Origin of the sequence: Promicromonospora sukumoe (assembly GCF_014137995.1) — a bacterium.
Classification (GTDB): domain Bacteria; phylum Actinomycetota; class Actinomycetes; order Actinomycetales; family Cellulomonadaceae; genus Promicromonospora; species Promicromonospora sukumoe.
The window spans coordinates 679701-737371 of sequence record NZ_JACGWV010000001.1 but is presented as its reverse complement, the minus strand read 5'-3'; the positions used below and the strand labels follow the sequence as shown (position 1 = coordinate 737371).

Below are 57671 nucleotides of genomic sequence, written 5' to 3'. Positions count from 1 at the left end.
CGCAGCCGCCGATCCCCCGCGCCGGCCGAGTGCGCCCGCCGAGGACCAGGCGCCGAGGAGCGAGACCGGCACGGCCAAGGACTCCGCGCCGCAGCCGGCCGCCGCGCAGGAGACGCCCACGACCGTGGTGCCGGTCGCGGTCGTCGTTCGCGGGTCCGGACCCGGGGCCGAGGATCGCCCGACGCCGACCCGAACGACCCCGTCGTCGGGCAAGCCCGGCAAGGCCGAGCCTGAGGCGCCGTCGTCGGGCAAACCCAAGCCGAAGCCCGGCAAGCCGCCGGCACACCGGCCTCCCGACCGTGATCCCGTGGGTGGCCCGCCCGGCAACCCGGGCAACGAGCACGGCAAGGGCCCAGGGAAGGACAAGGGTCCGGGACACGGCAAGGGGCCAGGGCACGGCAGCGGACCCGGTCATGGCAGTGGGCCGGGGCACGGTCAGGGACCGGGGCACGGCCACGACCGCGGCAGCGGGCACGAGAAGGGCAAGGGCGGGGACAACGGTCGCGGCCACGGCGACGGGCACAACAAGGGCAAGGGCCCCGGCGGGGGCAACGGTCAAGGTCACGGCAACGGGCACGACAAGGGCAAGAGCCCCGGCAAGGGCCACGACGGCGGCAAGAGCCGCGATCAGGACCATGGCCCGGGCAAGGGCTCGGGCTCCGGCAGCGACCACGGTCGAGGCAACGGCCACGACAAGGGTCACGGCAAGGGCAAGGGCAAGGGGCCGGGCCACAGCAACGGCAGCGGCAAGGGTCCAGGGCGCGGCTGACCGCGACCGCCGCTCCCCTACGCCCGCACACCACCCCCTACGACCCGCCACTCCCCAGCGCGTAGTCCAGCGCGTTCGTCCGCACGTGCTCCAGCGCCAGCGTCGACGCCCCGACGATCACCGCGTCCGCCCCGAACGACGACGCCACGAGCTCCGGCGCCGGCGGGTGCACCATCCCCTCCAGCACCAAGGCGGTCCGCCGCAGCAGGTCGCCCACCACCGGAGCGACCCCGCCCGCGACCACGATCCGGTCCACGTCGAGCATCCCGTCGATGACGGCGCACACCCGGGCGAGGCGGTCGGCCAGGCGGTCGACGACGGCGATGGCGCCGACGTCGCCGTCCGCGGCGGCCGCGAAGACCGCGGGCGCGTCGATCGCCCCGACGGCGAGGGTTCGCAGGGCGCTGTCGGCGGGCAGGGCGCCGGAGTCGTGCGCCTCGCGGCCCCAGGCGCGCGCGAGGAAGCCGATGCCGTGCGGGCTGCCGACGCCGACGACGTAGTCGAGCAGCCGCATCTCGCCGGCACCGCCGTAGCTGCCGCGCACGAGGGCGCCGTCGACGACGATGCCGGCGCCGAACCGCTCGCCGGACAGCAGCGCCGCGAAGGAGCGGGCGTCGCGCCCGGCGCCGAGGGCACGCTCGGCGTGCGCGGCGAGGTTGGCGTCGTTCTCGACGGTCGTGTGCCAGCCGCGCTCCCGGAAGTGCGCGGCGAAGCCGGGGTTCATCCGGGCCCAGAACTCGTTCTGCCCCGGCGGCGAGTCGCCGTCCACGTCGGTCTGCGCCGGCACCCCGACGGCGATCGCCAACACCCGCCCCGCGTCGACCCCGGCAGCGGCGAGCGCCTCCTCGATCGCGGTGTCGGTGACGGCGAGCCGGTCGGCCGCGTTGTCGTGCTCCAGGTCGATCGGATGCTCCTGGCGGCCCACCTCGGTGCCCCGCAGGTCGGCGACGGTGGCGAGCACGCGGTGCTGTCCGGCGTCGACGCCCACGACGTACCCGGCGTCGGCGCGGAGCTGGTAGAGCCGGGCGGGCCGCCCCTTCCCCGCCGGCGCGGGCGCCCGCTCGACCTCACGCATCCAGCCGAGCTCGATCAGCTCGGCGCAGCGGCTGATCACGGTGGACCGGGTCAGGCCGGTCGCGTCCATCGCCTCGGTCGCGGTGAAGACGTCCTGGGCCCAGGCGAACTCGAGCACGCGCACGGTGTTGATGCGCCTCAGCAGTCCGGACGACGACGCGTTCTGGGGTGCGGTGCTCACGCTTGACCTTTCCGGCTCGACCCTGGATGCTTAATCCAGGCATTAAATCTAATGCTTGCATGAACTCGGTACGGGCTGGAGCAGCCGCGCCGAGCAGCAGGTGGAAGACACCATCCGGGAGACAACGACGTGTCCAGAGCCCCATTGTCCATGCCGCCGAACCTGTCGCGGCGCTCCTTCCTGACCGGCGCACTGACCGCCGCGGCGGCGGGCGCCGTCGGCCTCGGGCTGGCCGGCTGCGCAGGCGACAGCCGCACCGTGGTGCGGTTCCACAGCTCCAAGCCCGAGTCGATCCCGTACTTCCGGGAGCTGGTCGCGCGGTACAACCAGGAGCAGTCCGGGGTGCGGGTCGTGCTCGACACCGCGACCAACCTGCAGGCAGCGTTCCTGCGCGGCAGCCCGCCCGACATCGGCTGCCTGAACTACAACATGGAGATGGCGCGCTTCATGGAGCGCGGCGCGCTCAGCGACCTCTCCGACATGCCGGAGGCCGGGCGCATCCGCCCCGAGGTGCAGCAGCTCGCCGACCAGTACGCGACGTTCCCCGGCCGCACGAGCGTGCTCCCGTTCTCGGTGGCCGCCGAGTCGGTCATCTACAACAAGGCGCTCTTCGCCGAGCACGACGTGCCGGTGCCGACCACGTGGAGCGAGTTCCTCGCCGTGTGCGAGACCTTCCAGGCGGCCGGCGTCGCGCCGATGTACGGCACGTTCAAGGACTCCTGGACCCTCGCGCAGGGCATGTTCGACTACACGCTCGGCGGGCTGCTCGACGTCCCGGCCTTCTTCGCGGAGATGACGGAGCTCGGCACCGCCGTCGGGCCGGACTCCCCGCGCTCGTTCCAGCGCGACTTCCTCCCGGCGATGGAGCGAATGCGCGAGCTCGTGCCCTTCCACCAGGGCGACGCGAACAGCCGCGCCTACGGCGACGGCAACCTGGCGTTCGCGCGCGGCGAGGCGGCCATCTACCTCCAGGGGCCGTGGGTCTTCGGCGAGCTCGCCAAGACCGACCCGGACCTGAGCCTGGGCACGTTCCCCCTGCCGATGACGGAGAACCCGGACGACCGCAAGGTGCGGGTCAACCTCGACCTGGCGCTGTGGATCCCCGAGGGGTCGCGCAACCAGGAGGCGGCCCGCGACTCGTCGCCTACCTCATGCGCGCCGAGCAGATGGACGACTTCAACAGCCAGTTCCTCGGCTTCGGCACGACGACGGACGCCGCCCCCGCCACCGACGAGCGCATCCAGGACATGCAGGAGTTCTACGACGACGGCCGGTTCTACCTCGGCCCGTCGCAGCTCGTGCCGCTGGCGATCCCACTGGCCAACCACGTCCAGTCGATGGTGCTGGGCGCCGACCTCCGTTCGACGCTCGCGGGCGTGGACGCCGACTGGGCGCGACTCGCGTTCCGCGCTTGAGAGGCAGGACCATGACGACGACCACAGCGGTCACCCGCCGCCGGATGGATCCCGTGTACCTCTGGATCATCATCCCGACCCTCGCCCTGTTCACCCTGGCCATCACGCTGCCCACGGTCATGGGGCTCTTCATGAGCTTCACGAACTCGATCGGGTTCGGCACCTGGGAGTTCATCGGGCTGAACAACTACATCGCGATCTTCCAGGACCCCGCCATCCTGCAGAGCTACGCCTTCACGTTCGGCTTCGCGATCGTCACCGTGCTCGCCGTGAACGTCCTGGCGTTCCTGCTGGCGCTCGGCCTGACGGCGCGCATCCGGGCGCTCACGGCGCTGCGCGCGGTCTTCGTGCTGCCCATGGTGATCTCCGGCATCGTGATCGCCTACGTGTTCAACTTCATGTTCTCGAACTCGCTGCCCGCCGTCGGGACGGCGCTCGGCATCCCCTGGCTGTCGACGAGCGTGCTGGTCAACCCCGACCTCGCCTGGGTCGCCATCGTCATCGTGACGACGTGGAGCGCCATCCCCGGCACCCTGCTCATCTACATCGCGGGCCTGGTCACGGTGCCCCGCGAGGTCTACGAGGCCGCCGACATCGACGGCGCCACGGCCTTCAAGCGCCTCACGCACATCACGCTGCCGCTCGTGGCCGGCTACGTCGCGATCAACATGATCCTCGGCGTCAAGAACTTCCTGAACGCCTACGAGATCATCGTCGGCCTGACCGACGGCGGCCCCGGCACCAGCACCCGGAGCATCGCGATGACCATCTTCACCGGCTTCTCGGGCGGCGACTACGCCTTCCAGATGGCGAACGCGGCGATCTTCTTCCTGATCGTCGTGCTGATCACCCTGGTCCAGCTCCGGTTCACGCAGCGAGGAGAGAAGGCATGAGCGCCCGCGCCAAGGTCGGCCAGGAGCGCACCAACTGGACGGCGACGATCCTGCTCGGGCTCGCCGCACTGTCCGTCGTCGTGCCCCTGTACGTGACCGTGACCATGGCCCTGAAGACGAACCAGCAGGCCGTGGACGGCAACGCATTCTCGCTGCCGTGGCCGCTGAGCTGGGACAACTTCGCCGAGGCGTGGACCCTGACCAACTTCCCCCGGGCGCTGGCCGTCTCCGTGTTCATCACGGTGCTCGCCGTGGCGGGCAGCGTGCTGCTCTCCAGCCTCTTCGCCTTCGCGCTGGCCCGGAACTGGGACCGGCGCTGGGTCCGGCTGTCGTTCTACTACGTGCTGGCGGCGCTGTTCGTGCCGTTCCCCGTCGTGGCGCTGCCGCAGGTGCAGCTCACCGGCAACCTCGGCCTCGACAACCCGGTCGGCGTCGTCGCCCTGCACATCGCGTTCGGGCTGTCCTTCAACACGCTCCTGTTCACGGCCTTCCTGCGGTCCGTGCCCGCGGAGCTGGAGGAGAGCGCCCGGCTCGACGGCGCCACCACCATGCAGACGTTCTGGCGCCTCGTGTTCCCGCTGCTGGCCCCGATGAGCGCGACCGTCGCAATCTTCGCGTTCCTGGGATCGTGGAACGACTTCATGATGCCGTCGCTGATCATCGCCGACCCGTCCCTGCAGACCGTGCCCGTGGTGCAGAAGATCTTCCAGACCCAGTTCGCCAGCAACTACAACGTCTCGTTCGCGTCCTACCTCATGGCCATGGCGCCCGCGATCATCGCCTACGTGTTCACGCAGCGCTGGGTCATCGCCGGTGTCACCCAGGGCTCGATCAAGTGACCTCCGCCCCCTACCCCGAACCGAAAACCGATAGCAAAGGATCAAGCACCGTGACCAGCACCCTCAGCGAGCAGCAGCTCCTCGTCGACGACCCCACGTGGTGGCGGCAGGCGAGCGTCTACCAGATCTACCCGCGCAGCTTCGCCGACGCGAACGGTGACGGCATCGGCGACCTGCGCGGCATCATCTCGCGCGTGCCGTACCTGCAGCAGCTCGGGGTCGACGCCGTCTGGCTCAGCCCCTTCTACCCCTCCGCCCTGGCCGACGGCGGGTACGACGTGGCCGACTACCGCGACGTCGACCCGAAGATCGGCACGCTGGACGAGTTCGACCAGATGGTCGAGGCCCTGCACGGCGCGGGCATCCGCGTGATCGTCGACATCGTGCCGAACCACTCCTCCGACCTGCACGTCTGGTTCCAGCAGGCCCTGGCCGCGGCGCCCGGCAGCCCGGAGCGTGCGCGGTACATCTTCCGCGACGGCCTGGGCGAGGACGGCTCGCAGCCGCCCGCCGACTGGACCAGCATCTTCGGCGGCCCGTCGTGGACGCGCGTGCCCGACGGCCAGTGGTACCTGCACCTGTTCGCCAAGGAGCAGCCGGACTTCAACTGGGACAACCCGGAGGTCCGCGAGGACTTCCACCAGACCCTGCGGTTCTGGTCGGACCGCGGCGTCGACGGTTTCCGCATCGACGTGGCGCACGGCCTGACCAAGGACCTCGCCGAGGTGCTGCCCACGCAGGCCGAGCTCGACGCGATCACCGAGCCCGGCGCGCACCCCCTGTGGGACCGCGACGAGGTGCACGAGATCTACGCCGGCTGGCGCACGGTCTTCGACGAGTACTCCCCGCCGCGCATCGCCGTGGCCGAGGCCTGGGTCGACACGCCCCGGCGGCCCCGGTACGCGAGCGCCGACGGGCTGGGCCAGGCGTTCAACTTCGACCTGCTGGAGGCCGACTTCGACGCCGCCCAGTTCACGAAGATCATCGCCGACAACCTGGCGTTGTCCGCGGCGTCCGGCTCGTCGACGACGTGGGTGTTCTCCAACCACGACGTCGTGCGGCACGCGACCCGCTACGCGCTGCCGGCGCGCAACGGCAGGCCGGGCAAGCAGGGCCGGGACTGGCTGCTGTCGGGCGGCACCGAGCCCGTGGCCGACGTCGACCTGGGCCTGCGCCGGGCGCGCGCCGCGACGCTGCTCATGCTGGGCCTGCCGGGCAGCGCGTACCTGTACCAGGGTGAGGAACTGGGCCTGCCCGAGGTCGCCGACATCCCGGCCGACCAGCACCAGGACCCGGCGTTCTTCCGTAACCCGGGCGTCGACCCGGGGCGGGACGGCTGCCGCGTGCCGCTGCCGTGGACGCGCGGGGGCGCGTCGTTCGGCTTCGGTACCGGGAACGCGCACCTGCCGCAGCCCGCGGGCTACGCCGACCTGTCGGTCGAGGCGCAGGACGGCGTGGCCGGCTCGACGCTGGAGCTGTACCGGGCCGCGCTGGCGCTGCGGCACGAGCTGCAGACGGACGAGACTCTCCAGTGGGTGGAGGCGCCCGACGACGTCGTGCACTTCGTGCGGCCGGGCGGCTGGCACGTGGTGACCAACTTCGGCACCGAGCCGACGGCGCTGCCCGACGGCGAGGTGCTGGTCACGAGCGAGCCGCTGGACGGCGGGCTGCTGCCGGGCGCGACGACGGCGTGGGTCCGGTCGGCGTGATCCTGCGCACCAGGTGACCATGCGGCTGCTGCCAGGACGGGCCTCGTCCTGGCAGCAGCCGCATGGTCACGTGTATGACGGCGGAGCTCAGGACCCGAGCGTCGCGCCCCAGGGCTGCTTCGGGTCGGCCACCGCCACGGCCAGCGTGGTGTCGGACTGGCCGTAGTACGCGAGCCACTTGTCCTGGAAGTGCACCAGGCCCTCGACGAACGTCACGTTCGAGACGAGCCCGTTGCGGTCCTCGAACGTCTGCGGCCGCAGCCACGGCTCCTGCAGGCGGGCCAGCACCCGCGTCGGGTTGTCGGGGTCGATCGCGATCTGTCCGCACCGGTAGTCGACGTCGACGCTGCCGTCGGGGTTGATGGTGCGCGTGGCGCCGTTGGTGAGCATGACGAGCAGCCCGTTCTCGGTCAGCACGGGTGACGTGCCGATCTCGACGAGGTCGGCGTCGAACGAACCCGGCGTCGGCGAGTACATGGGCTCGGTGTCCGGGGTGCCGGGCGTCCAGTGGATCAGGTCGTCGCTGGTGGCCCAGTAGATGGCGCCCTCGCCGAAGTACATCCACCACTTGCCCTGCATCCGCACCGGGACGATGACGCCGGCCTTGGACCAGTTGAAGCCACGCGGGTCGACGGTTGCGAAGGTGTCGAACGACTCGAACATGGGGCCGTGCTTGGTCCAGTCGTGCAGGTCGGTCGAGGTGGCGAGGCAGAGCTGGGCGCTGTGCCGGTCCCAGCCGGTGTAGGTCAGGTAGAACGTGCCGTCGATGTACGCGATGCGGGGGTCCTCGCACCCGTACCGCTCGTAGTCCTCGGACGGCGACAGGATGGGCTCGTCCTCGCGCTCGAAGTGGAAGCCGTCGCTGCTCCGGGCCAGCCCGATGTGGGACACGATGTCCTCGGCGTGGGCCCGGTACAGGAGCACCACCTCGTCGTCGACCACCAGGGCGGCCGGGTTGTAGAGGTTGGCCGACTCCCAGCTCCCCCCGCGGGGGCGCAGGATCGGGTTGTTCTCGTAAGGGACGAACGGCCCGAGCGGGAACGTTGCGTGGGTGAACATGCTGGTGACGTCCATGTGTGGGTCAGCCCTTCACGGCGGAGCCGATGTTGGATGCGGTGAAGTACCGCTGGAACAGGCAGAAGAGGATGACGACGGGGAACGCGAGCGTGGTGGCGCCCGCGAGGATCGCGCCGTTCGGGTTGGCGGTGGACTGGGCCACGTTGGAGATGTAGTTCGCCAGGGAGACCGCGAGCGGCTGCAGCGTGGCGTCCTTGGTGATGAGGAACGGCCAGAGGAACTCGTTCCACGGTCCGATGAACGTGACCAGCACGACCGTCGTCAGGGCCGGCTTGACCAGCGGCACGGCGATCGAGGTCAGGATGCGCAGCTCGCTCGCGCCGTCGATCCGCGCCGCCTCGAACATCTCCTGCGGCAGCGCCCGGAAGAACTGCGTGAAGATGAAGACGGCGGTGGTGTTGATCGCGAACGGCAGGATCATCCCGAGGTACGTGTCGCCGAGGCCGAAACCCCGGGTGATCTGCACGTACAGCGGGATCATCAGGAGCTGGAACGGCACCATCTGGACCAGCAGCATGAGCACCCAGGTGGCGCCCCGGCCGCGGAAGTCCAGCCGGGCCATCGCGTAGCCGGCCAGCAGGCCGAACGTCACCGTGCCGAGCAGCACGCCCGCGGTGAAGATCAGCGAGTTGCCGAGCGAGCCCAGCAGGTCGATGCGCGAGTCGATCGCCGCGAAGTTGTCGAGCGTCCAGCCGGACGTCGGCAGGAGGTGGTCGGGGGTGTTGGTGGGGCTCTCCTGGAACGCCCCGACCACCATGAAGTAGAAGGGGAAGGCGAACACGGCCGCCGCGAGGGTGAGCAGGAGGTAGCGCACCCAGGTCCCGCGTTGTCGTCGCATGTCAGCGCTCCCGGTTGATGCGGTTGGCGGCGAGCGAGAGGACGCCGACGACGATGACCAGCAGCATGCCGATCGCCGCCGCGGTGTCCGGGTTCTGCTGCTGGATGCCGCGCTGGTAGATCAGCAGGACCGGGGTCACGGACGCGCCGTCGGGCCCGCCGCCGTTGGTCAGCAGGTAGGGCTCGGTGAACAGGTTGGCCCCGGTGATGATCGCGAGCACGAGCACGAGCACCGTGGTGGCGCGGACGCCGGGCACGGTCACGTTGCGGAACCGCTGCCAGGCGTTCGCGCCGTCGGTCGCCGCGGACTCGTGCAGCTCGCGCGGCACGCTCTGCAGCGCCGCCAGGTACAGCAGGATGTAGAAGCCGAGCTGCTTCCAGGTGACGTAGAGCGCGATCGTCGGCATCGCCAGCGACGAGTTGACCAGCCACGACGGGTCCGGGGCCAGCGGCCCCAGGACCGAGTTGACCAGCCCGCCCGACGAGAACAGCAGCAGCCACACCCCGACCAGCGACACGCTCGCCGTCAGGTAGGGCACGTAGAAGGCGATGCGGTACGCCGCCGCCCACCTGATGCCGGCGTTCAGGGCCGTGGCCAGCACCATCGAGAGCACCACGGTGAGCGGCACGTTGATGACCAGGAAGACCCCGATGTTCCGGAAGGCCTCCAGGACCTGCGGGTCGGTGAGCACGGCGGCGAAGTTGTCGAGACCCACGAACGGCTTGGGCACGTCGACACCGGGCGCGGTGAAGAAGTAGTCGTGGAACGCGATCCAGACGGCGAACCCGAGCGGGTAGGCGAAGATCGCGAGGACGAAGACGAGGTAGGGCAGCGCGAACAGCGAGCCGACCGGCTGCCGCCCCCACCATCTGCTCCGCGTGGTGCGCACCTCGGTGGTGCGCGGCTCACGTGTTGCCGTGCTCACCACGATCAGCCCTGGACGAGCCCGTTGATGGTCTCCGCGGCGCCGCTCAGGAACTCCTCGACGGTGCTGCTGCCGAAGATCACGGCCGACGAGTAGTCGTCGCGGAAGGCCTGCCACACCTCGACCGAGTTCGGGATGCTCGGCACGTCGCCCGTGCGCTCGGCCTGGGCGGCGAACACCTCGTAGGCGGGGTTGGCCTCGAAGTAGTCGGCGTAGGTCGTGGCCAGGTCGGTGCGCAGCGGCATCTGGCCGGTGGCCTCCAGGAGCTGGCCGTCGCTCTCCTCGCTGGTCGAGAACTTGAGGAACTCCCAGGCCGTGGCCTGGTTCTCGCACGAGGTGAACATCGAGACGTTCTTCGAGTCGGCGAACGTCACGGGCTCCGCCTCGCCGGACGACGTCGGCACCGGCATGAAGCCGACGTCGACGCTCTCCGCGTACGACGCGATGGCCCACGGGCCCGCGAGCTGCATGGCGGTGGTGCCGGCCGACATGGCGTCGTCGGTCGACGCCTCCTGCGGCGCGAGGCCCTCGGAGTAGATCGACGCCCAGAAGTCGGCGACGGCCTTGCCGTTCTCGTCGTCGAACGTCGCGGCCTGGTCCTCGACCAGGGACGTGCCGCCCGACTCGGCCAGGTACAGCGGGTAGAAGTCGAACCACGGCTGGAAGAACTCGTTGGTCGGCGACGGCCAGATGGCGCTGTCCGCGGCGCCCGACTCCACGATCTTGCGGCTGCCCGCGAGGAAGTCGTCGTAGGTGGCCATGTCAGGGTTCTCGGGGTCGATGCCGGCCTCCTCGAAGACCGCCTTGTTGTACATGACCATGACGGGGTTCGACTTCCAGGGGAGCTGGTAGTAGCCGTCGTCGGTCAGGTAGGTCTGTGCGCCCTCTCCGACGCGGTCCTCGACATAGCTCGTGCCGTCCTCGAACTGGGACAGGTTCACGAGGCCGCCCTGGCGCACCCAGCCGGGTACGGCGGCGCTGGAGATGTTGTAGACCAGGCAGGGGGCGGTGCCCGCGGTGATCGCGGCGGTGATCGCCTCCTCGGACGACGAGCCGGCCGGGATCTCCTGGGCGGTGACCTCCTCGTCGGGATGCTCGGCGTTCCAGGCGTCGACGACGTCCTGCCCCCAGCCGACCTCCTGCTCGTTGTTCGACAGCCAGACGGTGATGGGGCCGGTGCCGGAGGGGCTCTCGCCACCGGCGTCCCCTCCACCGCCGGACGAGCAGGCGGCGGTCAGGGCCACCGCGGTGAGCAGGGCGGCCGTTCCGGCCAGACGGGGGTGCTTCATGAGAACTCCTCCTCGAGTTCGGTGTGGGGTGCCTCGGGTGCGGGGCCGTCGGTGCTGGCGCGCAGGCGAAGCTCGTTGCAGTCGACCGTGACGGACTCGGGCGGCTCGCCCGCGAGGTCGGCCAGCAGCCGCTCGGCCGCCACCCGGCCTCTCCGGAACGGGTCGGTCGAGACACTGGTCAGGGCGGGGCTCAGGTGAGCCGAGAGGTGGTCGTCGTCGAAGCCGGCGACGGCGAGGTCGTCGGGGACCAGCAGCCCCCGGCTCCGCGCGTAGGAGTAGCCGGCGATGGCCATGGTGTCGTTGGCGTAGAGGATCGCCGTCGGCCGGTCGGGCAGGTCGAGCAGCTCGGCGGTCAGCGCCCGGCCGCTCCCGGCGGTGAAGTCGCCCTCGCGCAGCAGCTCCTTGCCGCCGACGCTGCGGACGTACGCCCCCGCGCGGGCGTGCGAGTGCACGTAGTCGAGCGGGCCCGACACGTGGGCGATCCGGGTGTGGCCGAGCCCGCGCAGGTGGGCGACCAGGTCGCGGACCGGTGCGGCGTCATCCGTGCGGACGGTGGAGAAGGGGCTCTCGGCGTCGTACGCCCCGAGCAGGACGGCGGGCAGCCGGATCTGCTGGAGGTACGCGACCCGCCAGTCGGCGCGGTGCAGGTCCAGGACGATGACGCCGTCCGCCCGTCCGCTCGCCATCGCCCGGTAGGCGCGTTCCTCCGCGGTGCGGGTGCTCGCGACCTGCAGCACCAGGGCGATCTCGTGCTCCGCGAGCACGGCCTCCACGCCGGAGATGAACGCGGGGAAGAAGGCGTCGGACGCCAGGATCGAAGGGTCGCGCGAGAGCACGACCCCCACCGCGTCGGTACGCCGCGCGGCCAGCGCGCGGGCCCGTGAGCTGGGGACCCAGTCCAGCCGCTGCGCGGCGGCGAACACCCGGGCCTTCGTGGTCGCGGAGATCGGCCGCTTGCCGCTGTAGGCGTGGGACACGGTCGCCTTGGTGACACCCGCGGCGCGGGCCACGTCGTCGATCGTCGGCCTGTCCATCGCTCACTCCTCCGTGGTCGGGGCCGTCAACGTAAAACCGGTTTGACGATCCGGTCAACCGGTTTGACGATCAGGCCGCTGAGCCGCGCGTGGGCGGGCGGCAGGCCCGCAGCGGGGCCGCCCGTAGGCCGACCGCTGAGCCGCCGCACGTAGGCTGGCCGCGTGACAGGAACCGAGACGCCCGGCCGACGCCGGAACGCGGAGCAGACGCGGGAGGACGTGCTCGTCGCCGCGGTCGCCGAGTTCACCGCGCACGGCTACGCGACGGCGGGCGTGCGCCAGATCGCGGAGCGCGCGGGCGTGACGGCGATGATGATCAACCGGTACTTCGGCTCCAAGGAGGGCCTGTTCGAGGCCGCGGTCGAGCGCTCCTTCGCGCCGCCGACCGTCGTCGGGCAGGACGAGGCCGACCTCGCGGGGTCCATCGCGTCCCGCCTGGCGGCGCGGACCGCCGCGGGGTCCGAGGTGCTGGATCCGTTCCTGCTCATGCTGCGCTCGGCGTCCGACCCGGTCGCGGGGCCGATCGTGCGGCGCGGGATCGAGCAGCACGTCGGCGCGCGACTGACGGACCAGCTCCGGGGCCCGGACCCCGACGCCCGTGCGGAGCTCGTGCTGGCGATGCTCGCGGGCACCTGGCTGATGCGCACCGTGCTCGGGACAGAGGGGTTGCGAGACGTGAGCGAGGAGCGCCTGGCCGCGCTGCTGCGGCCGACACTCGCCGCGCTGGTCGATGACGGGCCTGCCGGCGGTTCGTGAGGGGCGAGCCCTCCGCGGGTCGAGCTTGTCGAGACCCTGGTGAGGTCTCGACAAGCTCGACCAGCGGAGGGCGGGTGTCACTCCTGGGCCGGCGTCAGAAGGCGCCCTTGATGAGGCCGCCGTCCACGCGGATCGTGGCCCCGCTGACGTACTCCGCGAGGTCGCTGCACAGGTAGGCGACGGCCGCCGCGATCTCGTCGGGCTTGCCGAAGCGCCCGCGGTCGTTGGGGATGAGCGCCTCGACGGCGTTCGGGAGGATCTCCTCCCAGGTGCTCCCCCACCCGCGCGCCGGCCCGATGCCGGTCACGAGCTCCTGCGTAGCGTCGACGAGGATCGCGCCCGGGGACACGACGTTCGACGTGACGCCGCTGCCGGCCAGGTCACGCGCGAGCGAGACGGCCAGGTTGTGCCGCGCCGCGAGGGTCGCGTTGTACTGCGGGTGCGTGCTCATCGGCTGCAGCGCGAGGCCGCCGCCGATCGTGATGACGCGGCCCCAGCCACGCTCGCGCATCGCCGGGACCAGGCGCTGGATCATCCGCACGCCGGAGACGACGTTCACGTTGTACGTGTCCGCCCACTCCTGGGGCGACGCGTCCGTCCAGGACAGGTGCCGGTAGAAGCCGGCGTTGTTGACCAGTACGTCGACCGGGCCGTCGGCCGTCGCCGCGCGGGCGACCTCCGCAGCTCCCTCGTCCGTGGACAGGTCGCCGAGCACCGCCGTCGCGTCGCCGCCCGCCGCGCGGACCGCCTCCACGACGGACTCGACGCGGCCCCGGTCGCGGCCGTGGATCACCACGGCGGCGCCCTCGGCGGCCAGGAACCGGGCGGTCGCCTCGCCGAGCCCGGCGCTCGACCCCGTGACCAGCGCCCGCTTGCCGCTCAGGTTCAGATCCATCGTTCTCCTCCGATCGGGCGGGCTCCTCGACGTGGTGCCGATGTCGTCGCCCTCCCACATCTGTAAGTCTACGACTGTAGACTTACGGCAAAAGGGGTGCGCCGCGTGATCTGAACCACAGCGGCAGAACCGGCCTCCGGCGGAACCGGCCACAGCCGAGCCGGCCGAAGCGGAGCCAGCCGCGCGGTCCATGCACTTGCTGCCAGAACAGGACCCCCTATCCCGCTGGTCGAGCTTGTCGAGACCCGGTGCAGGTCTCGACAAGCTCGACCAGCGGCGCCCTGGCAGCAACTGCACGGCCCCGGGGCCCCGAGGCGCGCTTCGACTCAGCCGGGTGTGCGCGAGACGGACCATGCACTTGCTGCCAGGACAAGGCTCGTTCTGGCAGCAGGTGCATGGTCTGCGCGCAGGGCCGGGCGTCGGCCCGTCCGCGGTCGGTTCGACGTCAACCCGGCCCGGCCCACCCGGCCGCGGCAGAGACTGCCGCGCGGACCATGCATCTGCTGCCAGAGCGGGGCCCGTCCTGGCAGAAACTGCATGGGTCGGCGGGCGGAAGCACGGCGGCTCCGCCTCAGCCCGGTGCGCCCGAGACGAACCATGCAGTTGCTGCCAGGACACGGCGCGTTCTGGCAGCAGGTGCATTGTCTGCGCGCGCGGCCTCGCGGCGGGTCAAGGCCGGCCAGACGGATCCACCCACCGCCTGACTCACCGTTCGGACGTCGCCGACTCAGCGAGATAGTCGGCGGGTGCCCGCGCTCAGCCCGCTGCGGCCGCGCGGTCCTCGCCTGCGTCGGCGAGCAGGTGGACGGCCAGGTCGGCGCGGGAGCTGCAGCCGAGCTTGCGCAGCGCATTGCGGACGTGGCTCTCGACGGTGCGGGGCGAGAGGAACAGGTCGGCGGCGATCTGCCGGTTGGTCCGGCCCTGGGCGGCCAGCAGCGCGACCTCACGCTCGCGGCCGGACAGGCCCAGCCCGTTGGAGCGACGTCCGCCGCGCCACGGGTACGGGACGGGCAGACCATGCCGGCGCAGGGTGCGGGTGACGCGGGCGACGTCGTTGGTCGCGGCCCGCCCGCCGTAGCCGCGCAGCGCCTCGACCAGGAGTGTCGCGCCCTCTGCATCGCCGTCCTCGGCCAACCACCCGCCCAGCCGCTCGACGACGCGCGACTCCTCGTGGCGCAGCCCGGCGTCGGCGACGACGGCGCGCGCCTCCCGGAGCAGGCCGACGGCGGCCACCCCGTCGCCGTCGGCGTGCGCCACGACCGCGCGGCACGAGAGCAGCGCGGCGTGCGCCAGGGGCGCGTCGACGACGCCGAGCCCCGCGGCCAGCTCCTCGACGTGCGCCCGGGCCTCCGCCGTCCGGCCCTGGGCGACGAGGGCGTCGACCAGGCAGAGCATCGGCTCGGCCGCCCACACCCAGTTGCCCTTCTGGCGCGCGGCCGCGACGGCGAGGTCGGCCTGGCGTGCGCTGCCCTCGACGTCGTCAAGCGTCAGCAGCAGGCGGGCCAGCGCGCTGCGGCCGGCGAGCAGCGGCCAGACCGCGCCGACGCGGGCGGCGTCCTCGACGAGCGCCGTGAAGTGCGCGACCGCCTCCTGGGTGCCGCCCGAGGCCGCGAGCATGATGCCGTGCAGCAGGTGGTCGTCCAGGGAGGCGGCGTCGTAGCCGGGGCGGCGGACGACGAGCTCGTGGGCCCGTCCGGCCAGGTCGGACCACCGTCCGGCGGAGCAGTCGACGGCGGCCGCGACCAGCTCGATCACGTCGGTGACCCGGAGGTACTCGGCGGCGGCCACGACGCGGCGGCCCTCGGCCAGCAGCCGCTCGGCACGCCGCACGTGCCCGACGTGCAGCGCCGCCTGGGCCCAGTTCACGCAGGCGCGGGCGTGCTCGCGGGGGTACGCGGACAGGGCGTCGTCGGCGAGCAGCCGCTCCACGAGGGCCCAGCCGTCGGGCGAGCCCTGCTCGATCAGGAGGCTGGCGTCGGCGATGCGCACCGCGAGGCCGACGTCGGTGGCGCCGCTGCGCCGGGCGGCGTCGCGCGCCTGCTCGCCGCGGGCGGCGTGCACGGCCATGGGGCGGTCGGCCACGGTCTCCGGCGCGGCGAGGATCGCCAGCGCACGCGCGAGCAGGGCGGGGTTCTCGGCGAGGTCGGGCAGGGCCTGCTCGATCTCGCGGTAGCCGGCGTCGGCCAGGCCCTGCTGCCGGATGAGCCGGCCCAGCGCGAAGCGGAGCTCGCCGCGCACGTCGCCGGGCAGCGCCTCGGTCGCGAGGAGCTGTTGGAGCAAGGGCACGGCCTCGATGTGAGCCAGGCCGTCGACGGCGGCCCGGCCCAGCTTGACCGCGAGCCGCAGGCGCTGCTCGGTGGGCAGGTCGGTGGCCATGGCCTGCACCAGGAGCCGGGCGGCGTGCGCGTCGTCGCCGTGCGTGACGGCGAGGTCGGCGGCGTCCTCGGCGTACCCGACGAACCGGGTCACGTCGCCCGCGCGCTGGTAGTGGTGCGCCAGGCGCGCCACGGGGCGTGGCCCCTCCCGCTCCTCGATGGCGCGGGCGACGGTGCGGTGCAGCAGCCGGCGGGTCGGCGTGGGCAGCGCGTCGTAGACGATCTGCTCGGCCAGGACGTGCCGGAACCGCACCTGCCCGTCCTGCTCGTGCAGCAGGCCTGCGGTGATCGCGTCGACCAGGGCGGCGACGACGTCGGCGGGCGGCAGGCCGGTGACCTCGGCGATCAGGTCGACGTCGACGGGGTGGTCCAGCACGGAGGCGACGCCCAGCACCTCGCGGGTGCCCTCGGCGACGCCGTCCAGCCGCCCGAGCACGACGTCGCGCAGCGCCGTCGGGACGGCCAGGTCGGTGAGCACGTCGTCGTGGTGGGCGCCGTCGTCGGGCAGCGGGGTCTCGTGGAGGGTGCCGAGCACCTCCTCGGCCACGAACGGGATGCCGCCGGTGCGCTCGTGGAGCGAGGCGGCGAACGCGGCGGAGACCGGCGTCCCGAGGATGCGTCCGGCCAGCTCGCCGACGCCGGCCGGGTCGAGCGGGCGCAGGCTGAGCGCGAGCGGCGGTCCGGACGCCGCCCGGGCGAACGACTCGCGGACCGGGAGCGGCGCGCCGCCGCTGCGCAGGGTCAGCACGATGCACAGGCCCGGCGGCTGGTGCGCGGCGAGGAAGGTGAGGAAGTCGAAGGTGCTGCTCTCGGCCCAGTGCACGTCCTCCAGGACCAGGACGGCGGGGCCCATCCGGTCGAGCAGCTCGGTCGCCGCGCGGAACACGCGGTGCCGGGCGGCGCCCTGGTCGGCCAGCTCCGGGGGCGGCGGCGGGAGCCGGTCGCCGAGCTCCGGGACCAGCGGGGCGAGCGCGCCGACGATCGGGTTGTAGTCGCCGGGCGGGACCAGGTCGGCGTGGTGGGAGAGGACGTCGAGCACGGGCGCGAGCGGCAGCGGCTCCTGGAGGTGCTCGCAGTGGCCGATCAGCACGGGTGTGCCCGCGAGCGCCGGGTCGGCGGCGAGCTCCCGGACCAGCCGGCTCTTGCCGACGCCGGCCTCGCCGTCGATGACGACCAGCGAGGGGGTCTTGAGGACGGTGCGGACCAGGGCCTCGAGCTCGGCGGTGCGGCCCACCAGGACGGGTGAAACTCGGGGCCGGGCCGGCGCGGAAGCGGTCTGGTCGAGGCTCAACGGCCGCTCCCTCCGTGTGGTACCCGGGGGCCGGGATGCCCGTCGTGAGGCAAAAGTCAGTGTATGGCACTGATGTTTCTGGCAATCGACGCGTTTAGGTTCACTGATCAGCCGCGGACGCACCGTGGCTGATCCAGAGGAGGGCACATGGACCGACGGTCCGACGAACGCCGGCTGTCTCGCGGGCATGTGCGCCGTGCGGCTGCGGTGACGCTCGCGCTCGCGCTCACGGCGACGGTGACGACGACGACTTCCGCGGCCGGGGCTCAGCCCGGGGCCACGGCGAAGAAGAACTACATCGTGCAGATGGCGCTGGAGCCGGTCGCGACCTACACGGGTGGGGTGGCCGGCCTGGCCGCCACCAAGCCGGAGGACGGCGCCAAGGTGGACCCGACGGCGCCCGAGGTGGTCGAGTACGCGAAGCACCTGCGGGGCCGGCACCGCGCCGCCCTGTCGAGCGTCGGCGCGAAGGACCCGATCTACCAGTACGTGTACTCGTTCGACGGGTTCGCGACGTCGCTGACGGCGGCCCAGGCGGCCGAGCTGCGTACCGATCCGGGTGTCGTGGCGGTCACCGAGGACGTCCTGGTGCACACGACGACGGCGGACACGGCCGAGGCCACCGCCGACGAGAAGAGCCCGGCGTCCGCCGAGGGCAAGGAAGGCGACGGCGAGGAGGGCATTACCGTCTGGGGCGAGCCGAAGGCCGCCGCCGACGAGGCGGGGGCGCGGGCGCAGCTCAAGAGCCCGGCGGGCCTGACCAAGCACGCCGCCACGGGCGAGGACGTCGTGATCGGCGTCATCGACTCGGGCATCTGGCCGGACAGCGCCAGCTTCTCCGACCGCGACAAGCGCGGCCGCCCCGCCTACCAGCGCCTGCGCGGCTGGGGCGGCGACTGCGACGACGCGTCGACGGTCGGCGACGACTCGTGGGACGACGAGTGCAACAACAAGCTGGTCTCCGCCGCGCACTTCAACGACGGGTGGGGCGGCGACGCCGGCATCGCCGAGGAGATGCCGTGGGAGTTCCAGTCGGCGCGTGACTACAACGGGCACGGCACCCACACGGCGTCGACCGCGGGCGGCAACAAGGACGTCGCCGTCACGGGGCCGCTGAACAAGTTCAGCTCGTCGGTGAGCGGCATCGCGCCGCGCGCCCGGATCGCCGCCTACAAGGCGCTGTGGTCCGCGGAAGACGGTTCGACGGCGAGCGGATACCCCTCCGACATCGTCGCGGCCGTGGACCAGGCGGTCGCGGACGGCGTGGACGTCATCAACTTCTCGGTCTCGGGCACCCTGACCGACTTCCTGGACCCGACGGAGCTCGCGTTCCTCGCGGCGGCGCAGGCGGGCGTGTTCGTGTCGGCGTCGGCGGGCAACAGCGGCCCGGCGTCGGGCACGGTGGCGCATCCCAGCCCCTGGATCACCACGGTGGCCGCGGCCACGCACTCCACCTCGGCGCGGTCCACGGCGACGCTCGGCGACGGCACCAAGGTCTCCGGCACGTCGCTCGCCTCGAAGGTCGTGGGCCCGGCGTCGTTCGTCTACGGGCGCGACGTCGTCGCGGCCGGGGCCACGGTCACGAACGCCGGCATGTGCTTCACGACGGCGGACAACAACGGCAAGCCCGCGCTCGACCCGGCGAAGGTGGCCGGCAAGATCGTGCTCTGCGACCGCGGCGAGAACGCCCGCGTGAACAAGGGCGCGGCGGTCGCCGAGGCCGGTGGCGTCGGCATGGTGCTGGTGAACACGGTCGAGGGCGACACGCTCAACACCGACGTCCAGGCCGTCCCCTCGGTGCACGTGGCCGCGACGGACCGTGACGCGCTGATCGCGTACTCGCGGACCTCGGGCGCCACGGCCACCATCGCGGCGGCCTCGGTCGACACCTCGACGCCCGCCCCGTACACGGCGGCGTTCTCCTCGCGGGGCCCGTCGCTCGCGGGCAACGGCGACATCCTCAAGCCCGACGTCACCGCACCCGGCCAGGACATCCTCGCCGCCGTGGCGCCCCCGGGTCAGCAGGGCCTGGACTTCAACCTGATGAGCGGCACCAGCATGTCCGCGCCGTACGTGGCGGGCCTGGCGGCGGCACTCGTCGAGAAGAACCCGCGGTGGTCGCCGATGGCGGTCAAGTCGGCCCTCATGACCACGGGCTCGGACGTGCTCGACGCCGACCCCGAGGCCCCGGCCACCCTGTTCCAGCAGGGCGGCGGGCACGTGGCCGCGGACGACTCCACCGACCCCGGCCTCGTCTACGACAGCAACGTGGAGGACTGGTTCGCCTTCCTGTGCGGCGCCACGGACGGCGTGCAGCAGGACACCTGCGACGCCCTGGAGAAGGACGGCCACAGCCTGGCGCCGTCCGACCTGAACACCCCGTCCATCGCGATCGGACGGGCCGCCGACGGCCAGAGCGTCACCCGCACGGTGACCAACGTGGGCAAGAAGCGGGCCACGTACACGGCCGACGTGTCGGGCCTGGACGGGCTCGGCGTGCGGGTCAGCCCGCGCAAGCTCACGCTGTCGCCCGGGAAGTCGGCGAAGTTCACCGTCACGTTCACGCGGGGCGAGGCCGCGCTGAACGTCCGGCTCGCCGGGCACCTGACCTGGTCCGACGGCCGGGGCGGGCACAGCGTCCGCTCGCCCATCGTGCTGCGCATGGGCGCCGAGGCCTGGACCGCCCGCTACAACGGCGGCGAGAACGGCCTGGGCGCCAACGACGACAACGGCAACGAGACGCTCGTCTCGCCCGACGGCAAGGTCGTCTACACCGCGGGTCAGACCTCCCCCGCGAGCTGGGGCGGGTTCCAGAACTCCCCCGTGACCGCCGCCTACGACGCCGCCACGGGCCGGCGCCTGTGGTCGGACGTGTACGGCGGGCCCACCGGCGTGGGCGGTGACCAGGCCGGGTTCGGCCTCAGCCCGGACGGCAGCACGCTGTTCGTGCTGGCCGCGGGCGGCGGCTACGGCAACGAGTCCGACTACGTCACCATCGCCTACGACGCCGCCACCGGCGAGCGCCTGTGGGTCTCGGTGTACGACGCCGCCGGCCTGTCCGACTACGGCGAGGCCCTGGCCGTGAGCCCCGACGGCTCCGCCGTCTACGTCACGGGCATGTCGCTCCTGGACGGCGAGGGCAGCGCCGACTACGGCACGATCGCGTACGACGCCGCCACGGGCGAGGAGCTGTGGCGCACCCTGTACGACGGCCCGGTCTCCGGGACGGACGCCGCGCGGGCGATCGCCGCGTCGCCGGACGGTTCGGCCGTCGTCGTCACCGGGCAGAGCCGCGGCGAGGGCAAGAGCCTCGTCGACTGGGGCACCGTGGCGTTCGACGCCACGACCGGCGAGCAGCTCTGGGACGCCACGTACGACGGCCCGGACGACAAGGGCGGCTCGGGCGGCGCCGTGGCGATCACCCCAGACGGCACCGTCGTGGTGACGGGCGACAACAACAGCGCCCAGAACGCCACCGACTGGGTCACCATCGGCTACTCGCTGGAGACCGGCGAGGCGCTGTGGACCGAGCGGCTCGACGGCGGTACCGGCGACACGGACGTGCCCCGCGCGGTCGTGGTCAGCCCGGACGGCGAGTCCGTCGTCGTCACGGGCAACTCGTGGGGCGAGGGCACCGGCAGCGACTACCTGACGGCCGTCTACGACGTCGCGACCGGCGAGAAGCAGTGGTCGGCGCGCTACGACGGCTCGGGGCACGGGCTCGACGTCGCGTACACCGCGGCGTTCTCCCCCAGCGGTGACCACGTGGTCGTGACGGGGCAGAGCAAGGAGGCGGAGACCGAGGAGGACTTCGCGACCGTCGCCTACGCCGTCGCCACGGGCGAGCAGGTCTGGTCGGCGCTGTACGACGCCGGCGGGTCCGGCGACGTCGCCAACGGCGTGGCCGTCACGACGGGACCGGGCTCGGGGAGCCGCGTGGTGGTCACGGGCCAGAGCAACGTCCGGCTCGACGAGATGACCAGCGACGCCGACATGGCGACGGTGTCCTACCTGGTGCCGTGGCGCTGAGGTAGCGGCATCCCGCTGGTCGGGCTCACCGTCCGCTGGTCGAGCTCACCCGCTGGTCGAGCTTGTCGAGACCTCACCAGGTCTCGACAAGCTCGACCAGCGGTTTGTGCTGTGCCGGTCAGCCCAGCGTGTAGGCCCGGATCACCGTCTTCTTGACCGAGCCGCCGGCCGCGTCCCGGGCCTCGACCCGGAGCGAGACGTGGTCGGCGCCGCGCGGCGCACGCACCGCCGCGTCGTACACGCCGTCACCGGCCCGGGTCGCCTTCGCCCGGTGCCAGGTGCCGCCGTCGTCCGCGGACCACCACAGGCGCACGTCCTCGACGGCCGACGTGTCGTACGCGTCGTCCTGGTGGACCGCGGTGACCCGCACCCGGGTGTTCCGCGGCGCCGAGCCCGACGGGTCGAGCCCGCGCACGTCCCACGACGTGTCGAGCAGCGGCGGGTGCGCGTTGGCGGCGGCGTCGGACCGGGCGTGGAACCGCCACTCGCCGGTGACGCTCGTGGCGAGCCGGTAGGCCGGGTCGTCGGGCGTGCTCTCCAGCAGCATCCGGTAGTCCGCCCCACCCTCGGGGACGGTGGGGAACGAGTACGGTTCCGGCTCGTCGTCGACCAGCTCGCCGTCCTGCCACACGCGCAGGCGCAGTGCGACGTCGGAACCCCACAGCACGCCGCCGTCGTCGTCGGCCCGGTCGGTCGGGGCCAGCGAGAGGCGGTCGTCCCAGTGCTCCACGGGCGTGATGCTGGAGACCGCGGGCGCCAGCACACCTGCCGCGAGTCCCTGCCGGGCGCGGCCGGGCTCGCTCCAGACGTGCCTCTCGGCCTCGGCGAGCACCACGCCCACGCCGTCCTCCTGGATCTCGGACCCGAGGTACCACTCGCCCGGCAGCGCCGTCAGGTACTCGGTGCGCCGGGTACCCACGGGGACCGCCTCCACGGCACCACCGGCGACGATGGTGCCCGGCTCCCAGTACATGCGCTCGGCCAGGTGGGTGTCGCCGACCGAGGCGCCATAGGTGGTGTCGACGGCGACGGTGGTGCGACGGTCGCCGCGCAGCGCCGGTACCTCCACGCCCTCGCTGTGGTGCGCGAGGTCGTAGCGGTAGGCGGCGGCCTCGTCCCCCGCGGTCGGCGCCAGGAGCGTCGCCTGGACGATGGTGTCGTAGTCGCCGTGGGTCGCCGCCGGCACCGGGGTCAGCGCCAGGTCGGTCTCCGGCCCGTACTTCACGTTGACGCTCGCGTAGACGAGCTCCGCGGAGTCCTCGGTCTCCACCGACAGGCCGAGGCTGGCCAGGTCGGCCGGGCGCTGCGTGGAGGTGGTGGCCTCCCGCGCCGTGGTCCCGTCCAGGAGCACCTCGGCGTCGGCTGTGGCGTCGACCTCGCCGCCACCCAGGAACAGGGCGTCGGTCACGGCGCCGTCGTCGTCGAACGTCTCGATGAACGCCACCGTGCTGTAGACGCCCGGGACGACGCGCGCCGTGGCGACGCCGTCCTCGAAGAAGAGGTCGGTGCCGAACAGCTCGCCGTCCTCGGCGTCCAGCTTGATCGCGGCGCCCCACGTGTCCGCGGTGACGGGCTCGCCCTCGCGGTCGACGGCGCGCACGGTCAGGTCCACGTACTCGCGCTCCTTGGCCCAGCCGACGGGCGTGCGCACGTCCGTGCCGTCCGCGGACGTCGCCACGACGTTCCCGCCGACGGCGCCGATCGCGCCCGGCCCGTCGTGGGCGGTCACGTCGACCTCCGCGGTCCCACCTGCGGGCACGACGACGGAGCTTGCCGACAGCGTCAGCGCGCCGGGCACCGCGGTGCCCTCCGCGTCGGCGACCTCCGCCGCCAGGGTGAGCGTGACGTCGTCCGCCCCGGCGTTGGCGTAGGTCAGGGTGCCGGACGCCGTCTCCCCGTCGTGCGGCCAGGTGAACGTGCCCAGCGAGAGGGACGCGGGGCTCGCGGTCACGTCCTGCGCGACGGCGCCGGGGATCGTGATGCGCCCCGCGCCCTCGGACCAGACGTCCGCGCCCGTGGGCTCGGCCGAGCCCATCAGGGCGGCCTTGAGCGCCTGTCCGTCCAGGTCGGGCCAAGCCTGCTTGAGCACCGCCGCGGCGCCCGCGACGTGCGGGGTGGCCATGGAGGTGCCGCTCAGCGCGGTGTACAGGTCGTCGACCGGTTCGCCCGCGCCCGTACCCGCCGCCAGCGCGGCGATGATCCCGTCGCCCGGCGCCACGACGTCCGGCTTGAGCAGCCCGGGCTCGAAGCCGCCGCGGCTGGAGTACGAGGTGACCGTGTCGGCGTCGTCCACGGCGCCCACCGTCAGCGCCGACGCCGCGATGCCCGGCGAGCCCACGGTGCCGTACCCGAAGTCGCCGTCGTTCCCCGCGGCCACGACGAAGAGCGTCCCGTACTGCGCGGACAGCTCGTCCACCGCCATGGCGTCCGGCGAGGGGACGTCGAAGAACAGGCTGCCCAGGGACAGGTTGACGACGTCGGCGCCCTCGGCAGCCGCCCACTCCATGCCCTCGATGACGCCGGACATCTCGCCGAAGCCGTCGTCGTCCAGCACCTTGCCGACCAGCAGGTCGGCGTCGGGTGCCACGCCCTGGTTGACGCCGTCGGACGCCTCGCCCGAGCCGGCCACGATCGAGGCGACGTGCGTGCCGTGCCCGGCGCCGTCGGTCACCCCGCCCGTGCCGGTGAAGTCCCGCTCGCCGGCGACGACGTCGTCGAGGTCGGGGTGCGTCGCGTCGATGCCGGAGTCGAGCACGGCGACCGTGACGCCGTCGCCCGTGTAGCCGGCGTCCCATGCCACGGGCGCGCCGATCTGCGGCATCGAGTCGGCGTCCGACGCCCGGACCGGCTGGTCCAGCCAGACGTACCCGACGGCGTCGGTCCCTGCGGGGCGCTTGGCACGCTTTTCTTGGGCCTTGCCTGGCGTCTTGCCCGGGGCCTCGACCGGGGCGAGGGCGTCGAGCAGCTTCGCTGCCCGGCCCTTCGGCAGCACGTCCGCTACCGCTCCCAGGGACTCCAGGTCGCGGTCGGGCGTGATGCCCGACGCCGCCCAGTCCTGCTCGGCCGGTGCCGCCGAACGGGCGCCGGTGTCCTTGGCTGCGGTGTCCGGGGAGCCGGCGCCGTCCTCGGCCGCGCCGTCGGCCACCGCGCCGTTCGACACCGCGGGGGCCGCCGCGGCGGACTGCACGATCACCGGCAGCGAGTCGCGCGAGGCGTCGTCGTACCCGGCCTCGACCAGACCCGTCACGTCGAACAGCGCGCGGTCCAGGCGGCCGGGCACGAGCCGCGCCACGTCGCGCGGGATCACGTAGAGGTGGTCCCCCTCGCGCCGCTGGAAGAACGCCATGTGCTCCCGGCCCTCGCCGGGCCGCACGGTCGCCGTCGTCGGGTCCGGCGTGCCGTCGGCCGTGGTCCCCACGGTGACGACGTCGCCCGTCAGCAAGGTGACGGTCGCGGTACTTCCCTGGCCGGCGGCCGCGGGCCGGGCCTTGAGGTCCTGCTGCGCCGGTGAGTCCTGCTGTGCCGGTGTGTCCTGAGGTACGGCCGCGGTCGCCCACGTCCCCCCGCCCAGCGCGATCGCCAGAGCGACCGCCGCTGCACTTGCTCTCTTGCGCATCGGGTTCTCCCGTCCGAGTGGAGCACGCCGCCTCTGCGGCGCCACGCATCTCAGACGCACCGAACCCGCTGCCAGGTTGTATGACCTGCGAAAATACTCAGAACGGACTTACCCGACGGACGAACCCGGGGCCGCCTCCAGCGCTCTCCTTTGAGACCTAAGTTTCTTCGCTTTGGGGCGCCCCAAAGCGAAGAAACTTAGGTCTCAAAGGAGAGGTGCCAGCTCGGCTCACGCCCCACCGACGGCGTCCGCACCCACCCGCCGACGGCGTCCCCACCCACTGACCGACGGGGCCCGCCCGATTCGCGGCCGTGCCCTGCGCGGCCGACGGCGTCCGGCACCGTTACGCCCTGCCCCCAACGCCCTCGGCCCCGGTACCCGCTACCCCGCAGACGCAGCCGGCACCGGCCGCGTCTCCGGGGCGTCCAGCCGCAGCCGCCTCGGCGACACGTATCGCCGCCGGTCGGTCACCAGGATCGTCGCCAGCAGCCCGACGACGAGCCACGCCACCAGCGCCGCGATCCCCGCACCGAGGCTCGCGCCGCCGGCCGACACGGCGCGCAGCGCGATGATCGCGCCGTGCGTCGGCAGCAGGTCGCCGATCGCGTACAGCGGCCCCGGCAGCGTCGAGACCACCCCGGTCGCCACCGTCAGCACCGCGATCGCGAGCGACGCCAGCCGCCCACCCGGCCCGAAGATCGCCGCCAGCGCCTGGTTCAGCGCCACGAACGCGGCCGCCGCCAGCAGGGCCACCCCCAGGAACCCCGCCGCCGCCGACAGGTGCAGCCCCAGCACCGGGATCGCGACCGCCGAGATGACCACCGCCGCGGTCGCCGCCGCGACCGCGCCCGGCACCGCCGCGCGCAGCGTCAGCTTCCACGTCGGCTCGCGCGACGTCAGGATGCCGGCGGGCAGCGGACGCGTCGCCAGGTACGTGACCAGCGCGAGCGCCCACAGGGCCAGCGCGGAGAACAGCGCGACCGAGAGCACGCCGAATGGCTCGGAGGTGGTGGTCGACGTCGTCGGGTCGGCGGCCACCTCCGAGAGGTGGTCCTGCTCGTCGTCGGTGTAGGTCGGCACCTGCTCGACGGCGTCGGACAGCCCGGAGGCGAGCTGCTGCGTGCCGTCGTCGACCTGGTGGGCGCCGTCGGCGACCTGGTCGGCGCCGGGCACGAGCTCGTCTGCGCCGGCCGCCAGCCCGCCTGCCCCCGTGGCGACCTGCTGCGCCGCCGCGCTCGTCTGCGCCACCCCGGCGTTCAGGTCGGCCGCGCCCGAGGCGAGCTGCCCGGCCGCGGCGTCGACCTGCCGGGCGCCCGACGCGACGCCCTGCGCGCCCGTGTTCAGGTCGTCGGCCGAGCTCGCCGCCGAGGAGATGCCGGCGGCCAGCTCGCCCGTCCGGTCGGCCAGGTTCGCGGCGCCCCGGGCGACCTGCCGCGAGCCCGTGCGCAGCGACCGCACCGCGTCGCGCGCGGAGGTGACGTCGGCCCGCACCCGGGCCTTGCCCGCGTCCAGCCGCTCGACGGCGGAGTCCGCCCGGTCGGCGGCTCGCTCCAGCGCCCGGCAGAAGGCCCGGTCGGCCACCACACTGGTGCCGCACCGCTCGGCCAGCCCGCGCACCTGGGCGGCCACGTTCTGCACGTCCGGCAGCCGGTCCAGCCGACCGATCGCGCGGTTCGTCGCGGGAACCACCCGGTCGGCCAGCCGCTCGTTGCCGTCGGCGACCCGGCCGGCGCCGGCGGCCAGCTCCTGGGCCGCGGCGGGGAGCCGGGCCGTGCGCGCCGCGGCGGTGTCCAGGGCCGACGACAGCGCGGCCGTGCCCTGCGCCACCTGCCCGGCCCCCGTCGCGAGCGAGCCGGTCGCACCGCTCAGCGCGGACGCCCCCGAGGCGAGCCCCGCGGACCCGGACGCGAGCTGGCCGGTCCCGGCGGCGAGCGCCCCCGCTCCCCCGGACAGCGCGTTCGCGCCCTGCGCCACCTGGTCGACGCCGCCGGAGAGCTCGTCGGCGCCGTCGCTGAGCTGGGCGGCGCCGTCGGCGAGCTGCGCCGCGCTGTCCGAGGCGTCGCCGAGCTGCTGGTGCAGGGACGTGAAGCTGGCGTAGATGTTGCCGAGGTAGGACTCGACGACGGTCTGGTTCAGGGCGTCCTGGGTGTCGGCGGCGACGCCGTCGGACAGGTACGGGTCGGCCACACCGGCGGCGTTGCTCGTCGTCACGTCGAGGTTGGCGCGGACGGCGTCCATCGGGTCCGCGGCGGTCGCGGCCGACATGCCCTGGGCGGAGAAGTCCTGCGGGATGGTGACGACGGCGGCGTACGTGCCGGAGTCGAGCCCGGAGCGGGCGTCGGAGGCGTCGGTGAGCACCCAGGTGTACGCGGAGCCCTCGTCGTGGGTCAGGTTCCCGGCGAGCGTGCGGCCCAGCGGCACCTGCTGGCCGTTGACGTCGACGGGCTCGTCGTTGTTCACGACGGCGGCCTGGGCGGTGCCGTGGTCGCTGCCCGGGGACCAGAACGCCCAGGTGAGCAGGCCCATGACGAGCAGCGGCACGGCGACGAGCGCGGTCCAGGTGCGCCAGGTCAGGGGCTTGGTCGTCAGGGCGCGGGCGGAGGCGGCGAACGACATGGTGATCACAGGACCTCTGCGGGTCGGCGGGTCATGGCGTGGAGCTGGGTGGCGGTCGGCGGGAGCAGGTCGGCCACCCGGCCGGGGTCCTGGCAGGTCAGGACGAACGTCGCGGGCGCGCCGCCGGCGGTGACGCGGAAGCCGATCTGGTCGCGCAGCCGGGCGCGGGCCTCGGAGCGGAGCACCAGGTCGGCGTCGTCGACGAGGATCAGCTCGATGTCGCGGGTCAGGGCCTCGGTGACCCGGCCGGCGGGGTCCCGGTCGTCGCGCCCGCTGACGACGGCGACCCGGGGCCGCAGCGCGTGCACGTGCTGCGGCAGGACGTGCCCCAGCACCTTCAGGTCGCCGCGGTGCCGGGTCACGCGCCCGGCGATCGAGAGCAGCAGGGCCGACTTGCCGACGGCGCCCGACCCGTGCAGCACCAGCACCTCGCCCCGGGGTACGTGCAGCTCGACGTCGCGGTAGACGGGTCGGCCGCGGTCGTCGTCCAGGCTGAGCGCGTGGGCGCTGATCGCCTCGTCGCCGCCCGGGGCGGGCCAGTCGGACAGGCGCAGCTCGTGCAGCAGCGCGTCGCCCTCGGCGTCGAACACGGGCAGGCGGCGGTCCAGCGCCGGCGGCAGTCCCCAGGCGCGGTCGCCCAGCAGCGCGAGCACGGCGGGCACGAACGTCATCCGGACGATGAACGCGTCGATGAACACGCCCACGGCCAGGGCGAACGCGATCGGCTTGATGGTGGAGCTGCCGTCCGGCACGAACGCGGCGAAGACGCCGAACATGATCAGGGCGGCCGCGACGACCACGCGGGACGCGGACACGAAGCCCTCCTCGATCGCCTCGTGCGCGCCGCCGTGGTGGGCGTAGTGCTCCCGGATGCGCGAGACGAGGAAGACCTCGTAGTCCATCGCGAGGCCGAACAGCACGCCCATCAGGATGATCGGCAGGAAGCTGACGACGCTGCCCACGTGGGCGACGTCGAGCAGGGCCGCGCCGTGCCCCTCCTGAAAGACGAGCGAGGTGAGGCCGAAGGCCGCCCCGATGGAGAGCAGGTAGCCGACGGTCGCCTTGATCGGCACCCACACCGACCGGAAGACCATGGCGAGCAGCACCAGGGACAGCCCGGCGACGAGGATGCCGAACGGCAGCAGGGCGGCGCCCAGGCGTGCCGAGACGTCGATGCCGACGGCGGTCAGGCCCGTGACCGCCGTCTGGGTGTCGTACGTGTCGAGCCAGTGCGGCTCCTGGGCCCGGATGCGTTCGACCAGCGCGTCGGTGCGGGCGTCGTCGGGCGCGGTGGTGGGAACCACCTGGATGATGCCGGTGTCGCCCTTCTCGTTGGGCGTGGCCAGCGGCACCGCGGCGACGCCGGGGATGTCGCGGATCTCGTCCGCGAGGTCGTCGACCAGCCCGGAGGGGTCGGTGGACTGGATGACGTCGGCCGTCACGAGCAGCGGGCCGTTGTAGCCGACGCCGAAGTGGTCGGCCACCACGTCGTACGTCTCGCGCACGTCGGTCCCGGCGGGCTGGCTCCCGTTGTCGGGCAGCGCGAGGCGCAGGTTCGCGGCGGGCACGGCGAGCGCCCCCAGCCCCAGGACGACGACGGCGATGGTGATCAGGGGCCTGCGCGTGACGAACCGGACCCACGGCCGGGCGACCCGGGGCGTGTGGAGGCGGCGCTCCTTCCGCCGTTTGTGCGGTTTGCGGACGCTCCGCGGCACCATCCGGTTCCCCGCGAACGCCAGCAGCGCGGGCACGAGCGTCACGGCGACGCACACCGCGATGCCGACGCCGAGCGCCGCCGAGACGCCCATCGTCGTCAGGAACGGGATGCGCGCGACGGCGAGGCCGAGCAGCGCGATGAGCACCGTGAGCCCGGCGAACAGCACCGCGGACCCGGCGGTCGCGGTGGCGCGCGCGATGGACTCCGCGACGGGCAGTCCCTCGGCGAGCTGGTCGCGGTGCCGGGACAGCAGGAACAGCGCGTAGTCGATGCCGACGGCCAGGCCGATCATCACGGCGAGCATGGGGGCGGTCGAGGACACCGGGACGAAGAGGGTGCCGAGATAGACCAGCGCCACGGACACGCCGACGCCCAGCACGGCAGTAAACAGCGGCATCACGGCGGCGACGAGCGACCGGAACATGAGCAGCAGCACGACGAGCGCGATGACCAGGCCGATCATCTCGGTGGCACTGAGCCCCGGGATGCGGTTCGCGAACGCGTCGCCGCCCGTGTAGACGCGGGCGCCGTCCCCGACGGCGGCGGCGAGGTCGTCGGCGATGCCGCTCAGGTCGGTCAGCGTGCTGTCCTGGACCTGGGTGGAGTCCACGGTGAGCTGCACCCCGATGTTCGCGGCCCGGCCGTCGGACGAGACGGCGTCGTTGACGTCCGGGTCGAACGGGTCGGACGCGCGCTCGACCTGCGGCACGTCCCCGATGCGGTCGACGGCGTCGGACACGGCCCCGTGGATGGGCCCCGTGTCCACCTGCTGCCCCTCCGGGACGAGCAGGACGAGCTGGGCGGAGGTGCCGCTGACCTGGGGGAAGACATGGTCCAGGTGGTCCATGGCGTCCTGCGACTCCGAACCGGGCACCGTGAAGGTGTCGTCGGTGCCCTTGTTCAGGGCGCCGCTCGCGCCGCCGCACGCGAGCAGGATCAGGAGCCACGCGACGACGACCAGCCCCCGGTGGCGGGCCACCGCGTGCCCGAGCCGATACAGGAAAGACGACATCACGCACCTCCTGCGTACCGAGACAGCGCAGTTCCATGCTGACAGCGGGCAGCGCTGCCGACATGTCGAACGCGGGCGAACCCGGCCGCGACGGTCGCGGCCGGGTTCGCCCCTCGGGTCTTGCTGGAGGGGCACCTACTCCTTGACGGACCCCGCCGTCAGCCCCTCGACGATCCAGCGGCTCGCCAGGGCGAACAGCACCATGGTCGGCAGCACCGTGAGCACGGCGGCGGCCGACATCGGGCCCCAGGCGATGTTGAACGTCGAGATGAAGCCGTTCAGCGCGGCCGGGATCGTCTTGTTGGCGTCGGAGTTCATCAGCACGACGGACAGGAACAGCTCGTTCCAGCAGTTCACGAAGTTGAAGATGAACGCGGCGGCGATCCCGGGCGCCATGACCGGCACGAGCACCCGGAACAGGGCGCCGAGCCGGGAGCACCCGTCGATCATCGCGGCCTCCTCCAGCGCGTCCGGCATGTTCTCGAAGAACCCGCGCAGCATCACGGTGGAGAACGGGATGCACATGGCGACGTAGACCAGGCCGAGGCCGTGCTTGGTGTCCACCAGGCCCAGGTCGGCGAGCATCGCGTACAGCGGCCCGAGCGCGATGAACGCCGGGATCATCTGCGTGAGCAGGAACGCCCCGAGCACCGCGCCCTTGCCGCGGAACTCGAACCGGGCCAGCACGTAGGCGCTGAGCAGCGCGATGAGCGTGGCCGTGGCCCCCGCGACCAGCGCGACCACCAGCGAGTTGCCGATGAACGTGCCGAACGCGGACGTGGCGAACAGCTCGGTGTAGTTGCCGAACGAGAACTCCGACGGCCAGTACTCCAGCGGCCACCGGTTGATCGAGCCGGGCGACTTGAACGAGGTGACGACCACCCAGTACAGCGGGAACAGGGTGATGACCAGCCACAGGGAGAGCCCGGTGACGCGGGCGACACGAGCCGTCATCGCTGGTTCACCCGCCTCATCGCCATCAGGTAGAAGGCGCAGAACACGAACAGGACGACCATGACGGCCAGCCCGATCGCGCTCGCCAGGCCGTAGCTGCCCTGCTGCGTGTACTCGATCATCCAGGTGGTGATGATGTGCGTGCGGCCCGCGGGCCCGCCGTTGGTCATCGCGTAGATGATCTCGGGCGAGTTGAACGTCCAGATCGACCGCAGGAGCACGGTCAGTGCCAGCGTCGTCCAGATGTACGGGATCACGATCGAGAAGAGCCGGCGCACCGTGCCCGCCCCGTCGATGGCCGCGGCCTCCAGCACCTCGTCGGGCACGGACTGGAGGGCCGCGAGGATCATGATCGCGAAGAACGTCACGCCGTACCAGACGTTGGCGACGATCACGGCGACCATGGCGAGCTTCGGGTCGGCGAGCCACGGCAGGGGCGCGTCGATGGCGCCCGCCTTCATCAGCAGGTCGTTCACCACGCCGAACTCGGCGTTGAACATCCAGCGGAACAGCATGCCGACCAGGAAGCCGGACACCGCCCACGGGTAGAAGATCAGCGCCTGGTAGACCCCGCGGAAGCGGAACCGGCGCCACAGGGCCAGCGCCACCAGGAACCCGATGACGAGCTGGGGCACGATCGAGCCGACCACCCACACGAGCGTGTTGCCCGCGACGATCGGGAAGACCGGGTCGGCGAGGATCATGGCGAAGTTGCCCAGGCCCACCCAGGGCGTCGAGGTGAGGTCCCAGAGGTTCCAGTCGCGGAACGCCATCTGGGCGCCCTGGAGCATCGGCCAGTAGGTGAACCAGCTGACGAAGACGATGGCGGGCGCGAAGAACCCGAGGATCGTCAGCGCCTGCCGGCGCCCGAAGGTCCTGCGGCGCACGGGCCCACGCGGTGGGTGGGCCCGTGGCGGCCGGACGGCGGTGGCTGTCACGTCACTGCTCCGAGGCGTACTTCTCGGTCCAGAACGTGTCCCACTCCTCGAGCAGCTCGCTCGTCGTCATGCTGCCGAGCAGCACCGCCTGGAGGTCCCGGTCGGCCTTCTGCTCCCACTCGGTCCACCAGCTCACGCCGCGCGGCTGCACCACGTTGACGTAGGTCTCCGGGTCCTCGGTCATCTCGACGTAGCTCGACCAGGGGCCCTCGGAGTAGAACGGGTCCTCGCCCGCGCCGTCGATGATCGGCACCAGGCTGTTCTCCTGCGCGAACCGGGTCGCCGGCTCCGCGCCCGAGAGGAACTCGACGAGGTCGGCCGCCTCCTCCTGGTGCTCGCTCGCCTCGGCCACGCCCCAGCCCGCGGTCGCGAGCGGCTGCGCCGCCTTGCCCGTGGGGCCCGTCAGCAGCGGGGCCGTGGACCACTGCTCCGCCGTGATGGTCGTCGACTCCGACACCGTGGCGATGACCTCGGGGTCCTGCAGCAGGAACGCCGTCGAGCCGTTGGTGAAGCCCTCCACCATCTCGGGGTAGCCCCACGAGACGGCCGACGGCGGCGCCGCCTCCTCGAACAGCGAGAAGTACGTGTCGACGGCGTCCTGCGCCTCGGGCGCCGAGAAGATCGTCGAGCCGTCCGTGAGCAGGTAGGCGTTCTCCACGTCGAGGTCGTCGATCGTGTACGCCTCGACGGCGGCCACCACGTTGCTGAACCCGTTCTGGCCGCCGCGGAACGCGTAGCCGTAGGTGTTCTGACCCGGGTCCTGGATCGCGGAGGCCTGCTCCAGCAGGTCCTCCCACGACGCCGGCGGCCCGTCGAAGCCCGCGGTCTCGACGAGGTCGGTGCGGTAGAACAGCGACAGCCCGTAGAAGCCGTACGGCACGTAGTAGCGGGCGCCGTCCTCCGCGGTGACGGCCTGCGCGTTGTCGGTCAGGTCGTCCCAGCCGGCCCACGTCGTGGCGTCGTCGGACAGGTCGAGGAGCCAGCCGTTGTTGCTGAAGGCGCCGACGGTGCTGTCGCGCACCTCCAGGACGTCGACGCCGCGGCCCGACTGCAGCATCTGCTGGAGCTTCTGGTCGGCCTGGTCGGTGGGCGGGGACACCAGGTCGACGGTGACGCCGGTGTTCTCCGCCTCGAACTCGTCCAGCAGCTCGCGGATCAGGGCCGTGCGGGCCGGGTTGGTCAGGCTCTCGACCATCTGCAGGCGGACGGTCCCGTCCGCGGCGGACCCGCCGCCGGAACAGGCGGTGAGGGCGAGCAGGCTCATCGTGGCCAGGCTCGCGGTGACAGCTCGGGTGCGGTTCATGTGCGCACCTCTCCTTACTTGTCGGTCAGGCTCGTGGGTCAGGCTTGTCTGTCGGGTTCTGTCAGGTGCGGTCGGACGCGCGCCGGTGGGCGCGCGTCAGCCGCGGCGGCGCTCCTCGGCGAACGCCAGGATCTGGGGCACGGCGCGCTCGACGAACGCGTCGAAGTCACGCTGCTCCGTGTACAGGTGCACGGACAGGCGCAGGTAGCCGACGCCGCCGATGCTCGTGAAGGCCGACTCCACGCCGGCCAGGTCCAGCAGGCGCAGGCGCAGCTCGTCGGCGTCGCGGCGGTCCCGGCCCAGCCCGTCGGGCAGCCGGAGCAGGCGCATCGACACCACGGGCATGCCGACGTCGGTCGCCACGGGCTCGTCCACGTGCGGCTGCAGGGCCGCGCCGATGAACGCGGCGCCGTGGTCGGCGAGCGCCGTCATCGTCTCGCGCGCCCGCGCCCAGCCGTGCTCGCGCTCGACGAACTCGATGGCGCGGCCGGCGGCGAGGTAGCTGGTCGCGTCGAGGGTGCCCTGGGAGTCGAACCGCCCGGGGTAGGGCTCCTCGGCGCCCCAGGAGTCAATGAGGGGCCACAGCTCGTCGCGGTCGGCGGCCTGCGTGACGAGCAGCGCCGACCCGCGCGGCGCGCAGGGCCACTTGTGCAGGTTGCCGAACCACCAGTCGCCGCCCGCGGCGGCCGCGGCGTCGGGCACGAGGCCGGGGGCGTGCGCGCCGTCGACCAGCACGCGCGCGCCGCGCTCGTGCGCCAGCTCGGTGATCCGGGCGGTGGGCAGCAGGCGGGCGGTGGGCGAGGTGATCTGGTCGACGACGACGAGGCGCACCGTGTCGGTCAGCGCCGCCCGGAAGCGGTCGACGACGTCGTCGGCGCTCGCCGCGAGCGGGATCGCGACCGGGCGGACCGTGGCGCCGAAGCGGCGCGCGAGCCGCTGCGCGCCCATGGTGATGGCGCCGTAGCCGTGGTCGGTCACGAGGATCTCGTCGCCGGGTGCGAGCCGGAGGGCGTTGAACACGACCGTGGCGGCGGCCGAGGCGTTGGGCACGAACGCCGTGTCCTCGGGCCGGGCGCCGACGAACGGGGCGACGTCCTGGCGGGCCGCGGCGACGAGCTCCGCGACGCGCGGGAACCAGCCGACAGGGCTCAGGTCGGCCTGCCGGCGCAACGCCTCCTGGTGGCGCAGCACCTCGTTCGGCACCGCGCCGAACGAGCCGTGGTTGAGGTGCACCACCTCGTCGTCCAGCGGCCACGCGTCGCGCGCCGGTCCCCCGGACGCGAGCCGTACCGGCACCGGCGCCGGCACTGTGCGTACCTGGTCCATCGCCACCTCCCTCGGTAGTTGTCGGACAACCATGGCAGGCTGGACCGCACAACACCAGAGATTCCCGGCAGATGACACAGATTTGTAGGACAGGTTTTACGGGCGCGAAATGTCCCCCTGCGGCCCGGAACCTGACATCCTGGAGGGATGCACGAGGTGAGCGCAGTCGAGACCGCCCTGCACGGCCTGCGGACCCTGATCGCCGACGGCTCGCTGCACCCGGGCGACCGGCTGCCCAGCGAGGGCGAGCTGAGCGAGCGGCTCGGCGTCTCGCGGGGGTCGGTCCGGGAGGCGATCCGCACCCTCTCGGCCCTGGGTGTCGTCGAGACGCGGCGGGGCGCGGGCACCTACGTGGGCGAGCTGCGCGCCGCCGACATGATCCAGACGCTCACGCTCACGGTCGGCCTGCTGCCGCTGGAGTCGATCCTGGAGCTGTTCGAGCTGCGCCGGGTGCTGGAGGCGCACGCCGTCGCGCTGTCGGCCGCGCGCTGCGACGACGCCACGCTGGCGGGGCTGGGCGACCTGCTGGACCGGCTGGAGGCGAGCGAGGACGTCGACGAGCAGTCGGCGCTCGACCACGAGTTCCACATGGGGATCGTGCGGCTGTGCGGCAACGAGTCGCTCGGGTCGATGGTCTCCGTGCTGCGGTCCCGCTCGCGCGCCTACCCGGTGCTGAACCCGGACACCAAGCGGGTCTCCGACGCCGGCCACCGGGCGATCCTGCGCGCGCTGACGGCGCGCGACCCGGTGGCGGCGTCGGTGGCGGCGGCCGCGCACGTGACGCAGAGCGAGGTGTGGCTCCGCGAGGTGCGGCCGGCGCCGGAGACGATCGGCTGATCTCTCAGGGGCGGAGCGGTCTCAGTGGTGCTGAGGCCTCAGGGGCGGAGCGCGACCTTGAGGGCCTCGCGCGCGTCCATGAGGCGGTACGCCTCGGCGGCGTCGTCCAGGGGCAGCGCGACGTCGAAGACCCGACCCGGGTCGATCTCGCCGTTCAGCACCTGGGTGATGGCCGCCTCCTGGTAGGCGCGGACGGGCGCGGGGCCGCCGGCCAGGCGCGCGTTCTTGCCGAACAGGGAGCCGAACCCGACGGGCGCGTCCTCGTACTGCGGCACGCCGACGCGCGAGATGACGCCACCGGGCCGGACCACGCCGTAGGACTGCTCGTAGGCGGGCATGTGGCCGACGGCCTCCAGGACCACGTGGGAGCCCTCGCCGCCGGTCAGGTCCATGACCCGGCCGATGCCCTCGGCGCCGCGCTCGGCGACGACGTCGGTGGCGCCGAACTCGCGGCCCAGGTCGGTGCGGACCGTGTGGCGGCCCATCAGGATGATGCGCTCGGCGCCGAGCTGCCGGGCGGCGAGCACGGCGGACAGCCCGACGGCGCCGTCGCCGATGACCGTGACGGTCTGGCCGGCGGAGACCTGCGCCATGTGCGCGGCGTGGTACCCGGTGAGGTACACGTCGGACAGGGTGAGCAGGGAGTTCAGCAGGCCCTCGTCGGCGGTCGCGGGGTCGACGTCGGGCACGACGACGAGGCTGCCGTCGGCCAGCGGGATGCGCGCGAGCTCGGCCTGGAGGCCGCCGTTCTCGGGCGACCCGTACCAGCCGCCGTGCACGCACGAGGTCTGGAAGCCGTCGCGGCAGAACGCGCAGGTGTTGTCGGAGAACGCGAAGGGCGCGATGACGAAGTCGCCCGCCTTCACGTTCGTGACGGCGCTGCCGGTCTCCTCGACCACGCCGATGAGCTCGTGGCCCATGGGGTTGCCCTGCCCCGACCCGGGCATGGAGTGGTAGGGGTGCAGGTCGGAGCCGCACACGCAGGCGCGCAGGGTGCGCACGATCGCGTCCGTGGGCTGCCGGAGGACGGGGTCGGGGACGGTCTCGACGCGCACGTCGCCGGCGCCGTACATGAAGGTTGCTCGCATGGGGGGGGTGGTGCCTTTCGGTCTTTCGGGAGGGTGGTGCTGGTCTGGTGCTCGCGAGAGGGGGCGCGGGCCGTGGAGGCGGGGCTCAGGCCTCGGGGATGTCCCGGCCGAACGTCTCCAGGGTCACGTCGGCGGGCTCGGGGCCGCCGCGCCGCCCGGTGTCCAGGGCGTCGATCGCTGCCAGCTCGGCGGCGGACAGCTCGAAGCCGGTGACGTCGAAGTTCTCCGCGATGCGGCTCGGCGTGACGGACTTGGGGATCGCGGAGCGGCCCTGCTGCAGGTGCCAGCGCAGCATGACCTGCGCGGGGGTGCGGCCGTGGGCCTCCGCGATCCCGACGATCGACGGGTCCTGGAGCGTGCTGGTGTGGCCGGAGTCGCGGTAGAAGGTGATGCCACCGATGGGCGACCACGCCTGGGTCACGATCCCGGCGGCGGCGTCGGCGGCCAGCACGTCCGGCTGGCGGAAGTACGGGTGCACCTCGACCTGGTTGACCGCCGGGACGACGCTCGCCGCCTCGGCCAGCCGGTCCAGGTGCTCGGGCATGAAGTTGCTGACGCCGATGGCGCGGACCTTGCCGTCGGCCAGCAGGGTCTCCAGCGCCCGGTACGCCTCGGTCGTGAGGTCGAACCGGCTCGGCAGCGCCTGGTGCAGGATCAGCAGGTCGATCGTCTCGACGCCGAGCTTGGCCGCGCTCTTGTCGAAGGCGTGCAGCGTGGCGTCGTACCCGTAGTCGCTGATCCAGACCTTGGTCTCCAGGAAGACGTCGGACCGGTCCAGGCCCGACCGACGCAGGGCCTCGCCGACCTCGCGCTCGTTGCTGTACGCGGCGGCCGTGTCGATGTGGCGGTAGCCCGCGCGCAGGGCCTCGGTGGTGGCCTCGACGGTCTCGTCGGGCGGTGTCTGGAAGACGCCGTAGCCGAGGGCCGGCATCTCGACGCCGTTGTTCAGCGTGAGGGTGGGGATGTTGTTGGTGCTCGCCGTCATGCCCTCCACGCTAAGGACGCGCGGCGGGACGTGGCAGGTTCTGCTGGTACCCCGCTGGCGGGGGTCCCGCTGCCGACGACGATCGTCAGGCCGGCGCCGGCTCCGTCACGTGCACGACGGCGACGGTGATGTGCGCGTCCCCCACGCCCTGCGCCGTGAGCAGGTCACGGACGGCCAGGTGCACGGCGCGCGTCGTCGCCGCGGCGCCGTACGCCAGGCCGACCTCGACGGCGATGTCCACGCGGGTCTCCCCCGCGCTCCGCCGGACCACGACCAACGGCGCGTCGTCGCGGCGGACGCCGAGCCCGCGAGCGCCCGCGCCGATCGCCCGGGCGACGGCGGTCCCCGCGGCGTAGAGGCCGGTCACCCCGGGCGTCGCCCGGACCGCTGCCTCGACCTGCTCCGCCATCACGTCCACGTTCTCGTCGATCAACGTTGCCTCTTCCTGGTTCATGACAGCGGCCTGACGTCGCTGACCGTGATGTCGATACCTGTCACGTCGAGCGCCGTGTGGGTCGCGAGCCGGTCGGCGATCTCCTCGCGCAGCCGTGCCGTCGCGACGTGGATCGGCTGACCGTAGAGCAGGCTCACGTCGACCAGGACCCGCACGGGCGAGGTGAGCACCGTGACGTCACCGTCGAACCGGCACCGCCCCACGAGCACGCCGGGCACCGCGTTCTCGGCGGCGCGCACCAGGCCGCGCACGGCACCCTCGGTGATCACCAGGTCGGCGTCGGGCGTGGGCCCGGCCAGCGGGATGCGGCGGCCGGAGCGGGCCTCCAGGGCGATGCCGCCCAGGATGCGGCGCACCCAGCCGTCGTCGGCCTGGGGTTCGGCGGCCGTGTCGGCCGCGATCAGGTCGGGCGTGAGGTCGTGCAGCCGGGCGAGGGCGTCGAGCGCGATCCGGCAGGCCGCGGAGCCCTCGATCGACGGGTCGGGCGGGGTGCGCCCGGCCTCCAGGTAGTCGGTGAGCTCCTCGATGGTGTGGCCGTCGAGGTCGTCGTCCAGACCTGGCGCCTCGTCCGGGCCCAGCTCCTCCGGGCGCAGCTCGTCGTCGGGGTTGTGCCAGCGCGCTGCGGGTGGGTCGATCTCGGGTGTCATCTCCACCCCTCCATCCGCACGATGATGTGCTTGCGCGCGCGAGCCAGCAGGCCCCTGACCGTCGTCACCGGAGTGTTCATCGCCTCGCCGATCTCGTCGTAGGAGAGTCCGCCCACCTCGCGCAGCACCCAGCACTCACGCTCTGCGTCTGCGAGCGTACCGAGGGCCGCGGCCAGGGCCTCGACCCCGGCCCGGCCCTCCACCACCCGCTGCGGCGACTCACGGGCGGGCGCCGGTGCCGCGATGTCGTCGACGCTCACCTGGGGGCGGTTCGCCCGGAGGCGGTCCAGCGCCTTGCGGCTGACGATCCGCATCAGCCAGCTCCGCACCTTGCCGGGGTCGTCCAGCTCGGGCAGCCGCTGCCAGGCGGTCACGAAGGCCTCCTGCACGACGTCGTCCACCTCCGCGCTCCCGTTGAGCATGCGGCGGGTCGTGGCCCGCATCATGGGCGTGTACCGGCGCACGACGACCGCGAAGGCCGCGACGTCGCCGTCGGCGGCACGGCCGGCGACGATGCGGTCGTCCGCATGGTCGAGCGGGGAGGTGGCACCGGTTCCCGCGGGGTCGCCGTTCAGTTCTCGCTCCCTCCGCGACCAGCCGGGTCGGTCACCGGCCGGGATCCCATCCTCACCTCGGCGGGTCGTTCCCGCCTGCGGGCGGCGTCCGGCCGTCACCGGACCCTGGTCCTGGTGCGCGGGCTGTCCCGCCAGCGCCGGTCGGCCAGGTGCACCAGCACGGGCACCCGCACCCCGGCGAGCGAGTCCCACTCCTCCACCGCTCGCTCCGCCGCCGCGAGCACCTGCGCCAGGTCGGCGCCGCTCCGGACGATCACGGCGAGACAGATCGCCGGGGCGCCCCGCACCTGGTAGACGCTGGTCCGCGCCGAGAGCACGTCGCCCCGCTCGGTGAGCGGCCCGGCGAGCAGCGCGCGGGCGACGCCCTGGTCGACGGTCGTCCGCCCGTCGTCCGCCCGGAGGCTCACGACGGTCGGCGTCCTGCCGCGGGCACGCGTCGCGAGGAACACGATCAGCAGGACGATCAGCACGACCGCGGCGGCCAGTGCGGCGGCCTGCACCCCGGGCACGCCGCCGACGTCGGGCAACCCCGCTGCCCACGTCCGCGACCGCTCGAGCGCCGGCTGGGCGCGCTCGGCCGGGACCCACCACCCCCGGGGGCGCACCTCGTCGAGGATCACCGCTGCTCCGCCGGCGAGCAGCAGGAGCCCGCAGAGCAGGAGCAGGGCACGGTTCAGCCACCTGCTGGACGAGCTCACGAGATGACCCCCTGGTCCGCGACGAGCAGGCGCTGCGGGGCGGGGAAGCCGACCCGGTCGAGCACGGCGGCCGCGGTGTCCGCTGCCGCCTGGCGGTCGACGGGGACCCCGCTGGTCGGCGTGAGCCGCACGGTGGTCCGGCGCCGGCCGACGCTGGCCGAGATCTGGCGTCGGTCCAGCCCGCAGCGGACGGCGACGGCGGCGACCACGGCGTCGGCGAGCACGCCGTCGTCCACGACCAGCGCCACCCGGTCCGTCCGGCGTGCCCGGCGGCGCAGGCGCCCCGGCAGCACGGCGGCGAGCACCAGCGCGAGACCCACCAGGAGCGCCAGGACGCCGACCGCGACGAGGGTGCCGCCGTCGTCCGCCCGGGACGTGACCTGGGAGAGCCGGTCCGCCAGCTCGCCTCGCGCCCCGGGGGCGACGAGCCACCACACGCCCAGCGCGAGCGCGGCGACCAGCAGCACCACCAGGACCGTCGCCAGGACCGCCGCGGCGGTGGTGCGCGCCGAGTGCGTCTCCCGGCGGACGACCCGCCGGTACACCGACTGCTCCCTCTTCGATGCGCTGTTCACCGCACCCTCCGTCCGCTGATCCGGCGCACACCCGCGTACCGCACGTCGACGCTGCCGACCGTCCGGCCGCCCAGGTCGCGCATCCCCGTGATCACGTGCCGGCGCAGCGCCGAGCTGCGCTCCTCGATCGACCCGGTCACCCCGCCGCCGACGGTGACGGGCAGCGTCACCGCGACCGTGAGCGCGCCCCCGGCGTCCGCCAGACGTACCGACACCTGGCCCAGCGGCACGTACGCCGCCTCGTGGGCCAGGCAGGCGGCGAGCTTCTCGACGGCGCGCGCGGAGATCCGCAGGGTGCCGGGCACGGCACCGCCGACGGGTTCGACGGCCGTCATGACGACGAACGCCCGCCCCGGAAGGCGTCCGCGAGCGCCCGGAGGTCCAGACGGCCGTCGGCCACCCGGCCGGCCACGGCACCGACGAGCATCGCCACCCCCACGAACACGAACGCCCAGAACCCCGTGGTGATCCAGGTCAGAGCGAGCACGGTGGCGGCAGCCGCTCCGACGACCGTCGCACTCACTGGACCCGCCTCGCCTGCGGTTCGGCCTCTTGGGTGTCGTCCGAGGGCAGGTGCACGTCGTTGACGGTGACGTTGACCTCGGCGACGTCCATGCCGACCAGGTCGCGCATCGCCTGGTAGATGGCCGTGCGCACGTTGCCCGCGACCGTCTGCAGGGCCGCCGGGTACTCCGCGACGATCGTCACGTCGACGGCGACCTGCTTCTCGCCGACCTCGACGCTGACCCCCTGGGTCAGGTCCGTGGAGTTCAGCGCGTCCCGGATGGTGCCGACGACGCGCGCGGCACCTCCGCCGAGCGCGTAGACACCGTCCACCTCGCGAGCGGCGATACCCGCGATCTTGGCGACGACCGGGTCCTCGATCGTCGTCCTGCCGTCGAGCCGGTTCACGTCCACCACATCCGTCTGGGCCTTCGGCTGAGCCCCGCCCGTCACGTTCGCCACGATGAACTCCTTCTCTCTGCGTACGCCGCACCTTGGATGCGGGCCGCCACTATCAGCGACATCCCTAGGACGAGGCCGCCCGGGGAAACGTCACAAACTCGTGGCGGGACGTCTCTCGCGCGACCTCGTGGCAGAATATTCCTAGCCTGGCTATCTTCAAGTGCAGGAAGCAATATCTGAAAGGGGATCGCCCGTGGTTCCGGAACCCGAGCCGACAGGATCGACCGGTCCGTCCATGCTGGATCCCCGCCTGCTGGACCCGCGGCAGGAGATCGTGCAACGCGCCGGCATGGACGACCAGGACGTCGACCAGGTGGTCCGCGTGCTGCAGGGACTGCGCGACTGGCGCGAGGCGGAGCGCCGGATGAGCGAGGCGTCGCGACGCTACATGAAGCTCGGCGAGACCGACATGCGCACCCTGCGGTTCGTCATCGCGAAGCAGCACCGGGGCGAGACCGCGACACCGGGGGCCATCGCAGCGCACCTGGGCATCACGTCGGCGTCGACCACGAAGATGCTCGACCGACTGGCGGACGCCGGCCACATCCGCCGGCTCCCCCATCCCTCCGACCGGCGCAGCCTGGCGGTCGAGGTCACCGAGGAGACGCGCGAGATCGCGATGAAGAGCGTCGGTCGCGACCACGCCCACCGGTTCGAGGCCGCCGCCCGCCTGAGCCCCGCGGAGCGCGAGGTGGTCATGCGCTTCCTCGGTGACCTCACGAGCACCGAGCAGCCGTCGATCGGTCCGGCGGGGGTGTAGGCCCGGCCGGCATGGGGCCGGTCCCGTGCCTGGGTGCGCCGCACCCAGGCACGGCACGGCCTTCCTCGGGGAGCGCCGGACGGCGAGGGTGGTCTCCATGACCACCCCCTCCGGCGCCGCGCTGATCGCGGTGGGCGTCGCGCTCGCCGCCCTTCTGGCGGCGTGCGGCGGCACCCCGGGGCCGACGCCGGACCCGACCGACCGAGAGGACGGCCCCATGACCGCGCACCCCAAAGAGCAGCTCGTGATCACCGGAGCGACCGTGCTGGAGACCCCGGGCACACCCGTCCGGCGTGACCTGCACGTCGCGGACGGCGTCCTCGCGGCCGGGTCACCGGACGACGAGGCCACCGCCGTCCCCGCCGAGGGCATGTACGCGGTGCCCCTCCTGGTGGACAGCGCCGTGGCCCAGCGCCCCGCGTCCGAGCGCGACACCTACGACCTGGTGCCCGGCAACGCCGCGACGTTCGCGCTGGTGCGCCGGCCCGTCAGCGAGTCCCAGGTGCGCGGCATGCTCGTCGTCGACCCCGCGGACCTGGCCGCCGCCTACGTGTCCGGCCACGCGGAGGCGCTGGACGGCGAGCCGACGCGCCCCGCGGGCGCGGACCTGGCCGATGCCGCCGCCCGCGAGACCTGGGTCGGCACCTGGGAGGACCCGAGCCGCGGGCTGGAGCAGCACCTCGGCGCCGACGGGCGGTACGCGGAGACGCGGAACGGCCGCGCGAACGCGTACACCGGCCGGTTCTGGGTGCGCGAGGGGCGGATCACCTACCTGGACGACTCCGGGTTCTGGGCGTTCGGCGAGCTGCTGGACGGCACGCTGCACCACGCGGGGTTCGTGATGCACCGGCAGTGAGCGGGGTTGCTCTTGGTGCTCGGCCGCACCGGTCAGGCGAGCGGGACCACCCGGAGCGTCGCGTCGCGCGCCGGGGACCGGGTCATGCTGCGGACGCCGGAGTCGTCGCCGTAGCGGTCGCGCAGCGCCTGGTCGACGTCCGCCTCGCGTCCGGCGTCGGGCAGGAAGGCGACGACGAAGCGCTGCCCGGCGACGTCGATCTCGCCGCGACCGGTCCGGACGGCGCCGCGGTACCAGGCGCCGTCGGGCCCGTTCATCGAGCGGACCAGCTCGTCCTGGCCGATCCGGACGTGCCCGACGAGCGCGAAGGCCCGCAGTGTCCCGTCGTCGCGCGCCCCCGCGACGCGGATCAGCTCCGTCCGGTCGAGCAGGGCGAGCTCGGCGTCGGTCCACGGCCTCGTGGGCCGCTGGTCGCCGCTCATCGGGCCACCTCCTTGGCGGGCATCTTCTCCGGGTCGGACGCCGCTGGGTTCGATGCGGGCGGGGCCGGCGCGAGCAGCGCCGTCAGGATGCGGGCCAGCTCGGCACGGTCCCCGGGACCGATGAGCGCGAGCCGGCGCTCGAACGCCGTCGCGAGCGCCGCGAAGGAGCGGTCCCGCGCGGCGATGCCGTCGTCGGTGAGCACGAGCCGGTGGCGCCGCAGGTCGGCGTCGTCGATCTCGCGCCGCATGAACCCCTTGGCGACCAGGTTGCGCACGTAGACCGTGACGCTCGCCTTCGGGATGACGAGGGCCGCGGCGAGCTGCGCCGGGTACGGCGACGCGGTCACCTCGGCGAGCACGAAGAACTCCTTCGGCTCCAGCCCGAGCGCCTCGAGCTCGGCGCCGGCTTCGTCGAGCACGACGGTGAGCAGGCGGTGGTTGAGCGTCCAGAGCTGTGCGGCGTCGACCGTCATGCGACCTCCTTGATCGGGGTGGTACGGTGAATGTAGTTCCATACTGTACTACCACTCACTCCGAACTACACTAGCCCTGGAACGAATCCGACGCGAGAGGTTCTTCACCATGCTTCAGCACCTCACGATCCCCCGCGGGCCGATCGAGCTCGCGGCCGACCTCCACCTCCCGGACGGCGTGGACGGCGAGACTCCCCTGCGCGCCGTCGTGCTGTCGACGCCGGGCAGCAGCGTCAAGGAGCAGATCGGCGCGAACTACGCCACCCGCCTGGCCGCCCGGGGCATCGCGGCGCTCGTGTTCGACCCCGCCCACCAGGGGCAGAGCGGCGGCGAGCCCCGCGACCTCGAGGACCCGTACCGTCGCGGCGAGGACATCTCGTACGCGATCGACACGCTGGAGACGCTGCCGGGCATCGACCCGGGGCGCATCGGCGTGCTCGGCATCTGCGCGGGCGGCGGCTACGCGGTGCACACGGCCCGGACAGACCACCGCATCAAGGCGGTCGGCACGGTGGTCGCCGGCAACATGGGCACGTCCTTCCGCGGCTTCCAGCCGGACGGCCCGACGACGGCGCTCGACGCCATGGCCGAGGCCCGCACGCGGGAGAACCGCACCGGCGAGCTGGGCCGGGACAACTGGCTGCCCGACACCCTGGAGGACGCCGCGGCGGCCGGCATGACCGACATCGACACGACGCAGGCGATCACCTACTACCGCACCGAGCGAGGCCGCAACGAGCACTCGACCAACCGCAGGCTGTCGCGGGGCGACTCGCTGCTGCTGGGCTACGACGCGTTCCACCTGGTCGACGAGCTGATGACCCAGCCCCTCCAGGTCGTCCTGGCCGGACGCCGCGGCAACACCAACTCCTACGAGGCGGGCATGCGGCTGTGGGAGATGGCGCCGAACCCCGTCGACCTGCTGGTGGTCGAGGGCGCGGGCCACTACGAGATGTACGACGTGCCGGAGTACGTGGACGCCGCGGTGGACCGGCTCGCGAAGTTCTACACAGACCACCTGTAGGCGGTCCGGCGGGGGTGGCACACTCCCGCCATGGCACTCTTCCGGCGACGTACGCCGCGTACACCCGAGGGCACAGACGCGGCTCAGGCCCAGGCCCAGGCCCCGGCCCCGGCCCCGGTCTTCCGGCTGGGCTCCCTCCGGCTCTACCAGCCCGAGGACGAGCTGCGTGCGCGGCTCCCGGGCGGCGCCGGCGAGATCGCCGCCTACGCGCAGACCCTGGCCTGGACGTGCAACGAGTTCCTGAGCCGGCTCGGCCAGGACGCCGGGTCCCTGGGCATCCTGATCGTCGTCGGCGTCAAGCCGTCGCAGCAGGTCCGGCTGTGGTGCGAGCAGGTCGGTGGCACGCTGCCGGACGACGTCTGGCAGGTGCTCACCGAGCTGCTCGACGGCGCCGGGGCCGCGGTGCGTCCGCAGGTGACCGCGCCCGTCGCGTTGGCGCTGGAAGGCCTGGTCGGTGCCGGGCCGTCTACCGGGTTCCCCGAGTTCCCGCGTGCGTGGGTCGACGCCGTGGAGCGGGTTGACGCGCAGGTCAGTGTTCCCGACGGGCTCTTCGAACGGGTCTTCGTCGACTGAGCCTAGGGCCGCCGGATGCCTGTCGAAGGCCATCCCTGAGCGATTAGCATCCGGCCATGGAGTTCGGGGACTGGGTAGGCCCGATTGTGTTCGTCGCGCTCACGGTCGCGGGGTCGATCGCCGGCCTGCGCGATGCTCGGCGCTTCCACGGTCCGGTCGTTCGGAAGCGCGACACGGATACAACCGGATCTGCACAGGCACCCAGGTAGGCACGCCTGGCGCCTGAAATGAAGAAGCCCACCAACGCCGATGACTATCGGTGCTGGCGGGCGCTGGTCGGGGTGACAGGATTTGAACCAGCGACCCTCTGCTCCCAGGCCGGCGTGCGATTAAGCCGCACGACAGACCCTGGATCTGCGGATACCTACCCGCTCTCGCCCGGTCGACTGATGGCGTTTCTGCAGGTAGCGACCACGCACGTCTGTCGCTGATGACTCTGGCCCGCAATCGATGCGGGGTTGGGAAGTCACCCTCGTGAGTGCCACTGTAGTCCAGTGGTGACAGTCAGTGACGGCTGAATCCGTCGGGTTTCTGTCGGGGGTCGAGTGGCGCTGGGCGTAGGAGCAGCAACTCCCAGGACCGGAGCAGGTGCGCGCCTGGCACCGCATGGAAGGCGGCCACCTGACTTGTCAGTCGGAAGTGACGATTATGAGCGCTAAGTTCCACAGCCACTCAGGTCGATGTGCCGGAAATCATCATCCACACAATTGCAACCTGCACTTCCAGCGTTCACACACTGCACACCAGAATTCACCTGTGGATAGCGGCGACTCAAGTCAGGTCGAACCGGTTATCGCAGACGAAATATCCCATCATCTGAACCACCGGGGGCGAGCGCGTTCCCGCATCTACACATATGCCGTAGGAGATATTTGCTATCGCACACTAGACAGTCGGACAGACTCATAAGAGTGCAATAATAACCCAGATGTACACGCACCCAAATATGGCGAATATCACTCCGCCAATAAGGGCTCCTCGCCGAAAATTGTACCCAGGAGGATCCACTGGAAACATATCTTCGATAAGACTTTCCGGAATCCGATTGACCACCCACTGAGCGACGTCCCCCATCTGCTTATGGAATATGGCGTCGACGACTCCTGCGATCACGAATACCGCTCCCAGGCCTAGAAGGAGCAGTCGCGTGAGGTCTTCCATGTCAGGAACCACCCACCCAGTGTGCCGTTCGCGTGTAGCCACGCTGGTAGTGGACACCGTGCCGGAACCCAAATCTCGGCGAGTACCCCATACCTGCCGAGCCAATCACACCTGGTCCGATAACAGCAGATCCGGATACGGTCATCAGCCCAATCGACGTAGACCCCGCGACGCCCGAATACGCGCCAGGGTTGATCCCATTGCCAATACCGATTCCTGCACTAACGCCCAGTTCCGCACCTCCACCCCAAGAACCGTCGACATAGGGACCATACTTGCTGTCGTAACCGATAGCACCGTCCAAGCAGCCGACGACGCACCCACCTGCATTCACCTCAACATTGTATCTGGGTTCAAAGATATCGAGGCTAGTCTGCTGGTAGAAGAATCCTCGCCAGTAGTGGACGCTCCCAGCCTGCGTAGCGCCTCGCACGCCTCCAGGCGATGCCAGCCTTGTGCCGGCATAGTATGCCGCGCTCCTTTGTGCAGCTATCGCCGCCTGGCGGGCGCGCTCTGCTCTCGCTTTCGCTGCGGCTGCGTTGGCTCGCGCGAGTTGCATCTGCGCGGCTCGAATCTCCAAAAGCGCACGTCGCCGTAAGCACGGCGAACACCCGCCTGATCATGCTGTGGCCGATTGCGAGACCCTGCACCGTGCCACCCCTCGTTGTCGTGAGCGAATCGTGCCATATGCCTCGGCAACAGGACAGCCCCCAGACCCCAGCACGACCATACCCGGGAGGGCCTTCGTAGGCGTCTTGCTCCGACGTAGCGGCTGGCCGCACATCGGTTCCGCAAACACCGTCCCTACTTCGTCAGGAAATCATCATGCACGGACAAATCGGCAATACCGCTCGTCGAGACAATTCTCGGTGGAGTTTTCAGCGCCACTCCAATCCCGGAACGAGCAGTCGGAATCCGCAGTCCACCGGCATGAATCACGCTGACTACGACTGCAGGTAGGCGAGCCTATTCAAAACCGCAAGCTCCATGAGCCGCTGCCTCATGAGACGATCCAACCAATCCAGAAGTAGAAAGTCCCGAACAGGATGAAGAGACACGATCCGATCAGTACCCGCTCTCGCATACTAAGCCCCTCGGAGGAGGGCTTCACTAGTCGAGCAAGTGCATTCGGAAGGAATCTGTCCGCTGCAGAATCGAACCAGTCACCCACTCGGCTCTTGAATATTACGCCGAGCGCACCTGCCAAGATCGCTGCAGTACCACCAACTATGAAAATTGGGTGCACCCTAAACCTCCTATGGATCTCGACTAACGCTCCGTGACCGTTACCCCGGTCTCAATATGCGCACCGTACCTCCAACCTGCTCCGAGCCCGAGCCCGGCTGAACCACCGTCGAACCCGCCCTGCGGACCAAAGTTGCCATAGCCGCTCATCGCCCATGGTCCCACCGAACCCGCTCCTGAAATCCCGGCGGAAACACCTGGGGAGATTCCACTCGTGAGAGAGACGCCCGCGCTCGCCCCCAGTTCCACTCCAGGCCCTCCTCCGGCATATCCGTACCACCCGTGATTGAGGTCATATCCGCCTGCAAGGGTGCCGCACAGGCCGATACATCCTCCGATATTCGCCTGCAGCGAGCCCTGCTTGGGGAAATCGTCGACCGTAGCACCTGACCCGAGGATATTGGGGCCAGAGCCCGAGTATCCTGCTTGCCCCCACAGGAGGCTCGATCTCAAGTCCCCCGCAGCCACCTGAGCAGCCCCTCGATTAAGCCCAGCCGCCTTGGCCAGTTGAACCCGCTCGTTGTACGCAGCGGCTTTAGCCGCATAACGCGCCCGTTCAGCCCTCTCTCTCGCCGCATTAGCTGTAGCTCGCGCCAACTGCAGTTTTGCTGCTTGAATTTGCTGGAGCGCACGCTGCCTAGGGTCAACGGGGAGAACCGGCGGCAGCGGGCGGAAAATGCTGTAATAACTTGAGTACCGCAAACGCGAACTTATATCCCAGATTGTGGGCTTGGGCTTGGGCTTCTTCTTTGTGTGGGTGATACTTCCGTCGCGCCCGTTGCGGCATGTGTATCCGGTCTCGCACAACTCCCGTTCGCCGGTAGGGTCGGAGAACGTGGTTGGGTTGTTGTGGGAGTAAGCGTAGCCGTTCCACTGCAGCGGGTCGGCGAGGTCCATGATCGGGTCTACTGAGACGAATGCACCGATAGCCGAGTCGTACATCCTGGCCCCGATCGCCGTAAGGCCGGATGTGTCCATGGGCTTGTCGAGGTATCCGTGCTCGCCGCTCCAGTTGCCGTCGGCACCGCCGTCCGCTCCCTGGCCAGTGTGAGGGCCACGCGCCTTGCCGTAGGGGTCGGTGTATCGGTGGACGCGGTTTGCCGGGCCCGCGACGTTTGGGATCTGGACGGTTCCGGTGTTGTGGTGGTCGCCGATGATGGTGGTGACGTCAGCGAAGTAGTAACCGGTGCGGGTTGCGATGGTCTGTCCCGCGAAGGTGTAGTACCGCTGACCGGTGACGGTGCCGGTGCCGTGGGTTAGGGTCAATTCTTGGTACCCGAGATAGAGCGTGGTTGTCCCGTCCTGGGTGCGCAGGATCCGCTCGCCGTCGGCGGTGTAGACGTAGGAATCGCGTTCGTTCGCATCGGTGGTGTCGCCGTCGCCGTTGCCGTCCTGGCGCACGTCGGCAAGTTCGCCCTCGACGTCCCAGGTCAGCTGCTGAGTCGCCTGACCTGCGAGGTTACGCCCGGTCATGTTTCCCGATGCGTCCCAGCTGTAGGTCGAGGTACCTGCTCCGCGCCCGGTCGTCGTCACGGACGTCACGGTGTGTGGCCGGACAGCGTTCGGCCCAGGGGTGGGTCGAGTGTAGTTCTGGGTCTGTGCCGCGGTGCCGTTGGGCAGTGCGTTCTCGACGACCTGGGTTCGGTTACCGACAGTGTCGTGGCTGTAGGTGTGCCAGTACGGCGCCGCACCGCCGAGGTTGGCCGTGTCCGGGTTCGTTGCGCACTGGACGGTGGCCGGGGTCCATGCCTGGGTCAGCCGGCCGAGTCCGTCGTAGCGGTAGCACTGCCGGTCGTGTGCCCGCCCGCCAAGATTCGCGGCCGGGGTGTCGAAGACCGACGTGAGGTTCCCTGCGTGATCCCAGGTGTACGCGGCATGCTGCACGTCCACTGCTGTGCCGTCGGGGGCCTCCGCCACGACCGTGGAGCCGATCAACCGGTTCGTACCGAACTCATAATCCCGGTCCTGCACATACGCGTGCGTGTTGCCGAGCGACAGGCGCGCGACCTCGCCGGTGGGCTTGTAGTCCGCGGCGGCGACATAGAGGCCGTGACCAGGGTTGCCGCCGAGACCTCTGACCTGGTCCGCGGCGTCGTAGGCCAGGTCAAGCGTCTCCGACGGGAGCCCTCCGCCGGAGGGGTACTTCGTCGTGTCGGGCTTGCCGGTCGCGGTGTAGGTGTACTGGGTCGTCCATGCCTTGGCCAGCGTGCCCAGGCTGACACCGCCGACGGTTGCCGGGATGGTCGTCGTCGTGGCGGTCGGCTGACCGTGAGCTTCGTACCCGTCGATCGTGGTGGTGATCTCCGTCGCTGCCGTTCCGGTGCCGACGACTCGGGTTGACGACGTTGGCTGGCCTGAAACCATCAGGCCGTTGGCGAGGCGGTCGTAGGCCCATCGTGCACGGATCGTTCCGTCCGTACCGCCTTCGCGCATCGTGGTCTTCCGGTCCAGTGCATCGTAGGTGTAGCCGATGACGCTCCCCCGCGCGTCGGTGGTGGTCAGGACGTTGCCTACCGCGTCGTAGGTCGTGTCGGTCTGGCCCTTGTCGGGGTCGGTGGTGCGGGTCTTGCGACCACGCAGATCGTATTTGTACGTCCAGGTATTGGTCGCGTCGTCCACAGCCCGAATGAGCCGGTCCGCGTCATCGTAGACGTAGGTCGTCTCGACGAAGGACGTCGCCGTGCTGCCGCCCGTGTGCTGCCGCAGCGCGATCGTGCGGCCTCTTCCATCTGTGATCGTGGTGGTTGGTGTTCCACCCGTGGGCGGGTCGACCAGTGTCCGGTCTCCGCGGTGCTCGGTGGTGGTGGACCACTTCAAAACGTAGTCGCCGTTGTCGTAGTTCTCGGCGTCTTCGTCGACCTGGAACAGCTCTTCGGTGACCCGCCCGGCGCCGTCGTACTCCGTCAGGGTTCGTCCAGGCACGGCCGCAGAGGTGGTGACGATCGTCGTGCCCGGGGCCGCGGTGTTGTGCCACGCGTGATTCTTCAGGACGGCCAGCCCACGAGTGTCATAGGTCGTGTCGGTGATGACCCGCCCTGTGGCCAGGTCCGAGGCTGAAGTGGTCTGGGTCTGTCGTTCACGCAGCAGCCCGTCATACAGCGTCACGCTGGTCAGGTACCCGGACGCGTCGTGCTTCAAGGTGCTCGTGGTCACGGCATTGACTCCGGTCGAGCGCACCGTGTACGCATACGTGCGACTCGCGGTGTCGGTGCCTTGCACTCGGCCCGGCTCCCAGACCGACGTCAGCCGGCCCAAGGCGTCGTACGTTCCAGACGTGACCCGACCATCGGGAGCAGTGATCCTCGTCGGGACTCCCCAGGCAGGGTCGAGCACGGTCGTGGTTTTATGGGCGACGAGTGCGCCGCTACCGTCCGGGTCGGGGCTGGTGACGGTGGTCCCGGTTGTCAGGTTCTGCACCGTGTCGTACCTGGTCGTCGTGACGCGGTCGTTGGCATCCTTGGTAGTGTCCGGTCGCCCGAAACCGTCGTACGTGGTGCGTTCGACGTTCACGTATACGGGTGTAGTGCCGCTGTGGGAAGCCGCTTCCTGGGTCGTTGTCACGAGCCCCTTGGTCGGGAGGGCACCATCAGCGCCGCCGTCGTACGCGTACCGCTGGACGGAAACCACGTCTGCTGGGCGTGCTGGGGACGCCGAGCAAGCAACGCCCACCGTCTCGACCTGGCGCACGGTGTCAAGAATGTGAATATCGGCGGTCGTGTTGTCGATGTACGTGGTCCGGATGCAGGTGTCGTCGGACGCTAGTGCCACGTCTCCCAGGTCGCTGACCGCTTCCGGGCGTCCGAGATCATCAAAGTCCGTGACTGTCCGAGTAACGAGGTTCCCGCCGGTACGGTCGGGAGTCGTTGTCGTTGTCTCAGTTCTTTCTGTGCCGGTGTAGAACGCCGCGTCACCATCAGCGTCAGTAGCGGTCGCTGATGACCGCCACGGCGTGTTCACGGTCGTGGACACGACCGCGCTATCGTTGAAGACGGTCTCCTTACGTACCATTCCGGCCCACTGATCGAGGTCGTTGACGCCGTCGACCTGCACGCTCTTCGTACCGCCGCTCGGGCTTTCACGGTCTGCGTGCATGCCTCGGAAGTACTCGTACTGCGTACGCGTCCGCGTGATGTCTGGGTTCCGTGCCGTGTCACCGGTGTAGATATTCAAGGTGGCGTACCCACGCCAATCCGACCATGTGCGGTGCTTCTTCAGCGTGAGCTCGTCGTCGGTGTACCGCCACGCTGTTCCGCCGGAATAGCTGTAGCTGGTCACCGTGGGATCAGACCCGCCGTCGCGCGGATCATCGATCACCTTGGTCACGACGTACTTGTGGAACCACTCCATCACCGGATCCTCGTTGCCCGCCGGGGTCCACCACACAGGCATGCAACGCCGCGTGTTCGACTGCGGTGCTGTTGGCGTCGACGTCGGGGTGCAGTCCGCGCCCGCGTACGTCACGGTCAACATGGCACCCGATTCGGTCCGAATCTCACCGATGCGCATACGATTCATCGCCGAACGGTCGGCACCCGCAGCCACTCGGTTCGCTCGCTGAACCGAACCGAACTGCGTAGCCGGCAATGCGATGTTCGAGCCCCCGCCCTTGCCGGTGTGCGTGACCTCGTCCAGCCAGAGCGCATCCAGCCCGTCGCCGGCGTCGGGGAACGAGTGCGTCAACGCCCAGGAGTCGACCGAGCGGTAGGTGCCGTCAGCCTTGAGGATCTTGGTCTCGACTCCGCTCAGACGCTTGCGGGTGAAGAACGTCGGCGCGGTACGCCCTGAACAAGAGCTGGAGTCGACAGAGCACATCTGGTCCTGAGGGACATCGGGCCAATGATCACGCGTCTCCGCGTTCAAGGTCCCGCAGTCGAAGGTACTCGTGGGGATGCATCGCTCGGCGTAGCTGAAGTCCATCACCGCTGATGGTGTAGCGGTCAGGGTTGCCGATCGCGTGCCATAGTCGATTCGGTCCAGGAACCCGCCGCGCACGTAGTCAGCGTTCGCCACGTCGGTCTTGTTGTTGTTCCGTCCGTAGTTGTTCCACTCTCGTGAGTACCGGTAGGTCATGGTGTTACCGGAGGTGTCGACGACGTAGTCCAGGTTCCATCGCCACGTCTTGCGGCATGACGAGGCAGCGAAGCCGCCGTTCGCCGCGTTCTCGTAGCAAGGCTCGCCCGGGTGATTGCCGAACACAGGAACCGTCCACGCCGAGTACAGGCTCGTGACCGGATCATCGGAGGCGCGCTTGTCCCGACCGAACCAGTACTGCGTCCCGTCTGCGGTTGTGACCCTCCAGTATTCCTTGTCCTCGTCGGCGTTCCAACCCCCGGTCAGGGACTCCACCTTCGTGTTGTCGTCCGCCTCCAGGCGCCACTTTCCGGAGGCCTCGTCCTTGACCAGGTCGGTCGCCTTGCCGCCCAACACGAGGGTTGCGTTGTCGTTCTTCCAGCACAAGTCGCCTGTGTCGTAGTCCGCGTTGTTCGGCGCCTCGTTGTTGGAGGATGCTTGGTCGTCGACGCAGGGCACGAACTTGCGCTCGACGTAGCCTCCGGCGGTCAGGTCCCAGCCCTCGCCGATCTCGGAGGTCTGTGTGTTGGCCGAGGCCACACGCCCGTCCACGCTGCCCGAGTCGTAGGACAGGGACACCTCAGGAACGAGTCCGCCGGCGGTCCCAGGGGCACGGAAGGGATAGGACCACGTGAACGACCCTGTCCCCTCTGTGGTCTCCCATGCCGCGGCACCCGACAACGAGGTCGCCTTCCAGTCGCCCTCGGAACCTGCCGCGTCTGCGGCCACTGCAAGGACCATCGCCTCGCTGGTGGTTCCACGTTCGAGGGCCGGAGCTGTCCGGCCGCCCGCCACGGCCCTCTCCGCCCCGGTCGCAGGAACCTCTACGACGGCAGAGACGGTTCCAGCCTCGACCTGGTTCTCCTGACCCGATAGCGGGGTCTGGACCTGGCACTCAGGTACCTCGGGTGTGCTCAGAGCGCAAACTGGCAAGGAAACCAGTCCCAGCCGCGAAGCAAGTTCCGGATTGCCACCGGTCAGTCCCTCGTAGTCCACGCTCATACCGAGACCCGCAGCACCCACCTGGCCAGCCTGCGGCGCGTGAGCAACGGTGAGCAGCGCTTCCACGCCCAGGGCACGCGCCGAGGCGTCGTCGAGGGTTGTGACTCGCACGTTCTCCGGTGCGCTGAGGGCGGTCAGCCCCGCGGCGCGGCGTGCGCTCTTTCCCGGGCTCTCGAGCTGGACCGGTAGCCCGCCAACGGTCGCGCGAATGTCGTCTGGCGCCGCAGTACCTGCCTTCGTCCCCGAGAGAATGAAGTTCCTGGCATCAGGGGTCACCGTGATCGGCGCTTCATGGGTACGTGGGTCGGGAACCGAGACTGCTACCGCCTCGGGCTCTGCCTCCGTGGCCGGAAGCGCCTCGGGCAGTTGGAGGTCGCCGGCGAATTCCCGGTCGTGCTCGGCGCGCTCGTCGAGACTCCACGACTGCCGCTCTGCCACGCTCGGATTCTCTGCGGCCGCCGCGGGCACCGTGGCCGGCACCACGAGTGCCAGCGTGAGCCCGGCGCCAATGAGCGCCGGCCCCCATGCCCGTCGATTCGTCCGCCCGTGATCGGCTGCCTGGTCTCGCCCCTTGCCGGTCATCGCATCTCCCCAGATGTCTCCGAGCACTGCACCTGCCAAGTAACCCTTGCTCACGGGCCCGTACTTGCCCCGATGCCGGACCGTCATGACGCGTCTGCCCCCCAGCAGATGCGGTCAAGCCGCTCAGGCTCGACCAGCTCGCGGTAGACCCGCACGTCATCTACTGCGCCGCGGAACGGCCACTCCGGGACGCCCGCGCGCACACCGGAACCGAGACGCATCGGACCGGGTGCGGTCCAGGTCACCGGATCGATCTCAACCGTGACCGGCTCCGGTGTGTCGAACGGTGCGGACGGGTTGCACACCCGCACGCTCAGCGTCGGATGGGCGGGGTCGGAAGCGTCATAGGTCCCCACGACATGCACCCACTGCCCAGCCACCGCCGGCACGTCGGACCGAGCGGCCACGTGGCCCGAGTCGAGGGTGTCAGCGTCCTTGACCCACAGCCCCCAACACGGCAACTGATGGTCCGTCTCATCGAAATCCGTACCGCAGTCCGCGTTGTCGGTATATCCCAGGTGGAAGGCACCCCGCTTGTCGCCTTCCTGCGAGATCGCTGCGCCGACACCAGAGAAGTCGGCCGCGGGCTTGATGAAGGCCATGATCGTGTACGACTTGTCGATAGCCACAGCCGGCCCACTCGTGCGCGCGAAACCCGTCCCGTCGAACACCAGAGCCTTGTCATCGACGAACCGAGGATCGTCCGGGTCATCGGGGTCGGCGACAGTCTCCCTGAGCGCGCCGGTGCCCCAGGACACACCGGTTGACCAGGTCAGGTTGCCTGCCGTCGGGGCAGTCGTGACCTCGTTGAGCGACGTCGTACCCGTGCCCTCGTCCAGATGCCACAGCCCGTCCCGGGCCGGGTACCCCACCCAGAACTCATACTTCTCTACTGGCGACCAGTTGCCGGCCACATCCTGCGACTGGACCTCCACCTCGTTGTAGCCCGACCGGCTCGGCGCAAACGACACAGACTTCGAGCCGCTGCCTGATGTCGTGATCGAGTCGGCCTTCTGCCCGTCGTTGAACGAGTACTTGTACAACTTCAGGTCGGTCGAACCATTCGCCGAGAACGTGAACGTGCCGGCCTGCGCGACACCGCCCGAGACGCCCGCAGGCCACGCCGGGTACTGCGACGAGTTCACCTCAGGCGCGTTCGGCCCCGTCACATCCGGACGGACATAGCAATTCGTGTCCGACCACCCAGTCGACTTGCCCGACGAGTCCCTCGCGGCCGCCTGCCACCGATAGGTTCGCAGGCTGGTCAACTGCTTGCTCTCCGGCACACGCACCCGATGCGTAGACGTGCTGGCCTGGAGGCCCGTCCAACTCGACTCCCACCGGACAGTTCCGGCGACGTGGTCGATCACCCGGAACTTCAGCTCCACCGACTGGTTCCACGGCGCCTCACCCTCCGGGTCCGTGCCCCGCGCCTGGAAGTACGGCTGGCGGGTGCGAACGACAGTGGCGGAACTTGAAGAGGTCGCGCACGCCAGCTCGTCACCCGTGGAGGTCGCCTTCGTCCTCATCGACGCGGTCGACGGCATCAACGGCGGGCGGTTGAACGTCACTGTGAACTGGGCCTTGTGCGACGAGCCGTTCAAGGTATTCGCGACGTACCTTTGCCACTTGGCCTGGCTGCCCTCATCGGCCGCCCGCAGACCAAGCGTCACATAGCTCCAATCAAGGTTGGCTGCCTTCTCAGCAGCAGGCGTCGCCCCCCACGACACGCGACTGGAACGCCCTGCGCACCCGTCACGGTGCGTCACCGACTTCTGAGACAGGAACAGGTCCTCCGACCACGACCCCTTCGAGTTCCAGTCCGTCGACGACGAAACACTGTTGGTCCCCGTGCGGTAGAGAGATACCGCGTACTTGTTACACGTGTAGGAGTGGTCCCCGAGCGCCGAGAACGTGGCACTCGACACGTGACTACCCGTCACACCTGACGGCAAGCCCGACAGCGAGAACTCGAACAACAGGCGCGAGACACTCGTCCGATCACACACCGGATAACCCGTCGTCGGACACAGCCCAACACCCTCAGAGTCCTTGAACTTGTAAGACGACGAACTGGTCGGCCACCCGGAGCGCACAGCTGTCCACTCGTGCAGCCCGCCCTTGATCTGCGGATCGACATAGAACGGACCAGTAGCGTCCGGGTCCGCAAACATTGCGTCGTCCGTGGTCGCAACCACCGATCGACCATCCGCAGCAATCTCTACGTCCATGTCGGCCACTTGGTCGCCGTCCACAGGCGCGATCAGGCGGTCGACGCTGACCGCATCACCTTCGGCCACGTCTGCCGACGTGCGTGCGTGCGAGCCATCGGGGGCGGTTACGGGACTGCCTGCCGAGGAATCCCACTGCTGAGCACGTCCGCCCGAGAACACCGTCACGTCGGGTTCGTCCCCGCCTTGCGAGGCAGTGGTGACCTCGACCACTTGGAACTCGCCGGAATCGAGCTCCGTGCCGTCACCAGCATCGACCGGATCTGCGGCCTCGACGCGCAAGTCGTCTGAAACCTCGTAGACGAATGACACTCCAGCGCCACCAGATGCCTGGTCCAGCATTTCGTACGTATCAACATCGTCGATTCGCAGTACGGGGATCAGGCCCGTGCCGTCGTCTTCGACGGTCACGACGACTGCGGCGCCGGTAATCGTGGACTCGTCGGGCCGCACCAGAGGGAACTCCGCACGCAGCGGGTTGTCCGGATCCAGTACTGGCTCGCCGACCTGGAAGGGAATCGTCGGCAGGCTGATGGACACCTTGCGATCACCTGCAGGGGGTGTATGCGCCTGACC

At 71.1% G+C, this 57671-nt stretch carries 41 protein-coding genes and 1 pseudogene (2 of these 42 cut by a window edge); 13 read left to right on the top strand and 29 right to left on the bottom strand.

Annotation, left to right across the window (positions count from 1 at the left end):
- Nucleotides 1–769 carry the final stretch of a zf-HC2 domain-containing protein gene (locus tag FHX71_RS03300; protein ID WP_182614406.1) on the top strand. 1046 nt of this gene lie to the left of the window's left edge, so the window shows 769 of its 1815 coding nt (coding positions 1047–1815); its start codon lies beyond the left edge, outside the window; its stop codon occupies nt 767–769.
- Nucleotides 770–806: 37 nt separating this feature from the next.
- Here FHX71_RS03300 and FHX71_RS03295 read toward each other — a convergent pair whose 3' ends face one another.
- Complete coding sequence (locus tag FHX71_RS03295) at nt 807–2024, bottom strand: ROK family transcriptional regulator (RefSeq protein WP_182614405.1); 1218 nt, start codon at nt 2022–2024, stop codon at nt 807–809.
- A gap of 150 nt (nt 2025–2174) precedes the next feature.
- Here FHX71_RS03295 and FHX71_RS03290 point away from each other — a divergent pair.
- The 5 genes and pseudogenes from FHX71_RS03290 to FHX71_RS03275 form a co-directional block, all read left to right on the top strand.
- Nucleotides 2175–3098 (top strand): annotated as a pseudogene (locus FHX71_RS03290) (ABC transporter substrate-binding protein); the annotation flags it as partial.
- Between the two features lie 20 nt (nt 3099–3118).
- A complete protein-coding gene (locus FHX71_RS29925) occupies nt 3119–3439 on the top strand; it encodes a hypothetical protein (protein ID WP_312876907.1) in 321 nt (106 codons plus the stop codon).
- A gap of 11 nt (nt 3440–3450) precedes the next feature.
- The gene (locus FHX71_RS03285) at nt 3451–4332 is read left to right on the top strand and encodes a carbohydrate ABC transporter permease (RefSeq protein WP_182614404.1); all 882 of its coding nucleotides are present in this window, start codon (nt 3451–3453) and stop codon (nt 4330–4332) included.
- Nucleotides 4329–5171 (top strand): carbohydrate ABC transporter permease, encoded by an 843-nt coding sequence (locus FHX71_RS03280; protein ID WP_182614403.1) that lies wholly within the window; start codon nt 4329–4331, stop codon nt 5169–5171. Before FHX71_RS03285 ends, FHX71_RS03280 begins: the two co-directional genes overlap by 4 nt.
- Nucleotides 5172–5221: 50 nt before the next feature.
- Nucleotides 5222–6880: a glycoside hydrolase family 13 protein gene (locus FHX71_RS03275; RefSeq protein WP_182614402.1), complete on the top strand. Its 1659-nt coding sequence runs from the start codon at nt 5222–5224 to the stop codon at nt 6878–6880.
- A gap of 87 nt (nt 6881–6967) precedes the next feature.
- Here FHX71_RS03275 and FHX71_RS03270 read toward each other — a convergent pair whose 3' ends face one another.
- From FHX71_RS03270 to FHX71_RS03250, 5 genes are read right to left on the bottom strand one after another with little or no spacing between them, the layout of a single operon-like run.
- Nucleotides 6968–7939: a glycoside hydrolase family 130 protein gene (locus tag FHX71_RS03270; RefSeq protein ID WP_182614401.1), complete on the bottom strand. Its 972-nt coding sequence runs from the start codon at nt 7937–7939 to the stop codon at nt 6968–6970.
- A gap of 22 nt (nt 7940–7961) precedes the next feature.
- A complete protein-coding gene (locus tag FHX71_RS03265) occupies nt 7962–8795 on the bottom strand; it encodes a carbohydrate ABC transporter permease (RefSeq protein ID WP_182614400.1) in 834 nt (277 codons plus the stop codon).
- Between the two features lies 1 nt (nt 8796).
- On the bottom strand, nt 8797–9720 hold the full coding sequence (locus FHX71_RS03260; protein WP_376770118.1) for a carbohydrate ABC transporter permease: 924 nt from the start codon (nt 9718–9720) through the stop codon (nt 8797–8799).
- Between the two features lie 5 nt (nt 9721–9725).
- Entirely contained in the window at nt 9726–11009 is a 1284-nt protein-coding gene (locus FHX71_RS03255) for an extracellular solute-binding protein (RefSeq protein WP_182614399.1), read from the bottom strand.
- Nucleotides 11006–12043 carry a LacI family DNA-binding transcriptional regulator gene (locus tag FHX71_RS03250; RefSeq protein ID WP_182614398.1) on the bottom strand — a complete coding sequence of 346 codons (1038 nt, stop codon included), beginning with the start codon at nt 12041–12043 and terminating at the stop codon, nt 11006–11008. The genes FHX71_RS03255 and FHX71_RS03250 overlap by 4 nt, the downstream gene beginning before the upstream one ends.
- A gap of 162 nt (nt 12044–12205) precedes the next feature.
- Between FHX71_RS03250 and FHX71_RS28990 the strand changes: the two genes are divergently transcribed.
- The gene (locus FHX71_RS28990; protein ID WP_182614397.1) at nt 12206–12799 is read left to right on the top strand and encodes a TetR/AcrR family transcriptional regulator; all 594 of its coding nucleotides are present in this window, start codon (nt 12206–12208) and stop codon (nt 12797–12799) included.
- Nucleotides 12800–12893: 94 nt separating this feature from the next.
- Here the strand turns inward: FHX71_RS28990 and FHX71_RS03240 are convergent, their stop codons facing one another.
- The gene (locus FHX71_RS03240) at nt 12894–13694 is read right to left on the bottom strand and encodes an SDR family NAD(P)-dependent oxidoreductase (RefSeq protein ID WP_182614396.1); all 801 of its coding nucleotides are present in this window, start codon (nt 13692–13694) and stop codon (nt 12894–12896) included.
- A gap of 756 nt (nt 13695–14450) precedes the next feature.
- The gene (locus FHX71_RS03235; RefSeq protein ID WP_182614395.1) at nt 14451–17360 is read right to left on the bottom strand and encodes a helix-turn-helix transcriptional regulator; all 2910 of its coding nucleotides are present in this window, start codon (nt 17358–17360) and stop codon (nt 14451–14453) included.
- 147 nt (nt 17361–17507) lie between these two features.
- Here FHX71_RS03235 and FHX71_RS03230 point away from each other — a divergent pair, with 147 nt between their 5' ends.
- A complete protein-coding gene (locus FHX71_RS03230; RefSeq protein ID WP_182614394.1) occupies nt 17508–21389 on the top strand; it encodes a S8 family serine peptidase in 3882 nt (1293 codons plus the stop codon).
- Between the two features lie 118 nt (nt 21390–21507).
- Here FHX71_RS03230 and FHX71_RS03225 read toward each other — a convergent pair whose 3' ends face one another.
- From FHX71_RS03225 to FHX71_RS03195, 7 genes are all read right to left on the bottom strand, one after another.
- A complete protein-coding gene (locus FHX71_RS03225) occupies nt 21508–25005 on the bottom strand; it encodes a S8 family serine peptidase (RefSeq protein WP_182614393.1) in 3498 nt (1165 codons plus the stop codon).
- Between the two features lie 381 nt (nt 25006–25386).
- Nucleotides 25387–27621, bottom strand: coding sequence for a YhgE/Pip family protein (locus tag FHX71_RS03220; RefSeq protein ID WP_220489447.1), 2235 nt, complete (start codon nt 27619–27621; stop codon nt 25387–25389).
- 5 nt (nt 27622–27626) lie between these two features.
- Complete coding sequence (locus tag FHX71_RS03215) at nt 27627–30350, bottom strand: MMPL family transporter (protein ID WP_182614392.1); 2724 nt, start codon at nt 30348–30350, stop codon at nt 27627–27629.
- A gap of 135 nt (nt 30351–30485) precedes the next feature.
- Nucleotides 30486–31304 carry a carbohydrate ABC transporter permease gene (locus FHX71_RS03210; RefSeq protein ID WP_182614391.1) on the bottom strand — a complete coding sequence of 273 codons (819 nt, stop codon included), beginning with the start codon at nt 31302–31304 and terminating at the stop codon, nt 30486–30488.
- Entirely contained in the window at nt 31301–32191 is an 891-nt protein-coding gene (locus FHX71_RS03205; RefSeq protein WP_312876906.1) for a carbohydrate ABC transporter permease, read from the bottom strand. The genes FHX71_RS03210 and FHX71_RS03205 overlap by 4 nt, the downstream gene beginning before the upstream one ends.
- Nucleotides 32192–32243: 52 nt before the next feature.
- Complete coding sequence (locus tag FHX71_RS03200) at nt 32244–33545, bottom strand: ABC transporter substrate-binding protein (protein WP_182614389.1); 1302 nt, start codon at nt 33543–33545, stop codon at nt 32244–32246.
- Nucleotides 33546–33641: 96 nt separating this feature from the next.
- Complete coding sequence (locus FHX71_RS03195) at nt 33642–34871, bottom strand: aminotransferase class V-fold PLP-dependent enzyme (RefSeq protein ID WP_182614388.1); 1230 nt, start codon at nt 34869–34871, stop codon at nt 33642–33644.
- A gap of 147 nt (nt 34872–35018) precedes the next feature.
- Here FHX71_RS03195 and FHX71_RS03190 point away from each other — a divergent pair, with 147 nt between their 5' ends.
- Entirely contained in the window at nt 35019–35708 is a 690-nt protein-coding gene (locus tag FHX71_RS03190) for a FadR/GntR family transcriptional regulator (protein ID WP_182614387.1), read from the top strand.
- A 38-nt stretch (nt 35709–35746) separates the two neighbouring features.
- Here FHX71_RS03190 and FHX71_RS03185 read toward each other — a convergent pair whose 3' ends face one another.
- From FHX71_RS03185 to FHX71_RS03140, 10 genes are all read right to left on the bottom strand, one after another.
- The gene (locus FHX71_RS03185) at nt 35747–36796 is read right to left on the bottom strand and encodes a zinc-binding dehydrogenase (protein ID WP_182614386.1); all 1050 of its coding nucleotides are present in this window, start codon (nt 36794–36796) and stop codon (nt 35747–35749) included.
- An 85-nt stretch (nt 36797–36881) separates the two neighbouring features.
- The gene (locus tag FHX71_RS03180; protein WP_182614385.1) at nt 36882–37781 is read right to left on the bottom strand and encodes an aldo/keto reductase; all 900 of its coding nucleotides are present in this window, start codon (nt 37779–37781) and stop codon (nt 36882–36884) included.
- A gap of 85 nt (nt 37782–37866) precedes the next feature.
- Entirely contained in the window at nt 37867–38235 is a 369-nt protein-coding gene (locus tag FHX71_RS03175) for a hypothetical protein (RefSeq protein WP_182614384.1), read from the bottom strand.
- The gene (locus tag FHX71_RS03170) at nt 38232–38882 is read right to left on the bottom strand and encodes an Asp23/Gls24 family envelope stress response protein (protein ID WP_246402179.1); all 651 of its coding nucleotides are present in this window, start codon (nt 38880–38882) and stop codon (nt 38232–38234) included. The genes FHX71_RS03175 and FHX71_RS03170 overlap by 4 nt, the downstream gene beginning before the upstream one ends.
- Nucleotides 38879–39457, bottom strand: a complete 579-nt coding sequence (locus FHX71_RS03165; protein ID WP_182618437.1) for an RNA polymerase sigma factor — start codon at nt 39455–39457, stop codon at nt 38879–38881. Before FHX71_RS03165 ends, FHX71_RS03170 begins: the two co-directional genes overlap by 4 nt.
- A gap of 95 nt (nt 39458–39552) precedes the next feature.
- Nucleotides 39553–40155, bottom strand: coding sequence for a hypothetical protein (locus tag FHX71_RS03160; protein ID WP_182614383.1), 603 nt, complete (start codon nt 40153–40155; stop codon nt 39553–39555).
- Nucleotides 40152–40730 carry a hypothetical protein gene (locus FHX71_RS03155; RefSeq protein WP_182614382.1) on the bottom strand — a complete coding sequence of 193 codons (579 nt, stop codon included), beginning with the start codon at nt 40728–40730 and terminating at the stop codon, nt 40152–40154. The genes FHX71_RS03160 and FHX71_RS03155 overlap by 4 nt, the downstream gene beginning before the upstream one ends.
- Nucleotides 40727–41065 carry a hypothetical protein gene (locus FHX71_RS03150; protein WP_182614381.1) on the bottom strand — a complete coding sequence of 113 codons (339 nt, stop codon included), beginning with the start codon at nt 41063–41065 and terminating at the stop codon, nt 40727–40729. The genes FHX71_RS03155 and FHX71_RS03150 overlap by 4 nt, the downstream gene beginning before the upstream one ends.
- Nucleotides 41062–41253 carry a DUF2273 domain-containing protein gene (locus FHX71_RS03145; protein ID WP_182614380.1) on the bottom strand — a complete coding sequence of 64 codons (192 nt, stop codon included), beginning with the start codon at nt 41251–41253 and terminating at the stop codon, nt 41062–41064. The genes FHX71_RS03150 and FHX71_RS03145 overlap by 4 nt, the downstream gene beginning before the upstream one ends.
- Nucleotides 41250–41687, bottom strand: a complete 438-nt coding sequence (locus tag FHX71_RS03140; RefSeq protein ID WP_312877083.1) for an Asp23/Gls24 family envelope stress response protein — start codon at nt 41685–41687, stop codon at nt 41250–41252. Before FHX71_RS03140 ends, FHX71_RS03145 begins: the two co-directional genes overlap by 4 nt.
- A 244-nt stretch (nt 41688–41931) precedes the next feature.
- Here FHX71_RS03140 and FHX71_RS03135 point away from each other — a divergent pair, with 244 nt between their 5' ends.
- Together FHX71_RS03135 and FHX71_RS03130 are read left to right on the top strand one after the other, a co-directional pair.
- Entirely contained in the window at nt 41932–42456 is a 525-nt protein-coding gene (locus FHX71_RS03135; protein WP_182614379.1) for a MarR family winged helix-turn-helix transcriptional regulator, read from the top strand.
- 97 nt (nt 42457–42553) lie between these two features.
- Complete coding sequence (locus FHX71_RS03130; RefSeq protein WP_182614378.1) at nt 42554–43312, top strand: Atu4866 domain-containing protein; 759 nt, start codon at nt 42554–42556, stop codon at nt 43310–43312.
- A 32-nt stretch (nt 43313–43344) separates the two neighbouring features.
- On the opposite strand, the gene FHX71_RS03125 is transcribed toward FHX71_RS03130, so the two are convergent.
- Together FHX71_RS03125 and FHX71_RS03120 are read right to left on the bottom strand one after the other, a co-directional pair.
- Nucleotides 43345–43734, bottom strand: coding sequence for a DUF2255 family protein (locus FHX71_RS03125; protein WP_182614377.1), 390 nt, complete (start codon nt 43732–43734; stop codon nt 43345–43347).
- A complete protein-coding gene (locus FHX71_RS03120) occupies nt 43731–44207 on the bottom strand; it encodes a MarR family winged helix-turn-helix transcriptional regulator (RefSeq protein ID WP_182614376.1) in 477 nt (158 codons plus the stop codon). The genes FHX71_RS03125 and FHX71_RS03120 overlap by 4 nt, the downstream gene beginning before the upstream one ends.
- Before the next feature lie 109 nt (nt 44208–44316).
- Between FHX71_RS03120 and FHX71_RS03115 the strand changes: the two genes are divergently transcribed.
- Entirely contained in the window at nt 44317–45231 is a 915-nt protein-coding gene (locus tag FHX71_RS03115) for an alpha/beta hydrolase (RefSeq protein WP_182614375.1), read from the top strand.
- A 30-nt stretch (nt 45232–45261) separates the two neighbouring features.
- Nucleotides 45262–45804, top strand: coding sequence for a hypothetical protein (locus tag FHX71_RS03110; protein WP_182614374.1), 543 nt, complete (start codon nt 45262–45264; stop codon nt 45802–45804).
- Between the two features lie 2430 nt (nt 45805–48234).
- Here FHX71_RS03110 and FHX71_RS03105 read toward each other — a convergent pair.
- Both FHX71_RS03105 and FHX71_RS29920 read right to left on the bottom strand, forming a co-directional pair.
- Nucleotides 48235–54864, bottom strand: coding sequence for an RHS repeat-associated core domain-containing protein (locus tag FHX71_RS03105; protein ID WP_182614373.1), 6630 nt, complete (start codon nt 54862–54864; stop codon nt 48235–48237).
- 83 nt (nt 54865–54947) lie between these two features.
- Nucleotides 54948–57671, bottom strand: the 3' portion of a protein-coding gene (locus FHX71_RS29920) for a LamG-like jellyroll fold domain-containing protein (RefSeq protein WP_182614372.1). Its footprint extends 183 nt past the window's final position; only the last 2724 of its 2907 coding nucleotides appear in the window; its start codon lies off the right edge, out of view; it ends in the stop codon at nt 54948–54950.

What these genes read in the sequence shown, in the direction of transcription:
- FHX71_RS03110 (WP_182614374.1), top strand. Translation starts at nt 45,262, where the DNA reads ATGGCACTCTTCCGGCGACGTACGCCGCGTACACCCGAGGGCACAGAC.
- FHX71_RS03150 (WP_182614381.1), bottom strand. Translation starts at nt 41,065, where the DNA reads ATGACGGCCGTCGAACCCGTCGGCGGTGCCGTGCCCGGCACCCTGCGG.
- FHX71_RS03180 (WP_182614385.1), bottom strand. Translation starts at nt 37,781, where the DNA reads ATGACGGCGAGCACCAACAACATCCCCACCCTCACGCTGAACAACGGC.
- FHX71_RS03190 (WP_182614387.1), top strand. Translation starts at nt 35,019, where the DNA reads ATGCACGAGGTGAGCGCAGTCGAGACCGCCCTGCACGGCCTGCGGACC.
- FHX71_RS03195 (WP_182614388.1), bottom strand. Translation starts at nt 34,871, where the DNA reads ATGGACCAGGTACGCACAGTGCCGGCGCCGGTGCCGGTACGGCTCGCG.
- FHX71_RS03255 (WP_182614399.1), bottom strand. Translation starts at nt 11,009, where the DNA reads ATGAAGCACCCCCGTCTGGCCGGAACGGCCGCCCTGCTCACCGCGGTG.
- FHX71_RS03200 (WP_182614389.1), bottom strand. Translation starts at nt 33,545, where the DNA reads ATGAACCGCACCCGAGCTGTCACCGCGAGCCTGGCCACGATGAGCCTG.
- FHX71_RS03280 (WP_182614403.1), top strand. Translation starts at nt 4,329, where the DNA reads ATGAGCGCCCGCGCCAAGGTCGGCCAGGAGCGCACCAACTGGACGGCG.
- FHX71_RS03265 (WP_182614400.1), bottom strand. Translation starts at nt 8,795, where the DNA reads ATGCGACGACAACGCGGGACCTGGGTGCGCTACCTCCTGCTCACCCTC.
- FHX71_RS03185 (WP_182614386.1), bottom strand. Translation starts at nt 36,796, where the DNA reads ATGCGAGCAACCTTCATGTACGGCGCCGGCGACGTGCGCGTCGAGACC.
- FHX71_RS03210 (WP_182614391.1), bottom strand. Translation starts at nt 31,304, where the DNA reads ATGACGGCTCGTGTCGCCCGCGTCACCGGGCTCTCCCTGTGGCTGGTC.
- FHX71_RS03170 (WP_246402179.1), bottom strand. Translation starts at nt 38,882, where the DNA reads ATGACACCCGAGATCGACCCACCCGCAGCGCGCTGGCACAACCCCGAC.
- FHX71_RS03215 (WP_182614392.1), bottom strand. Translation starts at nt 30,350, where the DNA reads ATGTCGTCTTTCCTGTATCGGCTCGGGCACGCGGTGGCCCGCCACCGG.
- FHX71_RS03120 (WP_182614376.1), bottom strand. Translation starts at nt 44,207, where the DNA reads ATGACGGTCGACGCCGCACAGCTCTGGACGCTCAACCACCGCCTGCTC.
- FHX71_RS03135 (WP_182614379.1), top strand. Translation starts at nt 41,932, where the DNA reads ATGCTGGATCCCCGCCTGCTGGACCCGCGGCAGGAGATCGTGCAACGC.
- FHX71_RS03225 (WP_182614393.1), bottom strand. Translation starts at nt 25,005, where the DNA reads ATGCGCAAGAGAGCAAGTGCAGCGGCGGTCGCTCTGGCGATCGCGCTG.
- FHX71_RS03125 (WP_182614377.1), bottom strand. Translation starts at nt 43,734, where the DNA reads ATGAGCGGCGACCAGCGGCCCACGAGGCCGTGGACCGACGCCGAGCTC.
- FHX71_RS03285 (WP_182614404.1), top strand. Translation starts at nt 3,451, where the DNA reads ATGACGACGACCACAGCGGTCACCCGCCGCCGGATGGATCCCGTGTAC.
- FHX71_RS03230 (WP_182614394.1), top strand. Translation starts at nt 17,508, where the DNA reads ATGGACCGACGGTCCGACGAACGCCGGCTGTCTCGCGGGCATGTGCGC.
- FHX71_RS03220 (WP_220489447.1), bottom strand. Translation starts at nt 27,621, where the DNA reads ATGTCGTTCGCCGCCTCCGCCCGCGCCCTGACGACCAAGCCCCTGACC.
- FHX71_RS03105 (WP_182614373.1), bottom strand. Translation starts at nt 54,864, where the DNA reads ATGACCGGCAAGGGGCGAGACCAGGCAGCCGATCACGGGCGGACGAAT.
- FHX71_RS03115 (WP_182614375.1), top strand. Translation starts at nt 44,317, where the DNA reads ATGCTTCAGCACCTCACGATCCCCCGCGGGCCGATCGAGCTCGCGGCC.
- FHX71_RS03250 (WP_182614398.1), bottom strand. Translation starts at nt 12,043, where the DNA reads ATGGACAGGCCGACGATCGACGACGTGGCCCGCGCCGCGGGTGTCACC.
- FHX71_RS03130 (WP_182614378.1), top strand. Translation starts at nt 42,554, where the DNA reads ATGACCACCCCCTCCGGCGCCGCGCTGATCGCGGTGGGCGTCGCGCTC.
- FHX71_RS03175 (WP_182614384.1), bottom strand. Translation starts at nt 38,235, where the DNA reads ATGAACCAGGAAGAGGCAACGTTGATCGACGAGAACGTGGACGTGATG.
- FHX71_RS03270 (WP_182614401.1), bottom strand. Translation starts at nt 7,939, where the DNA reads ATGTTCACCCACGCAACGTTCCCGCTCGGGCCGTTCGTCCCTTACGAG.
- FHX71_RS03240 (WP_182614396.1), bottom strand. Translation starts at nt 13,694, where the DNA reads ATGGATCTGAACCTGAGCGGCAAGCGGGCGCTGGTCACGGGGTCGAGC.